Origin of the sequence: Sphingomonas sp. PP-F2F-G114-C0414, assembly GCF_003688595.1 — a bacterium.
Taxonomy (GTDB): domain Bacteria; phylum Pseudomonadota; class Alphaproteobacteria; order Sphingomonadales; family Sphingomonadaceae; genus Sphingomonas.
On the sequence record NZ_RCWT01000016.1, the window covers coordinates 1 to 56629 of the forward strand.

A 56629-nucleotide genomic window follows, 5' to 3' on the forward strand; every position below is an offset into this window, starting at 1 on the left:
GGCATCGGCGCAGAAGTCGGTCCGCAGAGCATCGGCCTCAAGGGCATCACCGGCAACGCCGGCTTCCGCATCCGCGCCGAGGTCAACACCTTCGGTTCGGCACAGAGCTTCCGTCCGATGCTCGGCATCATCACGCACTTCTGAGCCTTGCGCCCGGCAACGGGCATATAGCTGGACGCGTAACGGGGCGGGGAGCGGCTAGGGCCATTTCCCGCCCTTCGTGCGTCCGGGCTTGATCGAGAATCGCGGCGATCATTGTTACTTATGTCGCGACGACGTATATACCTTGTCAGTATCGATGCGAGATTGTCATGCCTAAGCCCGCTGTGTTCACGATGAAGCTCGAGCCCGATCTCCGCGCGGAGTTCATGGCTGCCGCACAAGCGAGCCACCGTCCGGCATCGCAGGTGGTTCGTGAACTCATGCGCGAGTTCGTCGAAAAGCACGATCATACCGCTTTTCTGCACCGCAAAGTCAAGGCGGCGCGCGTGTCGGTCGATGCGGGGCAGGGGCGTGACAATGATGCGGTCGAGGCTGATTTCGCCGCGCGCCGCGCCCGGATCACCGACCGGGCGTGAGGATCGTCTGGACGCCGGAAGCCGAGCAGGACCGCGCAGCGATTTGGGACTATCTCGAGGCGCGTAACTCAGACGCTGCCTTACGGATCGACAGCCTGTTCAACGATGCGGTCGCCGGGCTCGCCTTGTTTCCCATGCTCGGACACGAGGGAGAAATCCCCGGCACACGCGAACTGACACCCCACCGAAGCTACCGCCTCGTTTATGAGGTCGTCGACGATATCGTCTGGATCCTCGTCCTGATCCACGCATCGCGCCAATGGCCCCCGCTGCGGGCCTCGCAATAAGAGCTATTCAGGCATTGGGGTTTGATCATGAACGCCTATTGGCAAGGCGGCCGTGGTTCATGAGTTTTTTGCGTCGAGGAGGCGAAAGGAACCCATCTGAATCTTGTCCACCGCGTTCCCGACACACTCGATGGCGATCGATGTGTCTACACTGCTACGTGTCTACGTGTCTACGTGTCTACGTGTCTACGTGTCTACGTGTCTACGCCTATCAGTGTCCCAACAGCCAGCGGTCTATCGCTGGACGTGACAGGGGCGGGGCGTGACATCGGTCGCGCTCCGCTCTCTTTCGGCGTGATCGGTCGTCTTCACGCTGCTCCATACTGGCGTAGCACGCCAACAAATCTGATTTCGCGGGATCGGCTTGCCGGATTGCGATCTACGACGGTATAAGTACCGGGAAACAGGTTGGGGCAGCGGCAATATGGCCCCTTATTATTACCTGGACGGCGGGATCAGGCGGCCGTTCACCGTCAAAACGCCGGAAATCTTCGAGTTGTAGAGGTCGACCTTACCGGTGATCCGGTTCGTTCCGACGAATTGGCCGCGGGGATAGCCGAATGCGCGGTCGCCCTGCGCCATGGTGCAGTCGCGATAGATTGCGCCCGTCGACCACGGCAGAACCGAGCCATGAAGCGCCGAGAAGCGGCATTTGTCGAACGACACGTTCCGGTTGTTCCCGAGATTGACCATTGGTGCGGTTGCGTCGCCTCCGCCAAAGACTTCACCGGTGGGCGAGCGCGCAGGATCGTCGTCGAAAGTGCATCGGGCGAACGTGGTTGCACGCGCAACTGTGCTATCGCCGAACGCCCTCGTCATCGCACCGACAAAGGTGCAATCTTCAAATTTGAAAAACGGCTTGCTCGGCCAGGCGGACCAGTTGACCGTGCCGATGAACGTACAATTCTCGAAGCGAACGCGTTCGGTATCCCCTGAGTCCGCGACCATGCCGCACCCCCCATTATCGGAGAAGAGGCATTTGAAGAATGCGAGGTCGCGGACGTGTTTCTTTCCCTCGGCTTCGATATCGACGCCAGCGCCCGGTGCGGATTTGATACTGCCCCGCGCGGAACGGGTGAATGAGCAGCCAGTAAAGCGGTAGCCTCGCCCGCCAACGATGCTGCAGCCTTGGCGCCCGTTGGAATCGGCCGTGACCCCGACGAGGCTGCGTTCGACACCTGGTGTATCGGCATCCACACCGTCGATCATCATGCCGTCCTGGCAATGACGATGGGTACGAACCCGCTCTACGATCTCCGACCCTGCGTTGTTTCGAAGGATCAGTCCGGTCGAGAGGATTTGCCAGCCGGTGTCGCCGTACTGCCCTCCCACCATTATCCTGTCGCCGGGGCCTTCAAGGTCGAGATCCGAGATCCGAACGGCGGCAGTGCATCCCTCGACCAGGATCATCGAGTTGTAGGGCGAGGCTACTCCTGGGCCGAGGTACGGCATCACATGTTTGAACGGTTCGCCGTCGCGGAATACCCCAAACCGCAAGCCCGGTTCGCAAAGCAGGCGCGCGCCGTTGCCTTTCAGATGAAGGGGTAAAGAGCATCCCGTGAACGTCAGCAGCTCGCGAGGGGGGAAGGCGAATGCGCCCTGCACCTGGAGGCCTTGAGCGCCCACGACGTATGTCGTGCGACGAAATTCCACAGTCCCACCGCCGTACAGTCGTACTGCCGTCGATAGGCGTGCCATCGCAGCGCTGTCGTTCGTTACGCCATCGCCTTTCGCACCGAACTCTTCCGGCGTGAACACGCGATTTTGCGCTGCGAACGCGCGGGACGCGCACGGTACCAGCAGGGCTCCGCGAAGGAGGGCGCGTCGATGGATCATCATGTATCCGTTTCCCACTTTACTCACATAAAATAAAGCTGCGACATTCGCCAAATTCGGTCGAGCGTTCATCAGATGAGGGGCGCCGGTTGCCAGGCCAGTTGCGCCGTCTCCCATGTCATTTTTCTATAGCGAAGGCACGTCGGCCACGTCGTCGCCATAGCGCAAGCGTATCGCCATTTGCCTTATTCCGTGCCTTGCCGACGGTCTCTAGTAACGCGCCGTAAATGGTCGCGCGATCGTCGTCGGTGAGATCGACCAAGCCAGCCTTCTGGACGAGGCCGCCCAGTTCGATCAGGTGGCGGGTGCGTTCTCGGCGTTGCACGACCCAGTCCCGCGTATCAGTTCGACGCCGCGCTGCTTCCAAACGTAGGACCAAGGCCCTATTGTGTCGCTCCGCCGTTGCTATGGCTGTCAGGCTTTGTGTCACCCTTTTGCGTGTCGTCTGAAACGACCTTGCGGCTTCGTCGCTGAAAGAAGGCGGCGCCGGTTGCGCGCCACGCCTCCTTTCGATCAGCATCGTCTGTCGCAACCGCAGCGAGTAGCACCCCTGCAAGGGTCTCAGGCTCGAGTCCTTGAGCACCCGTTGCGACGACCAGCTCACCAAGCTGTTGAATCTTCTTCGCTTTGAGGTCTCGTGCGCGATCGTTCAGCGCTTTGAGCTCGGCGTCATAGTCCCGGACTTTACGCATCGTGTGTGTTCCCGCATGGCTCATCACGAAAGCTGACTATGCCGTTCGTACGTTACAGCATCAAGTCATGAGCGACCAAACGAAGTGGTCGTGAGTGCGCGCTTAAACGTCGTTGCCGACGTGCGCTCAGAAGCGTAAAAGACGCGGCGTCATGGCGATCTACCATTTCTCCGCCAAGGTCATCAGCCGCGCGAAGGGATCGAGCGCCGTTGCTGCGGCTGCGTATCGCTCTGCTTCCGAACTGTTCGATAATCGTCTGGAACGGCATCACAACTTCACGAACAAGAGTGGCGTTGTTCACTCCGAAGTGATGTTGCCGGAAGGCGCGCCAGAGCGGTTGCAGGATCGCACGACGCTGTGGAACGAGGTGGAGGCGGCGGAGAAGCGCAAGGACGCGCAACTCGCCCGCGAGATCGAGTTCTCGATTCCACGTGAGATGAACCGCGAGCAGGGCATTTCGCTGGCGCGCGATTTCGTCGCGGAGCAGTTCGTGAAGCGCGGCATGGTCGCCGATCTCAATGTGCACTGGGACAAGGCCGAGGACGGCAGCCCCAAGCCGCACGCACATGTCATGCTGGCGATGCGCGAAGTGGGGCCTGACGGCTTTGGCCAGAAGGCGCGCGACTGGAACCAGAACGAACTGTTGCAGCACTGGCGGGAAGCCTGGGGTGCGCACGTCAACGAGCGGCTGGCAGAGCTCGGGATCGACGCACGGATCGACCATCGCTCCTATGCCGAACAGGGCATAAAGCTCGAGCCGCAGCACAAGATCGGTCCAGCTGCATCGCGGCGACCGGGGCAGGGGCTCGAAGCCGAACGGCTCGAGGATCACGACCGCATCGCGCGCGAGAATGGCGAGCGTATCATCGCCGACCCGAATATCGCGCTCGATGCGATCACGCGAACGCAGGCGACGTTCACCAACCGTGACCTCGCCATCTTTGCGTTCCGGCATTCGGAGGGCAGGGATCAGTATGACCGGGTGATGGCGGCTGCGAAGGCATCGCCAGACCTCGTTGCGCTGGGCAAGGACGGGCGCGGCAACGAGCGGTTCACGAGCCGCGAGATGATCGCGACCGAGGCGCGGTTGGAGCGTGCATCCGACCGGCTTGCCGGGACCAGGGATCACTTCGTCGCTGCCACTCGCGTCCAGCGCGCTCTGGACGCGGCGCAGGGCAGGGGGCTCACCCTGTCGGGCGAGCAGCGGGACGCGTTAGGGCGGATTACCGAACGCGAAGGTCTCGCCTCCGTCGTCGGCTATGCCGGCAGTGGCAAGTCGGCGATGCTGGGGGTTGCGCGCGAGGCGTGGGAGGATGCCGGCTACACGGTACGCGGGGCCGCACTGTCCGGGATCGCGGCGGAGAATTTGGAGAGCGGTTCCGGCATCACGTCGCGCACCATCGCAAGCCTCGAATATGCATGGGGCAGGGACCGTGAACAACTCGGCCCCCGTGACGTGCTGGTGGTCGACGAGGCGGGCATGATCGGTACGCGGCAGATGGAGCGGCTGCTGTCGGCAGCAGATCAGGCCGGTGCCAAGGTGGTGTTGGTCGGCGACCCCGAGCAGTTGCAGGCGATCGAGGCGGGCGCAGCGTTCCGGTCGATCAGCGAGCGGCACGGTGCTGCCGAGATCACCGAGATTCGCCGGCAGCGGGCGGCGTGGCAGCGCGATGCGACGCGGTGGCTTGCGACGGGTATGACACCCGAGGCGATCGGCGCGTACCGCGAGCACGGCATGGTGCACGCGGCGGACACGCGCGAGGCCGCGCGAGCAAATCTGGTTGAGGGCTGGGACCGGTTGCGGCGGGCAGAGCCGGGTTCGACCCGTATGATCCTCACCCATACCAACGCCGAGGTGCTGGCGCTCAATGGCGAGGCGCGCGAGCGGTTGCGCGCAACTGGCGACCTTGGCGACGATGTCGTCGTGCAAGCGGAGCGGGGCGAGCGGCAATTCGCGACCGGCGACCGGATCATGTTCCTGCGCAACGAGCGCGGGCTGGGGGTGAAGAACGGTACGCTGGGTATGATCGAGGCCGTATCAAGTGAACGGATGGATGTGCGTCTCGATGACGGCCGTCAGGTCGGGTTTGACCTCAAGGACTATGCCCATGTCGATCATGGCTATGCCGCTACCATCCACAAATCGCAGGGCGTGACGGTCGACCACGTCGACGTGCTCGCCACGCCCGGCATGGACCGGCACGCGGCCTATGTCGCCCTGTCGCGGCACCGTGACGGGGTGCAGCTGCATTACGGGCACGACGACTTCGCGAGCGACGCGAAGCTTGCCGCGGTGCTGTCACGCGACCGGTCGAAGGACATGGCGGCGGACTATGCGGCCGAGCCTGAGGTGGTTCGTGCTTTTGCCGACAGGCGTGAGATCCGGCTCCCCGAGCGGGCGCGGGCGGTGATCGAGAAGGTGGAGGCCAAGGCGCGCTCGATGTTCGCCGGGTTCAGGCCAAAGCCACGGGAGGTGCCTGACCGTGTGACCGAAAGCACGAGCCGGCCGGGCGAGGTGAAGGCGATCCAGCGCTATGCGCGTGCCGCGGCCGATATCGCGCGCATGCGTGAGAAATACCTGCCGGTGTTGCCGCATCAGGAAACCGCGCTGGCGCGCGCAAGCGAGACGCTAGACAGGTCTCGCTATCTTGGCAGCAGCGATCTGGCGTCGGCGTTCGCGTGCAATCCGCAGCTGGCCCGGGATGTCGCCGCTGGCGAAATGCGGGCCGTTTCCCGTGCCCTGGCGGAGGAAGCCCGCGTCCGGGCCGACCCGGCGCTGCGTGCCGACCGGTTCATGGAGCATTGGCGGGTACTGGAGGCCGAACGCGGTGATGCCCGCACAGGCCCCGTCGCGCGGCGCATGGCCGTCATGGTCGACGACCTGCGGCATGACCCCATGCTGAAGGAAGAGCTGGCCCGCCGCGCACCCGAGCTGGGGATCCATATCGAGAGTGCGCCGTCGCTCGAGCAGATGCTCGAGCGCCAGAGGCAGTTCGAACGTGACCGGCAGCAGGATCGTGACCTTAGCCGATAGGAGACAAGCGGATGGCGGATGGCGAAGACGACGCGGCCACGGCCTTCGAAGACCTTCGTGCCGAGGTGTCGTTGATGCGTCGCGCGGTCGAGCGGCTGGCGGCCGAGCGCGCCGAACCGTCGGACACGCCGGACTACGCCGAGACGCTGGGGATCATATCCCGGAACCTCTACGCGACGGCGCAGCGTATCGATGCGGTGGTAAACAGTCCGGCGCTGGCGCTTACTCCGCATGAGATCGGCCGGCAGATCATAGAGGTTGGTACTGCGGGGCGGAGCGAGGATCGCCGTGCTATCGCCGCTGCACGGCAGGTGATCGAGGAGGTCGCAACGAAGCTCGGTCGTCAGCTGGACTCGCATGTCATGGCGGACGAGCAGCGCGGGCGGGTGCGTCGCATTGGGCTGATCGGACTTGTGCTGGGGATGGTCATGTGGGCAACGCTGGCGGGCCCAGTCGCGCGGACCATGCCGCCCGGCTGGCAGTTGCCGGAGCGGATGGCGGCGCGGACGTTGCGCATGCCAATGTGGGAAGGGGGGCAGCGCCTGATGCGGGCTGCGTCACCCAGGGCGTTCGCCGGTATCGTGGCTGGCGATCAGCTGGTCGCTGCTAATCGCAAAACGCTGGAGGCCTGTCGCAAGCGGGCTGGAAGGTCAGGGAACACCGTGCACTGTGCGATCGAGGTGAAGCCGGAGGACTGAGACATGATGATGTGCCCGAACAGGATCGCGCTGCGCTCGTGGTCATGCTGGATCAGGCGCTATGCGATGAGGGGCGGACCAAGCCGCAGGCTGGGCAAGGCGACTGGTTTCGCGGCAAATTCAAACGATCGGAGTATGAGTAGAATGGCTGGACTACGTGTGTTCAGACCAGAAGCACGTTCGCAGCACGAGTGCTGCTGTTTCTAGATCATGGCGGTGGAAGCGAACCCTGTTCTTAGCTAACAATATCAGGCTGAAACCGGTTTTGCATCGTAGTGAGGATGCAGGCATGATGAGATTTGTGTCCGCGTTCACGCTGCGTGGCCTGCATTTCCAGACCCCGCCGCGGGGGCAGGACAAGCTGGTACGGTGTATTCGAGGACGAATTTTCGACGTCGCGGTCGATATTCGCAAGGGGTCGCCGACCTTCGGCAAGTGGGTTGGAACGGAATTGTCGGCGCAGACCGGCGACCAGCTTTTCATCCCGGTCGGTTTCGCGCACGGCTTCCTGACGCTCGAGCCCGATTGTGAAGTCATCTACAATGCTCGGACACCTATGCGCCCGAAGCCGATCAGGGCATACGCTGGGACGATCCCGCAATCGGTTCGGGCGGCATCGCCTGGCCGATCCCGATCGGTACGACGCCCGAGCTGAGCGCAAAGGATCAGGTCCAGCCGCTATTGGCAAACTTCGATAGCCCATTTTCCTATGATGGCTGTCCTCGTCTCGCTCGTTTGAAGGATAGATTGATGCGCATTTTCGTCACCGGCGGGGCCGGCTTCATCGGCTCGGCGCTCGTCCGCCACTTGCTGGAAAACACGCAGTACGAAGTGCTCAACTTCGACAAGCTGACCTATGCCGGCACGCTGACGACGGTCGAGCGGGTCGCACAGTCGAACCGCTACCGCTTCGTCCAGGGCGACATCTGCGATGCCGATGCCGTCCGCGCGGCGATCGCCGAGTTCAAGCCCGACGTGATCACGCATCTGGCGGCCGAGAGCCATGTCGATCGCTCGATCGACGGCCCCGGCGCGTTCGTCCAGACCAACGTCGTTGGCACCTACACGATGCTGGCCGAGGCGCGCGCCTATTGGCTGTCGCTCGACGAGGCGGCTCGCGAGCGCTTCCGGTTCCATCACATCTCGACCGATGAGGTTTACGGCTCGCTCGGCGAGACCGGGCTGTTCACCGAGGAGACGCCGTACGATCCGCGCTCGCCTTACTCGGCGTCGAAGGCGGGGTCGGACCACCTCGTCAGCGCGTGGGGCCACACCTTCGGGCTGCCGGTGCTGATCACCAACTGCTCGAACAATTACGGGCCCTATCACTTCCCCGAAAAGCTCATTCCGCTGATGATCGTCAAGGCGCTCGCCGGTGCCGCCCTGCCGGTCTACGGCAAGGGCGACCAGGTCCGCGACTGGCTGTTCGTCGAAGACCACGTCCGTGCGCTGCATGCGGTGTTCGAAAGAGGCGAGCCAGGCCGGACCTACAATGTCGGCGGGAATAACGAGAAGCAGAACCTCGAGGTCGTGAAGACCGTCTGCGCGATCCTCGACCGCCTCCGCCCGCGCGCCGATGGCCAGTCCTACGCGACGCAGATCACTTACGTCGCCGACCGTCCGGGGCACGACAAGCGCTATGCGATCGACGCGACGCGGATCAAGGATGAGCTCGGCTGGGAGCCGACCGAGACGTTCGAGACCGGGATCGAGAAGACTGTCGCCTGGTATCTCGACAATCAGGACTGGTGGCAGGCGATCGTCGCCGAGCACAGCGCCGACCAGCGCCGCGGCCTTTCGGTATGACTGACGCCCCTCGGGCTGGCGGCGTGAAACAGATCCTCGTCACCGGCGGGAACGGCCAGCTCGGTACCGAACTGAAGCGCTATTCTTGGCCGGAGGGCTGGGCGGTTACCGCGATCGACATCGACGAACTCGATCTGCGCGATACCGATGCGATCGCCGCGATGGTCGCGTCCGAACCTTGGGCGGCGGTGATCTCCGCCGGCGCCTATACCGCCGTCGACAAGGCCGAGAGCGACATCGTTACCGCTTGGGCGGTCAACGCGCTGGCGCCCGCGGCGTTTGCGGAAGGCTGCGCGAAGGCCGGTATCCCGATCGTCCAGGTCTCGACCGACTACGTCTTCGACGGCGCGCGCGACGGCGCATGGGAGGTGACCGATCCGGTCGCGCCGCTCGGCGTCTACGGCGCGTCGAAGCTCGGGGGCGAACTCGCGGTCCGAACGTCCGGCGCGCGCCATGCGATCGTCCGGACCGCCTGGGTGGTCAGCGCACACGGCAGCAATTTCGTGAAGACGATGCTGCGCGTCGGCGCGACCAACCCGACATTGCGCGTGGTCGACGACCAGCACGGCAGCCCGACGTCCGCGGCCGATCTCGCGGCCGCGCTCGCGACGATCACGATGCGCCTCGTCGACGACCCTGTCGCCCCTACCGGCACCTATCATTTCAGCAACGCGGGCGCGGTCACCTGCGCCGACTTCGCCCGCGAGATTTTCGTACAGAGCGCGGTGCGCGGTGGTGCCCGCGCCGAAGTGCAAGGCATCACCACCGCCGAATATCCGACGCCTGCGACGCGCCCGGCGAATTCGCTGCTCAGCCACGACGCGATCACGCGCGACTACGGCATCCATCCCCCGGCCTGGCAGACCGCGCTCGGCAACATCCTCGACGAACTGCTCGGGGCCCCCAAGAAGGACATTCCCCGATGAAGGGCATCATTCTCGCAGGCGGTTCGGGCACGCGACTGCATCCGGCGACGCTCGCCGTGAACAAGCAGCTGCTGCCGGTCTACGACAAGCCGATGATCTACTACCCGCTGTCGGTGCTGATGCTCGCCGGCATCCGCGACATCCTGATCATCTCGAACCCCGAATTTATCGGCAATTACAAGAGTTTGTTCGCTGACGGTGCGGCACTCGGCCTGGCGATCGCCTACGCCGAACAGCCCAAGCCGGAGGGCTTGGCCCAAGCGTTCACGATCGGCGCGGACTTCATCGGTGACGATGATGTTGCGCTCGTGCTTGGCGACAACATCTTCTTCGGCGCGCACCTGACCGACCTGCTGGCGAGCGCGGTCGCGCGCAAGGGTTGCGCGACGGTATTCTCCTACCGCGTCGAGGATCCCGAGCGTTACGGCGTCGTCGAGTTCGGTGACGGCGGCAAAGCCGTCAGCCTCGAGGAAAAGCCGGCAAAGCCCAAGTCGCATCATGCCGTCACCGGCCTGTATTTCTACGACAATCGGGTCGTGCAATTTGCCCGCGACCTGAAACCATCGCCACGCGGCGAACTCGAGATCACCGACCTCAACCGCATCTACATGGACGCTGGCGACCTGTTCGTCGAACAGATGGGCCGCGGCTATGCCTGGCTTGATACCGGCACGCACGACAGCCTGCTCGAGGCCAGCGAGTTCGTCCGGACCATCCAGCACCGTCAGGGCATCCAGATCGCATGCCTTGAGGAAATCGCTTACGAACGAGGCTTTATCACTGCCGACCAGGCGTGTGCAGCAGGCGAGAGGTTCAAGAAGACGGCATATGGCCGAGCAATCCTGAACGCCGTTTCCGACCGAGATCGTGGATTGGTCGGGTAAGCAAGACTCCTGTCGGCAGAGGCTGTCGATGTGAAGATCGCATTCCAGCGGCAAGCAGGATTGTAATGCTTGCTGGAAAGAGGTGGAGGGCATACCGCGCCATGCAAGTCGATTTGGTCGTGGCTCGGCAAAACGTACAAGCTGTTAATACGGTATGGGGTGGTTCTTGCTTATAACCGGCGATAATGGACGGTCCACGCGGGTGAGCCATACCGACGTTCGATTGCTCAAGCCGCTCTTGGTGGTGGCGTTGACGGCGTATTTCGTTCCGTTGGCCGCGCCGCTGGTAGCATCGGGCACGCTCTCCCTAGACCTTTCGAGCACGGGCAACACTCAGCTGACGTCGCTGATCGCGGCGGTTACGGCGTTGCTCGTCTTCCGGCGGGTCACGATCTATCCGGGCGCGCGCGCGTTCGGCTTCATCTTGCCCGCCTTCTCAACGACATTCGGGATGGCTGCGGCGATCTTGTTGACTTCGCGTCTGAGCTATAGCGGCTCGATGCTGCTGACCGGGTATCTCGCGTCGGTGGGCGTGACGTTCCTGCTCGGCTATTTTAATCAGAGCGCAGCACCCAGGCGCATGTACTACGTCCCCGTGGGCAAGACGGGCATCGTCGACGACACGCCCGAGATCGATTGGATCAAGCTCATCGAACCGGTCGTGCCCGACGATCCGCATGCTTCGATCGTCGTCGACCTGCGGTCGAACCATTCGCCCGAATGGGAGCGGATGCTGGCGCAGGCGGCGATCTCGGGCATTCCCGTCTACCATACCAAGCAGTTGCGCGAATCGGTGACCGGGCGTGTCCAGATTGAGCATCTGTCCGAGAACAGCTTCGGCTCGTTGCTGCCGGCGCTTGGCTATCGCGGGATCAAGCGGACGATCGATATCGTCGCAAGCATCGTGCTGTTGCCGATCCTGCTGCTGCCTCTCATCGTCGTCGCGCTGCTGGTGCGGGCGAGCTCGCCCGGACCCGTGCTGTTCCGTCAGCAGCGGATGGGGTATCGCGGCATCCCCTTCAACATGATCAAGTTCCGCACGATGGTCGAGCAGGCGACGACGACCGGCGACGTCGCCGCGCGGCACTCGGCGATCACCCGCGATGCCGACGACCGCATCACCGGTATCGGTCGCTTCCTGCGCCGCTCGCGGATCGACGAACTGCCGCAGATCATCAACATCCTGCGCGGCGAGATGAGCTGGATCGGACCGCGGCCGGAAGCGGTGCCGCTGTCGACCTGGTACGAGAGCGAGCTCCCCTTCTACGCCTATCGCCATATCGTGCGGCCGGGGATCACGGGGTGGGCGCAGGTCAACCAGGGCCATGTCGCCGGGCTCGACGACGTCCACGTCAAGCTCCACTATGATTTCTACTACATCAAGTTCTTCTCGTCGTGGCTCGACCTCCTGATCGCGCTCCGCACCATCGGCATCATGTTTACCGGTTTCGGCGCCAAATAGTCAGCGGACGAGGCATGCCACGTTCGCTGCGATCGCCGCGCTCACGACGAGCACGCCGACCGCCCACCAGCGGATCCTGCGATGGGCCTCGAGCCGGGGCGGCGGGTTAGGCCCGGAGCCGTGTTTGGCACGGCGCCCATCATAGCGGGCCAAGCGGGTCCGCACACGGCGCTGGTGCGCGATATGGAGCCGCTCGCTTTCCGCCAGGGCGACGTCGTGCCGGGCCTTTGTGCTCGGCTCCGACAGACAGCGATAGGCTTGCTGGACCTCGTGGAGACGTCCCGGCAGGTGCGCTGATTGCCCGTGATCGGGATGATGATGCTTCGCCAGCCGGACGAACGCGGCGCGGATGTCGAGGGACGACGCATCGCGGGCGACGCCGAGGACCTGGTAGAAATCACGCTGGCTCACCGTTGGCGCGCCGCGGCCAGCGCGCGCATCGCGGCGATGCGTTTGCCGGCGGAGTCATGCGCGGCGAACAGCTCGATACCGAGATCGCCTCCACCGAGACGCCCTAGGATGGCGGCCCCCCGGACCGGGTCGAACCCCGCGTCGAGCATCAGCGTCCCGCCAAGCGCATCGGCCTCACGCTCGGTTTCGCGCACGATTCGGCCGCTGCGTCCCAGATTGCGGCCGATGCCGTGTCCGACCTCGCCGCCCCGCATGACAAGGGCGTGATGCAGGATGTTGTGCGCCATCTCGTGCGCAAGGATGAACGCGAGTTCGTCGTCGTTCCGGACCGTCGATAGCAGACCGGTGGTGGTGAAGACATGGCGGCCGTCGGCATAGGCGTTGCGCTGGTCCGAGCGCGCGAGGTGGACGTAGGACGGGCAGGCGAGACGCGGCGTCACCGTGACGGTCGAGACCACCCCCTTGCGCAGCAGCGAGATCGCAAACGGCGTGGTCTTCGTGTGCGCCAGCAGGTCGCGAACGGCGTCGGCGCGGGCATGCGCGCGGGCGGCATCGAACGGCGTGGCAAGCGCCGTCTCGGGGGGGATCGCGTGGCCATCGATCCCCAGCAGCACGTCGCCGGGACGGATCCCTGCCAGCGCCGCGGGACCGCCCGGAACGACCGCGATCAAGCCAGGGCCGCGATCGAGCGACAGTCCGGTGATCATGCCTGCGCGATCGGCCAGCTCGAATTGCGATAGGTGCTGGAGCACGAGGCCGAGAGCGGGCTCGAGCGCCGGGCAACGGGCTCGGCCGGCGGTGGCGAGACGAAACGTGATGCGCTCCACCCGGCCATCCGCCTCCCGGCCCGGCAAAGTCGATACTGCGGTCGCTACCGGGGCCGGGGCAGGGTGGGGGGGCAGCGCCGAGATCGACTTCGACAAGGGCTGTACGACCTGCGCAGCGACAAGGCCGGTTACCGGTCCGGCCGCGATCACGGCGACGATACCGAGCATTCCAAGCATGGGATTGACCGAAGCCATGGGCGATCAATCGATCGATCTAAGAGGGCAGACAAAAGCGTCCGGACAAGAAAAAGGCCCGGAATGGATAACCATCCGAGCCGTTCTTCTACCGAAAACCAGATGGCTTACGGGCTGTTGGGCGTGTCGTCGTTCTTGTCGACGGCAACATAGATGCCGAGACCGACTGCAACGACTGCGAGTGCAGCGACGATGAAGCCACCACCGCTAGCAAGTGCGTTGTCGCCATCGACCGATTCCTTGGCCGGCTGCGTGAGCGGGGTAGCGACGGGAGCCGCTGCCGCGATGGTCGGCGCTGCGACGAGCGAAAGCGCCGTCATCGCCGTGTAGAGTGCCTTCAATTTCATTGCCTTCATCCCCTTTGTAGGATTCGGAAAACCCAATATCGCAGTTTCCATAGCCCCGAATCGCCGCCCTTGTCCACATCAAATAATGGCAAGTTTTGCTATTCGTCATAGACTTATAGACGATATCGAAACTCGTCGAGCAACGGCAAGTTCCTTTGTCCGGGGTGTTTCCGGGGTGTTCTAGACAGATTCCGTCATCGCAGTCATGACGCCTGCGACTCTCGGGTCGAAGTATTCGGCCCGAGAGTCGTATGGCTCAGAGACCGTGATACTCGCGATACCAGGCCACGAACTGCGGCACGCCTTGGGCGATCGTCGTCCGCGGTTCGAAGCCGAGGTCGTTCTGGATCGCGCTGATGTCGGCGAAGGTATCGCGCACGTCGCCGGGCTGCATCGGCAGCAGCCGGCGCTCGGCGGGACGACCGCAGGCCTGTTCGATCAGCGAGATCATCTCGCCGAGATCCTCCGACTGGCTGTTGCCGATATTGTAGATCCGGTGCGGGCTGACGCTGCCGCCTGCTTTCACGCTGCCATCGTCGGCGGGCGGATTGTCGACGCAGGCGACGATGCCGGCGACGATGTCGTCGATATAGGTGAAGTCGCGGCGCATGTTGCCCTCGCCGAACACGTCGATCGGACGACCCTCGAAGATCGCCTTGGTGAACAGCCACATCGCCATGTCGGGACGGCCCCACGGGCCATAGACGGTGAAGAAGCGCAGGCCGGTCAGCGGGATCCGGTAGAGATGCGCGTAGGTCTCGCTCATCAGCTCGTCCGCCTTCTTGGTGGCGGCATAGAGCGACAGCGGCTGGTCGACGCGGTCCTCGACGCGGAACGGCAGCGTGTCGTTGCCGCCATAGACCGACGAGGACGAGGCATAGACCATATGCTCGACCTTCCGGTGGCGGGCGATCTCGATCATGTTGAGATGCCCGGCGAGATTGGCTTGCAGATAGGCGCGCGGGTTCTCGATCGAATAGCGCACGCCGGCTTGCGCACCGAGATGGACGATCCGGTCGAACGATTCGCCGTCGAGCACAGCCTCAAGCGCGACATGATCGGAGAAGTCGACCTGCTTGAACGCGAAGCCGTCGCCCAGCTTGTCGAGCTCGGCGAGGCGAGCATGCTTCAGCGTGACGTCGTAATATTCGTTGAGGCTGTCGATGCCGAGCACCGTATCGCCGCGTGCGAGCAGATGGCGGCTGACGTTGAAGCCGATGAACCCGGCTGCGCCGGTAACGAGAACGCGCATGCGGTCACTCCTGAAAATTCAAAATGCCTCTACGGCGCGGTCCCGTAAACGGCAACGCCCGGTGGTTTGAGAAGGGCGGTCGCTTGCGAAAGACTGTCTGGGTTCAGCGTGCATGCCATTCGCGCGCCCAGGCCTGGAACATCAGCACGCCCCAAAGCGATGCGGTTCGGTCGTGCGTGCCGGCGAGGTGCTCGGCCCAGCGTGCGCGGATCGCGGCGATGTCGAGCGTCGGCTGCTCGGCCAGCGCCTGAACCGACAAGAGCGATTCCGCCCAGTCGCGCAGCGGACCGCGCAGCCACGCGCCGATCGGGATCGCGAACCCCGCCTTGGGCCGCTCGATCAGCGTCTTGGGGACATAGCGATACAGGATCTGGCGCAGGGCCCATTTGCCCTGGCCGTCACGGACCTTGAACGCGAGCGGCGTGCGCCACGCCTGCTCGACGACGCGGTGGTCGAGCAGCGGGACGCGGGTCTCCAGGCTGGCCGCCATCGCCGCGCGGTCGACCTTGGTCAGGATGTCGTTGGGCAGATAGGATTGCATGTCCCAGTGCATCATCTGCTCGGCTGCCTCGTTTCGCAGCGCAGGCGGCGTATCGATCGATGCGGCCAAGCGTATGTCGGATGTCAGCGGCAGCCCGCCCGACCATTCCTCGCTGGAGGCGCGATAGATGTCGGCGATCCCGACCTCAGTTTGCAGCATCCGGCCGACCTTGTGGACCTTGTCGCCCAGCATCGAGATGCGCGGCACCCCCGGGAGCCGGGTCAGCGCGTCCCAGGTGCCGGGTGACAACCGGGTAAGCGCCTTGCCGATACCCGCGCGCAACGGCGCCGGCACGCGCGCGGCCGCATCCCAATAACGGCGCGACACGAGGTAGCGATTATACCCGCAGAACAGCTCGTCGCCGCCATCGCCCGACAGCGCGACGGTGACCGACTGCCGCGTCAGCCGGCTGAGCAGAACGGTCGGGATCTGAGAGGAATCGGCAAACGGCTCGTCGTAGATCCGCGCGAGGTCGGGGATCACCGCGCGGACGTCTTCGGCATCCACATACATCTCGTGGTGATCGGTGCCGAGATGCGCGGCGACCGCGCGGGCATGCGGTGCCTCGTCGAACCCGGTTTCAGCAAAGCCGATCGTGAAGGTCTTCACGTCGGCGCTGGTGACGTTGCGCATCAACGCGACGATCGCCGAGGAATCGACGCCACCCGACAGGAACGCGCCGACCGGTACGTCGGCGACTGTCTGGATCTTCACCGCCTCGGTCAGCCGCGCTTCGAGACCTGACAGCGCCTCGCTCTCGGTCATCGCCGGATCGGCCCCCGCCGCGACGACTGCGTCAAGCGACCAGTACCGGCGACATGTAACACCGGGCAGCGATGCACCGTCTGCGGTTGGCGGCAGTGCGGGCGGTGCGCCAAGCGCATCGCGACCCAGCGTCACGATCACGCCGGGTTCCACCTTGTAGACATGTCGAAGGATCGACCAGGGGGCAGGGACGTAGTTGAAGCGCAGGTACAGCGACAGCACGTCCGGATCGACCAGGTTGGCAAAGCCGGGCGCGGCGCGCAACGCCTTCAACTCGGAGCCAAACACCAGTCCGATCCCGCTCCACCCATAGAAAAGCGGTTTCTCGCCCATCCGGTCGCGCGCGAGACTCAGCGTGTGCGCGTGGCGGTCCCACAGCGCGATTGCGAACATCCCGACGGCGCGTTCGAGCGTCGCATCCAGGCCCCAGCGCGCGATGCCGTGGACCAGCGTCTCGGTATCGGAATGCCCGCGCCACCCGATCGCTCCGGTCGCCTCGAGCTCGCGGCGCAGGTCGAGATGATTATAGATCTCGCCATTGAAGACGATCATGTAGCGTCCGCAGGGCGACGCCATCGGCTGATGCCCGGCGGGTGATAGATCGACGATCGACAGGCGGCGATGCGATAGGGCGATCCCTACCGCAGGATCGGCCCAAGCACCGCCATCGTCGGGACCGCGGTGCGTCAGCGCGTCCGCCATCGGGGTGGCATCGACCGTAGCGCTCGATGCGCTCCAATACCCTGCTATCCCACACATGCGATACTCTCCCAGCGATGACACCAAGTCCAAGAACCGCAGCAGGAGGTCCAAAGCGTATCGCCGCGGTAAAGTCCAGCGGCCGGCCTGCTCTCGTGAGACCGAGTTGCCGGACCGTAAGGTCCTGAAGAGCCTCGTTCCGCTGGCGCGTCGTTTGTGGCGGGGTCGTGTACGACAGGTGACACGGCACGCAGCTGATCGATCCGAAGACCGTCGAAGGCTCTACGAACGAATGGATAGCGTTTGACCTATAAATCAAAGTCCGGTGGGCAACAGGCATGCGCACTGGAAACCGCTACGTCGGACGATGGCAAAAAAAGCTTTACCGTGTAACAAACCGGCACCATGAGGAGCGCAGCAAGCGGCTAGCCGACAAAGAGAAATTGTAACAGTATATGCGTGTTCTTGCCCTCACCAAATATGAAAGGCAAGCCGCAAGTACGCGACAACGCCTTTTGCAATATCTGCCGATTTTGGCCGATCAGGGAATCGAGGTTGACGTAAAGCCTTTGTTCAACGCGCAATATCTAAGTGATTTGGCGCAAAGCAAACCCAAAAACAGAGTGTTGGTCGCAAAGTCCTATATCAACAGGCTTGGCGTTCTGTTGAAGAACCACGACTATGATCTGAATTGGATACATTTCGAGGCGCTGCCTTTCATGCCGGCATTTGTGGAGCTGCTGGCGATGAAGGGCGGCCCGCCATTCATGGTCGATATGGATGACGCGATCTTCCATCAATATGATGCTCATGCCAATGGTGCTGTCCGCAAGGCACTAGGTGGGAAGATCGCCACCTTGCTCGACCATGCGGCGCTGGTCGTCGCTGGCAATGCGTATCTGGCGGAGTATGTGCGATCGCACGCCGATGTCAGGATCATTCCCACCGTGGTCGACATCGAGGCCTATATTCCCACGAAGCAGGACAGTTCGCCAACGTCCAGGGGTGGGACGGTAGGATGGATCGGGTCGCCATCGACATGGCGCTATGTCGAACCGATATTGCCCGAGTTGCTGCCTCTTATCGAGCGCGCAGGCTGGCGGTTTCGCGCGGTCGGTGCAGGGCCGATGGCAGATCGCCATGCGGGCGTGGACAATATTCCGTGGCAGGAAGCGACTGAGATCGCCGAAGTCCAGCAGATCGATATCGGCATCATGCCGTTGCCGGATGAGCCATGGGCGCGTGGCAAGTGCGGGTACAAGCTGATTCAATACATGGCGTGCGGACTTCCCACGCTTGCGTCGCCGGTAGGGGTGAATGCCCAGATCGTCGAAGACGGCAGGACGGGTTTTCTGTGCACGTCGCCCGAGGCTTGGCGTGATCGCATCGGTTTGCTGATGAACGATGCCGGGCTGCGGGCTGCCATGGGCGCGAATGGCAGGGCGCGGGTCGAGGCGCAGTATTCACTCCAGTCGCAACGATCGGCAATGGCCAATGCCTTCCGTGATGCTGCGCAAGGTCGGCGCCGTGGGAAATAGCCTTGGAAAATAGCGCCGTGGAAAACAGCAACGAATCGATGAAGCGGACGCTGCGGTCCACCGGGCTGATCGGCGGAGCTACGGTGATATCGCTGCTAGTTGGTCTTGGCCGGATGAAGGTAATTGCGCTCTTAACGGGCCCTGCCGGAGTCGGTCTGTTTGGCCTACTTAACGTACTATGGTCCACGGGCTCCGCTTTAGCGGGCCTGAATCTTGGCGTCAGCGGTGTGCGGCAAATTAGCGAGCATGATACCGACACCGAAGCGAGGTCTTTAGCAGAGTCTGCGGTCTGGTATTTTGCGCTTGTCGCGGCGGTCGTCGGCGGGGTCGGTCTGTGGGGGTTTGAGAGGTTCTATACAGATGGTGCCGGCGCTTCGCCAACCGTGCCGTGGATTGCTCTGGCGGTTGCAGTCGCGGTGATCAACGCCGCGCAACTTGTCTTTCTTCAGGTTTACAGCCGTATCGGCGATATTGCCCGTATCCGCATTTATGGTTCTGTGCTCGGTGCGATTGCTGGCGTAATCGCGGTTGCCGCGACTGGAACACCGGGCCTGTATATGGCGGTGCTTGCAATGCCGTTGGCAAGTTTGCTGGTTACGGTTCCCTATTTTCGTCGAGTGCCCCGCATGCCTTGGCGCCGGTTTGATAAAGCGGTTCTGGGCGAGTGGCGTGCGCTCTTGATGCTCGGTATCGGCGTATCCGTAGCGGCTTGGATAGGCAATTTTGGCCAGCTTTGGGTAAGGTGGATTATTACCGAACGCGGTAATCTTCAGGCAGCGGGCTTCTTTCAGGCAGCCTACACCCTAACCAATGTGAATCTCAGCATAGTTTTGGCCGCTATGAGCGTAGAATATTTCCCTAAACTTAGTTCTTCAGCAGATAATTCTTCCGGCCTTACGGATATATTGAATGAGCAATATAGGCTAGCATTGATATTATCGGCGCCGATATTAATATCAGCAGTAGCTGCAGCGCCATGGATTATGCCATTACTATACAGTAAAGATTTTTCTAATGCCGTGCCATTGTTTCAGTGGCAAGTAGCTGCGGACAGTCTGAAAATACTAAGTTGGGCGCTTGGATATATTCTTATAGTTACACGTAGTGTGTTAGGATTTATTGCAGCGGAATTAGCTTTTGACGTATTTTTGGTTGGAGTGCCATGGATATTCTTTGCGACTATGGGCCTCAACAGTATTGCCGTTGGATATGCTGCCGGCCTGATATCGTCGGTTGCAGTGTCGGTGATATTAAGTATGCGGCGGGGTGTAAGATTATCATGGGAAAACTGGGCAGTAACTCTGGTCGTGTGCGCTAGCGCAGTTGGCATATGCCTCGTTTCGATTGAATCGCACATTGCAGGGCTTATGGTCGGTATGCTGGTCGCAACAGTTTTCGGAGTCCGTGGACTGAAAGCGATAGGCGCCGCTGATGCAGCCATAGGCGAACGCCTGAGGCGGATCATCGGAAAATTCAAAGGGGCGGTACGCTTATGACGCTAGTATCGGTCATTGTTCCAATGTGGAACGACGCATCCTATATTATTGAGTGTCTTAACTCCATCGATACTACCGATGACATGATTGGTGAGGTCATTGTCATTGACAATGCCTCAACGGATAATTCGGTTTCATTGGTAACCTTGGCGAATATACCTAAAGTTAAAATAGTTCGTAACTCTGCTAATGTGGGGGCGGCAAGGGCTCGGCACCAAGCCATAGCATTATCGTCCTATCCATTGATCACCTTTCTCGACTCAGATGATATTCTTGGTCCCAACGCAGTAAGAGATGCGGCTTCGGACCTAGTTAATCGTCAGCTCGACATTTCAATATATACTATGCTAAGACTTGATTCAAGTGGAAAGACTCATTTTTATATACCGCCGTTAACAGAAGTTATTAGTGGAAATGAGGCTTTTGGTCGAACGATCGGTGGGTGGGCAATTCATCCTATGGGTGTATTTAAAAGAGAAGTTTACGATACGGCCACAAATGACTTTGATTTTCATGGTCACTCGGATGACGAGGTAATTACGCGATATATTTTTCTATCTGCTGCACAGGTAGGTGGAAATCAGGGAGTTTACCTATATCGTGACAGGACTCGCGAATATACTGCTCAGCAAATATTAGGGCAGGCTCTTACAAATATGCGAACTTTACGGCTTGCTATCCAACATGGTGTTGCCGTTAACAAGTTACGCATCGCGAGGAACAACATTATTTTAAATCTACTGGCTATCGTCAAAAGGGGAATTCCGTTTGCCAAAGATAAGCCGGTAATATTGGATATTGCTAAAAGTGTAGTTGCACTTGATATACCTTGGCATATTCTGGATATGCCATATAGGGTCGCGATATACCTGCTTCGCCCTTTTTTGTCACTCCGTCATGGTCGCCATAGGTGAAGAGAGTTCTTTTCGTCACATGGGATGGCCCGCAGGTCAGCTATGTCGAAGGTCTCTTCGTTCCGATCTTCAAGGCTCTTGGGGGCAGGGGGTTTCATTTCGACATCGTGCAGTTCCGCTGGGGTTCCGATGACACCGCCGAGCCGCTGAAGCGCGTCTGCGCCGATGCCGGTATCGGCCTCCGCCTTCACAATGTTCTGCGGCGCGGGGGCAGCATGGGGGCGATGGCAACTGCAGTCGTCGGCGCGCGAGCCGTGCGGTCGGCCGCTGCGGCGTTCGGTAGCGATGTCATCATGCCGCGTAGCCTGATGCCGGCGCTGGCCATTCTGGCAGGGCGTCGCTGGACGCAGCCTATCATATTCGACGCGGACGGACTGCCGGCCGACGAGCGGGTGGAGTTCGCGGGTGTCGATGCGAATGGTGCGCCCTATCGTTTGCTCCGCGAGATCGAGGCGTCGATGGTTCGGAAGGCCGATATCACGATCGCCAGAACCGATGCGGCCCGGGATATCCTTCTCGCACGTGCCGGGCCGGTGGTATCGCCGGCCCGGGTGCGCATCGTCACCAATGGGCGCGACGCAACGCTGTTCGCGCCCATCCCGCAAGCCGAACGGGTGCGTATCCGGACCGAATTGGGGGTGGCGACGGATACGCCGCTGATTGTGTATGCCGGATCCGTGGGGCCGCAATATCGGCTGGAGGAAAGCGTCGGATTGCTGGCTGCGGTGCGGCGCAAGCGGCCTGATGCCAAGCTGTTGATCCTGACCGGCTCGCCCGACCTGGTGCCTGACGCCTTGGCCGCTGTGCCGTACAGCCCGCACCATGTGATCGTCCGCCGTGTCCCACCCGATGCGGTATCGGCCTATCTTGCCAGCGCCGACCTCGCTACCGCATACCGGAACACCGGATTCTCCATGCGCGCGGTCGCACCGGTCAAGGTCGCCGAATATCTATTGTGTGGAACGCCAGTGGTCGGCACGGCAGCGATCGGTGATGTGCGGAGCGCGGTCGCGGCAGGGGTCTTCATGGACGAAAGTGCAGGCCACGATGCTGCGGCCGAGTGGCTAGAAGAACGGTTGATGACGGCCGACGCCGAAGACATTCGGCGATACGCGCGCGAGATCGGTCTTGCACACTTCTCTTTGGATCGTGCCGTCGGCGATTATGCGACCGCACTGGAGGCGATATGACAGCATTTGGAACGCCCTCTCGGTCATTATATGATTTTGAGGCTCGGACGGTTTGCCCTGCGTGTGAATGCCCGGACAGCACGATATTGTTCGAAAGCGGGTTTGATCAGGCCGGGATCGGTACGTTTGTCCGGACCTATTACGGCGTCGATACCGCAAGGCTTTCACGAGCGACCTACCGACTTGATCAATGCGCAAAATGCGATCTGGTATATCAGCATAATGTCGGTTCGGACGAGCTGTTGCGCGATCTCTATACCGATTGGGTCGAGAACCCGCAGGATCCGGAAGCGGAAATCGATACGTACCGGCGCGATATCCGGGCGCCGCTGCTGTCCCGCGATGCACATGAGGTGATGGCCGCCGCGTCGTATCTGGGCGTTCCGCTACAGGAGTTGCGGACGTTGGATTTCGGCATGGGGTGGGCATTGTGGGCGCGCATAGCAGCGATCCTCGGTTGCCAATCCTACGGATCCGACCTGTCGCAGTCGCGCATGGATTTCGCGCGTTCACACGGAGTGAAGGCCGTCGATCTGGAAGAGATCGATACGCTTCAGTTCGATTTCATCAACACCGAGCAGGTGTTCGAGCATCTGATCGCGCCGCTCGATATGCTCCGGCATCTGGCTCAGGCGCTGCGCACTGGTGGCATCTTGAAGATATCGGTGCCGACCGCCCCGGACCGGATGTCGCTCATAAAGCTTCTGCGCGATGGAGAGTATGCCGGCGATTATCCGACGATCGTGCCGGTTCAACCGCTGGAACATGTCAACCTCTTCTCCCGGCCGGCAATCGAGGCGATGGCAGCCGCTGCAGGGCTGGAGCCGGTCCTGCCAAGCATGCGTCATCGGTTTGCCTTCTTGCAGCACCGCGGCGCTGTCGATCTCGGCAAACCGAAAACGTTTGCAAAGGAGATGATCCGCCCCTGGTATCAGCATCACGACCGCCGCAACCTCTTCGTCTGGCTGCGCAAGTTAGAGTGAACGATACCGCGTGACGGTTACGTACTCCGTAGGCGTCATCCTCAGGACCGTGCACCAATTCTCTCCATATCGGATACCCAAGATGATTCACCCTTTGGCAAACGTGATGTCCGATGTCATCGGGGAGGGGACCCGCATCTGGCAGTTCTCCGTTGTCCTGGCCGGTGCCGTGATCGGTCGAGATTGCAATCTGAACGCCCATACTTTGGTCGAGGGCGGCGCGATATTGGGCGACCGCGTGACACTGAAGTGCGGCGTCTATGTCTGGGATGGCATAACGCTGGAGAATGACGTTTTCTGCGGGCCCAATGCCACCTTTACCAACGACAAGCGGCCCCGTTCCAAGCAGCATCCCACGGCTTACGCGCAAACCGTGGTCGAGCAGGGGGCTAGCATCGGTGCCGGTGCGATCATATTGCCGGGCGTGCGTATCGGCAAAGGCGCGATGATCGGCGCGGGGGCCGTCGTGACCCGCGACGTGCCGGCGGGGGCGACGATGGTGGGCAATCCCGCGCGGGCCGTCCAATGACCAGTACAAGCACCATGCCGGATGATAGCGTCGTAGCGACCGCTAAACCGCCCTTGCTCACCTTTTGCATCATGGCGTTCAACCAGGAGCAGTTCGTCGAAACCGCGATGCGTGCGGTGTTTGCCCAGACCTACAAAAATTTGGAGATCATCGTCAGTGACGACGGTTCGTCCGACGGAACGATGCGCCGTATGGAGGCGGTCGCGGCGACGTACGAGGGGCCACATCGCCTTGTGGTGCGCCGTAGCCCGACCAATCGCGGGGTCCTTCATCACCTCCTGGACATAGCCGAGCTGGCATCGGGCAGTTTGCTTATCGTCAGCGCGGCGGATGACGTGTCGCTGCCCCGGCGCACCGAGGTTATGGCCACTGCATGGTCCCGCCAGCCCTATGCGGCTGCGTTCGCCGACTATGCGGTGATCGACGACATCGGCACGATCATCGACGATCATTACCGGTTCGACGATTCAGGATTTTCCCCGCAGGACTATATTCCCGAGACCAAGGGGATAAACATCCACGGCGCCTCGTCGGTCTACGACATAGAGCAATTGAAGGCGCTGGGCCGACCCCGGGACGACGAGATGGTCTTGTTCGAAGATACCTGGCTCGGGTTGGCGTTCGCGTCGATGGGCGCTCGCATTGCCCATGTTCCCGACGTGCTGGTCCAATATCGCCGCCATTCGGGCGCGCTGACCAATTTCGAGAGCGCAGCCGGGACCGATCGCGAAGCGATCGAACGGGCAGACCGTGAATGGCAGCGGCGTTCTGCCGCCTTCGGGACAACGCTCGACAGTTTCAGGAGATGGCATGGGCGGCAGGCTGAAGGCGAATTCCCCTTATCCAACCGGATCGATCGCGATATTGCCTATTTCGATCGCGTAGGCCGATGGAGCGATCTGAGCACATCGTCGCGACTGATGACGTTCCGCTTCGCAAGTCGCCGATGGATGAAGAGCGCCGTTGGAATCCGCGTTCTGCCCATGATCGCACGAACCCGCCTGCAACAGCTTAGACAAACATCGAAAGCTAGGTGAGCCGCACTGTCACCTATCGGCTTTAGAACGAATGTCGGCGCGCGCGCGTCTGAGACGGGAGCGCAGAGGTCGCGGTAAGGCGGCAAGTACGAGGTATCGTGCGTTCTGAGCGGCGAATTCCACAAGGGGTGCGGCATTTCGCCGTCGGCGGAAGAGCGTCAGATACGCCTTCCAAGACAAGGCAAACTCACCGACTCCCGCCGAAGCGCGACCCATGCCGGCATAAAAACCGTTCTCCATCGCCAGATATTCTGCTGCGGTGAAACGGTCGCGATATTTGGCAAGCGTTATGAACGGATCGTTGAAGAACAACTCGACCCTCGTCGCCAGATTGTCTGCTCGGGCGGATTTCACGATTTGTGGGGTCGGATCAAATCCGATCGCGTAGCCATGGGCAGCGACCGCTGCATAAAAATCCAGATCCTCGCCAACGAGCGTTTCGTCAAATCCGCCGACTTGGTCGACCACCGATCGCCTTACCATGATACTTGGTGCGATCGCGGTAACGCCGCGAGCAACGAGTTCCTTGAAACACAAACCTTCGGCGGGCCGATAGCTGCCAAGCAGATTCACCGGTGGTCCGCCGTCCTCGCTCTGAATCAAACCGTTGGCGTGGACCATGCCCGTCGTCGGACCTGCCGCGCTGAACATCGCGATTTGCCGCGCGATCTTTTCGGGCAGGAACCAGTCGTCCGACGCCAGTATCGCAATATATTCACCGTGCGAAGCGGCTATGCCGGCATTCAGTGCGGACGATACGCCGCCATTCTTTTTCGCTATGATCTTGAAGTCTTTTTCCGACTTGCTGCGAACCTGCTCTATCACCGCGAGCGTATCATCGGTTGATCCATCATCGACCACGATCAACTCGATGTGGCGATAGGTCTGGGTCAAGACGCTGCGAATTGCGCGCTCGACATATTTATCGTGATTATAGGCGGGGATGATTACACTGACCAAGGGGTGCTCAGAATTGATCATGGATGATCCTGTTGAAATGGCATTGAGTAACATGCCGCATAGGTATCGTATCTGGCGCCCGGCGGTGCCCTGATCCGTGTGAACAGGACACGCGATTGATTGAAAAGATCGCCATATCAGGCAGCGATCGGCTTATATCACACACTTCCTGATAGCCTCGGCAACTCGCCTGGCATCGTCGAGGGCAAGATGCGGTCCTATGGGCAGGCTCAGCGTTTCTCGGGCAAGCCGCTCGGCGATCGGGAAGCTACCTTTGCCAAGCCCCAGATCGGCATAGGCCTGCTGCAGATGGGGCGGGATCGGATAGTGGAGCTGAGTCGCGATTCCCTGCTCCGCCAGGGCGGTACGGATCGCGTCGCGGTGTGGCGAGTGGATGACGAACAGATGCCAGACGGGGTTGGCCCATTCGGGCACATGCGGCAACTGGATCGGGCAATCCGCCAACTCGGTCAGATAGAGGGCCGCGACCTGGGCACGGCGGGCGTTCCACGCGTCGAGATAGGGCAGTTTCGCCGCCAGCACCGCGGCGTGAAGCGGATCGAGCCGGGAATTGACCCCGCGCTCGTCGTTCACGTAACGCAGACGCGAACCGTAATTCCCCAGGACGCGGATACGTTCGGCGAGGTCGGCATCGTCGGTCGTGATCGCTCCGCCATCGCCCAAAGCGCCGAGATTTTTCGACGGATAGAAGCTCCAGCAGACGATATCGCCATATCCGCTGCCGACGCGCTGTCCTCGATATCGCGCACCATGCGCCTGGGCCGCATCCTCGATCAGTCTCAGGCCATGGCGGTCGGCGATATCCTTGATCGGCGCCATATCGGCCGGCTGGCCGTATAGGTGCGTCGGGATTATCGCCCGGGTTCGGGGCGTAATCCGCGCCTCGATCAGCAAGGGATCAAGATTGCTGCTGATCGGATCCGGTTCGACGAAAATCGGTGTAGCGCCAGCCATCGTTATGGCCAGCGCCGTCGCTACGAACGAATTGCTGGCGATGATGACCTCGTCGCCGGCACCGATGCCCAGCGCGCGGATCGCCAGGTGAAGGGCATCCAGCCCGTTGCCCACGCCGACGCAGTGCTTGGCACCGCAGAAATCAGCAAAACGCTCTTCGAACCGCGTGCAGATGGGGCCGCCCACGAACCAGCCGCTGGCCATGACCTCGGCGATCGCGGTATCGATCTCGTCCTTCAACTCGTCGTAGATAGGTTTTAATTCGAGGAAGGAAATCGTCATGCTAGCCTGCTAACCGTTTCGAGGAAGCGGTCATAGTCGCGTATGTAGTCGGCTTCGTCATAGGCATGGTCTGCGAGGACGAGCAGCACGGCATCTGCAGAAAAGTTACGCATTTCCCGCCACATCATGGCCTGGATCAGAAGCCCACGATCGGGACGATCGAGCAAATACGCGGTTCTTTCCTGCCCATCGTCCAAGATCATCTCGCAGCTCCCCGCCACGCAGACCGCAAGCTGGCGCAAGGCGACGTGCGCGTGAAACCCCCGCTCCACTCCCGGCTGCGTCCCGAAGATGTAGTAAATGCGTTTCACGTCGAACGGTACGGTGCTCCCCCCCTCGATCGCGATCAGGCTGCCGCGGTGATCGCCCAGTACCGGCAATTGCCGAATCAGCGGGTCGGACGTACCTTGCAATGGTACTTCGACAGACGGCATTTGGCTGTCATCAGGTTGAAAAGCATTCATTCGCCGCCAGTATCAGTCGCACCACGGCAGTGCAATGAGCAGGCTCAGACGATCTCGACGCGTCATCGATGTCGTATGCGGGACCCAAACTCTCGATATATTCTTCCCGATGATTTACGGGTGTTTATGACAGCGGGTCCGACGTCCAGCGTCGACGTCGAGGTCTGATCAAGCCAGCTATTGTCCGAGGTCATCTGCCCTAAGCACTGTATCGTACGGTTTCCACAGCTCAGCGTTATCGGCAAAATTGAGCCAAACGAACTGAACTGCAAAACTGTAACCGATTACCACCAGCACTCCCGACAAATGCGGTCGGCCGGTGGTCGATAGCGCGTAGGGAATACGCGAGAACGTCACCACCTGTAACGGGATCAGGAACAGGGCGATGCGATCGACGCCTGACGAGGCCGAAAATACCAATAGGCCGATGACAGACAAGATCGATAGGATCGAGCAGTTCGTCCAAAAACTCTTTGCAAAGTCTTCCAGCCCGAGCCGATTTCGCAATAGCAGCATAAGAATGGCCGCGATCACGTTCATCGCTACGCGAATGGCTGCACCCTGCGAATTATAGTCGCTGTTGACGTAATTGTTGATCAGGTCGTCGGAAGAACTGCCCAGAAAAACGTTGAACAGCAGCGCGAATGCGACCGCACCCACGATGCCGAGCAACGGACTACGCACCACCACCGGCAGCAGGAGGATCGGCAGGAACAGGATCGCGGTCTTGTGAAACAGGGCCGCGAAGGCGATCATCAGCACCAGTCGTCCCAGCCGCTTCGGCGACGCATCGGCGACGGCCCAGCAGATGATGCCGATCGCAGCAGCCTGGCGTGTATAGCCCATCGCGACGACGATGATGAGATACGGCACCGCGACCAGGACGGCCAACCACGGATTGGGTTGCCGCCACGCAAGTCGCGCCAGGCCTGCCATGAACAGGATGCCGCACCCCAGGTTCGGAAACCAGATGCCCCAGTCCGCGCCCGCGGATATCCAGTTCAGAAACGCATATCCCGGATCGGTGGTCGTCAGTGCAGGCCCGAGCGTCTGAAACGCAATGATCTCGTACATGTTAAGATAGGTGAACCAGTCGCCCCCGACATTGTAGCGGAGCCCGATCATCAACGCAGTCAGCGTTGCGGCAAAAATATAGAATGCGCGATTATACGCCTGATATTGCCGACGGGCGAACTGAACCGCACCGGCTGCCCATATCGCAAACAAAATCCAATACGCGGTCACGTCTGCCTCGGCACAATGTAAGAGGCGTCCATGCGATCCACCGACACAGCTATAGCGCTCGCGCTTGGCAGGTCTAGCCGGTAGAGCCTGCGCCATAACCGGAAAGGGATGAACCGACTGTCATGGCTGGCGCTATCGTATTGTCGATCAATACCTCCTGGAACATCGTGAATTTCCGCAGCAACCTGATCGCTCGACTGCAGCGTGAAGGCTATGACGTCGTCGCGATCGCGCCGCGTGATGGACATAGCGAGGCGCTAATCGCGCTGGGGGTCCGATATTTCCCGATCGAGATCGACAGCAAGGGGCTCTCGCCGGTCCGCGATCTGAAGCTTGCCGCAGCGTATCTCCGTATCCTGAAACAGGTGCGGCCGGTCGCGTTCCTCGGCTGGACGATCAAGCCCAATGTCTACGGCTCGCTGGCCGCGCACGCGCTCGGTATCCCGGTCATCAACAACATCTCCGGGCTCGGCACCGCGTTCATCAAGATCGGCCTGGTCACGCGGGTGGTGCGGCTGCTCTACCGGGCCGCGCTGGCACGGTCGGCGACGGTGTTCTTCCAGAACCGCCACGACCGCGATCTGTTTGTGGCGCAGCGGCTGGTCCGCGAAGCGCGGACCGCGCTGCTGCCGGGGTCGGGGATCGATCTGGCGCAGTTCGTGCCCGAACCTGCCGGGGAGGGGGCGCCTCTGGTCCTGCTGATGGTCGCGCGGCTGTTGCGCGACAAGGGCGTGGTCGAGTTCGCCGATGCCGCGCGGATCGTCCGCGCCAGCCGGCCCGATGTCGAATTCCATCTGCTCGGCTTTCTCGACGTCCAGAACCGCACCGCGATCGACCGTGCGACCGTCCAACGCTGGGAACAGGAGGGCACGCTGCGCTATCTCGGCGAGGCGGCCAATGTCAGGCCGCATCTGGTCCGCGCCGCTGCCGTCGTGTTGCCGTCGTACCGCGAGGGCATGCCGCGCTCGCTGCTCGAGGCGGCTGCAATGGGGCGGCCCTTGATCGCCACCGACGTACCCGGCTGTACCGAGATCGCGCGCGCCGGCGAGAACGCCTTCCTGTGCACCGTGCGCGACGCACGGTCGCTCGCCGATGCGATGCTCGCGTTCCTCGCCCTGGACGCGGACGCGCGTGCGGCGATGGGGCGCCGCAGCCGCGAGATCGCCGAGCGCGAGTTCGACGTGTCGGTCGTCGAGGCGCGCTATCTGGAAGCGATCGCGTCCGCGACGGGCGGCGCGATCGCTGAGGCGACCAGCACAACGGCGGTCGCGCCCGTCTGAGCTACAGGCTCATGTGCCGCGCGGAGGACGGCGCACGACTGCGTCGCGTATAGGGGCGCACCCCCGACATCAGGCCGATGCAGGCGGCGAAGACCGCGGACAGCGCCGCGGTGCGCAGCGGATAGTCGACGACGCTGTGCAGCAGGATCGCGGCGGTCGCGATGACAGCGGCCTGCGCGAACGGATCGGGCTCCTCGGCGCGCCAGATCGCGCGCAGGCGCACCACCCACCACGCCAGGAACAGCGCCGCGAACGCGATCCCGACAATGCCCGTTTCGAGCAGCAGCTCGAGCCAGTCGCTGTGCGCATGGTTCATGTAGGTCGGCGTGACCGAGGCGAGCGGCTCCTGCGTGCGATAGATCGGCTGGAAGCTGGCGGTGCCCGAGCCGATCGGGAAATACGCGCGTGCCGCCTGGAAGGTGAGAGCGAACGAGGTCTGGCGCGACAGCTCGGCATTGGCCTTTTGCGCGCCGAACAGGTTGTTGCCGAACGGACCGACGACGATCGTGACGATGGCGGCCAGCGAGACCAGCCCGGTGGCGACGATCAGGCCGCGCTGGACGACGGCGCTGCGTCGCCGCCCGAACGTCAGCCACGAGACGAGCGCCACAGGTACGCTGAGGCCGATCCCCGCGAGCGAGGAATTGATCAGCAGGCCGACGAAGATGACCGCATAGGTCGCGCCCACAAGCAGGTGGACCGCCGAGGCGCTGCGCTGCGATTTGCTGCGCCGCAGCAGTGTCGCCTGGAGCGCGGCGAGGAACGGGATGCAGACCAGCAGCAGCGTCGCATTGTGGTTAGCGTTGGCGAAGAACCCGACCGCGACACCGTAATTGGTGATCGCATAGAGGTAGGCGCCGGTCCCGCCGATGACCTGCAAGGCGCCCAGCGCGACCGAGGCGAGCGTGACCGCGACGATCGTCGCGGCGATCCAGCGACCGCGAAACGCGCCGAGCACGACCACGCTCAACAGCACGGCGATCGCCGGCAGCAGCCACAACAGGCTCGACAGCGCGATATCGGGCGCCAGCGTCAGCGGTAGCCAGGGCAGCGGGATGCCGAGCAGCCGATAGCCGTCCACGACGGGCGCGCGACCCGGCAGCAGAGTCCACAGCGCGGGCGGGAGGGGCACGAGTTGCAGCACCGCGATCGCGACGAAGATCGCGAGCAGGCCGAGCGGCGCGCGGATCTGTGCTGGCGGGTGCTCCTGCAGCATCGTCCACAGCGCCCAGCCGATCAGCGGCAGGCTCGTGATCTGGAGAATGAAGTTGGCGGTGAAGCCCGCCGCGCTCGCACCTCCGAGCAGCAGGCAGGCCAGCAGGAAGACGGGAACGATCGCGTGGCGGATCATGGCGTGGAGTCCGGTACGGGGCGAAGATCCAGATCGCGCAGGGTCACGCTCAGCGGCGCGGGAAACTCGCCGGCTTCGCCGCGCAGCGTCAGGATCTGGCTCGGGCAGTTTGCCGGCACCACGACATCGGCCGCGATACGGTGCGGTTTGGTGGTCGCGGTGACGGGAAGCGTCATCAGCGGATCGCGCGTGTCGGCTGCTGCCGCCTTGCACGCGAGCGTCCAGGCTAGCGTGGTCGTGGCATCGGTCTTGCCCGGATCGACGGTTATCGCGAAGCGGTAGCGCCCCGGCCGCAGCACCAGCAACTGGCTCGCCAAGGCACCGCTGTCCCGCCCATAATACTCCACCACCATACTCCCACTCCGCAAATCCGCTGCGCCAAGGCTGCTGGCGGTCAGCGTCCAGTCGAACGGGGGGGCTGCCCTGGTTTCGCGAAACCCGGCATTGGTGATCGGCATCGCCGCCTGCGCAGCTGATATGCCGTAGATACGTTGCCATACCGACCGTGCGGCTGCGTACTGGCTGCGCTCGACGAGTCGGTTCACCAGAACGGGACCCCAGCTCTCGGCATTGCCTGCATCGGCGCGCGCGGCCGGACTCGCGAGCGCGAAGATCGCATCCGGCGCGATGGCCGACTTGGCCAGAGCGATCAGCACCGCGCGTTCGAGTACCGGATCGGTGTTCAGCGTGCGGCGGACCGCCTCGCGGGTTTCGGGCGCCATCGTCATCTGTGCCATCGCGGTCGCAATCGGTGCCTGCGCCGCGCCGAGAATGCGTGCGAGGACGGAGAATTGCGTTGCGGCGTCGGCGTAGTGCGCGGTCCGCAGATAGCGATCGAGCAGCAGCAGATGAATCAACCGCTGGCGCGGATCGAGCCGTTGTCCGGCTTCCAGCGTCGCGACCGCGCGGTCCGGTGTATTGTCGAGCAACTGTTGATGCCCGAGGATCAGATAGGCACGCGCATCAAGCGGCGCGGCCGCAGCCGCCCGCCGGACGGCGTCGAGAGTTTGCGCATCGAGGATACCGTGTTGCGCGACGAGCCTTGTGGCCGTTCTACCTAGTACGACGCCGGGATCATCGGCAGCCAAGCGTGCGATTTCGCCTGACGAAGCCGGCAGCGTATTGACCATCGCGGATTTGAACGACAGCCAACCGAGTGATAGGCCCGCGACCGCCAGGACAGCAGCAGAGGCCATGCCGCGAACGCTCAGGGCGTTGCGCGGCGTACGTCTGCCGTTCTTACGGCTCATCGTGCATCGTCAGCATGATCCGGCGCTTCTTGTCATTGTCGTCGGCAACGTAGCGATACTGATCCTTGGTCTGTCCATAGCCATAGCCATAGCCGTACGATGCCTGCGCTTGAAAGCGCGTGAGGATGGCGCCGACCATATGCGCGCCTGCAGTACGCAGGCGGTTTTGCGCTTCGACGACTGCCCGTGTTCTGGTGCGGCCGGATTCGATCACCATCAGCGTCGCCTGCGCGATCGACGACAACAAAGGAGAGTCTGCGAGACCAAGGATCGGTGGACCGTCGATCACGACGACGTCGAAGGTCGCGGAGGCGTCGGCGAGCAGCGACGCGAAGCGTGCCGAGGCGATCAGTTCGGGTGGGCTCGGTGGAATGGTGCCCGATGGCATGATCCACAATCCCTCCACATCGGTGTGCAGGACGTGCTCGCTCAGCGAACCCGTGTTGGTGAGGATATGCGACAGGCCGATATTGTCGCGCCCGGTAACGAAGGCGGGACGGCGCATGTCGGCATCGATCAGCAGGACGGACTTGCCCAACCGCGTAAAGCTGTGCGCGAGCGCCCACGCCGACGTCGATTTACCTTCTGCCGGACGCGTGCTGGTGACCAGCAGCGTCTTGGGCGCGCCGCCTTCGGTCACGAACTGCATGGCCGATGCGGTCGACAGATAGGCCTCGGCAACCGGCGACAGCGTATCCTTCAATTCCTCGACGGGCTTTGCACTCTTGGCAGTGGGGATGCCCCCCAGGAAAGGTAGCTGCAGCTTGTTGCGGACGTCGTCGGGTGTCTTGATGGTGTCGTTGATGAACTCGAGGGCGATCGCGGCCAGCATGCCGGCAACAAAGCCCAGCACAGCACCGATCAAAAGATTGAGATACAGGTTAGGGGAAAACGCCCCGCCCGGAACCAGGCCGCGATCGACCACCGATGCGACTGCGGTGCCAATACCGCCAGCGACCCCGATCTCCTTGTAGCGCTGCAAAAGAGCATCGTAGAGCGTACGGTTGGTATCAACGTCACGCTTGAGAATGTTATACTGGATCAGCCGGCCACGTTGATTGAGCACCGTGCCGCTAAGCCCGGACACTTGCGCACGAAGTCGGTCTTCCTCGGCGCGTGCCGCCTGGAAATCCTGACGGAGCGTGCCGACGCGATCAGAATTAGCGGTGCGCGTCTCGGTGACCACTGACGCCCGTAAGGCATCGATGCGCGCCTTGAGCGCGACCATTTCGGGATAGTCGGGACGGAACGTCTGGAGTTTCTGCTGATATTCGGCATCGAGCGCAGCGATCTGCGCGCGTAACGGTGCAGCGTTAGCGCTTCCCTCAGTCGTTGCACCGCCTAGGGTCGCCTCGCGATATTTCTGTTCGGCTGCGATCCGGCGTGCCTGGGTGGCGGCAAGAGCGGTGTTCAGCGAGACGAGCGAACTGCCGGTGAGCGAATTGGTGTCGCTACCTTCTTCGCTGCTACCCGTGCTGATCAGCCGTTGCTGTTGCGCATAGGTGGTAAGCCCGCGTTCCGACTTTTCCAGGTCACGCCGTGTGGTCGCGATCTGGCGCTGAAGGAATTCCCGCGCGTAGGATGACGACTGGTAGCGTCGTTCTAGATTGGTCGCGATATATGCGTCGGTGATACCATTGACGACCTTCGCTGCAAGTTGCGGATTGCGTGCAACGAACGATACGATAACGATCATGCTCTGCGGCTGAAGCTTTACCTTCGTTCCGCCTTGTACGAACCCTGCCGCGATCTCGGTGTTGGCGGTGCGATCGGTACTCTCACCGACAATTGCCGGGTCGGCAGCAAGATTAAGATTTTGTGCGACGCGTTCGGCGAGCGCTCGACTGCCAAGCAGGGAAAGTTGCGTGCCGACGAAATTGGTATCGTTGCGCCCGCTGCTTTGCCGCCCACCCTTATTCCCTTCGTCTGCCATGATCTCTACCTCTGGTGGGTTGAGCTCAAGCGTGGCGACGGAGCGATACTTTAGAGGTGTCAGCAGCGTGATGAGCACCGCTGCAGCAATGCCAGTGCCGATCGCTGCAAGGATCAGCCAGCGCCATTCGACGGCGATGCGCCACAACAGCGACAACGAAAGTTCGCGACTGTTATTCGAGGTTCCATACCCGCCATACCCGCTTTCCGGGGTCAAAGGGGCGAGATCGCGGCGCTGATCCGGTTGCACGGTCAGGTTTGTAGGACCCACGGCCCCTGGGCTTGCCATGTACAAAAGTCCTAAAGGCGGGGCGTCAAAGCGCCAGGAAGATGGACGCGAGCGGCAGGCTCTGCATCAGGTCGCGCTGTGTTTTCTTGACGGCCGATCCGTCTACGACGACCGTGTCACCGGGATAGACTTCCGGATCCTTCATCTCGCCACGGCGGATGCTCGTCAGGTCGAATGCGGCCGCCATGCGCTTCCCACCGATGGTTCGGAAAATGGCGACGCGACGCGGATTGGCAAGATCGTCGGTACCGCGCGCCAGTGCAATGACCTGAACCAGAGAAAGCGTGCTGGTAGCCGGATAGATGCCGGGCTGGCGGACCGATCCATCGACCGTGACGACGCGGCTGGCCGACGACTTCAACGAAACCGTAACGCTCGGGTTTCGCAGGTATTTCTCGTCCAGCCGGTGTCCGATAACGGTGCCGAGCTCGGTCGTGCTGAGGCCGACCGCATCGACGCGGCCGAGCAACGGCATAGTGATGCGTCCGCTCTGATCGATGTCATAGTCGCGGCTGAGATCGGCGACCTGGAATACCATGACGCTGACCGTATCGAGCGGGGCGAGCTTATAGGTATCGTCGACAGCGACAACCTTGGGTGCATCGGGCGTGCCGAAGTTGCTGGAATCATACGAGATCTTTCCACCGCGCGTCGACGCGCACGCCGCCAGAAGCAAGGCGAGACCGATGATAGCCATCCGGCCCACCAATCCGATTTTCATAATGTCACTGCCCTGCAACCGACCCTGCATCCCCGTGATGCACAGGCACACACCTACAATTAACCCCGGTCTGCCGCAAGTCGGGCACTGATAGGTTCTACAAAGCGAGATCGCCCGACAATAGCGATCGGGACCGTGTTGACACAGTAGATAAGGTAGCGAATGCGGTTTCATGACCGTGATTGCCGCTCTTGTGCTGCTGCTGCCGAGTAGCGACGCGCCCGGTGAGACTCCCCGTGAGATCATCGTCGTCGCGAAATCCCGTAAATGCGATCTATCGAGCGCCGGATGGACGTTGCGGAATGCCGATTTTAGAAAATATGCGGTGGAGTGGGCGGCGGGACGCCCGATCAGGATCGTCGTTCCGCGGGCAGCGCGAACGATGTGCCTCGCCAAGATCATGTTCAAGCTCCATGATCACGGTGTGACGCGGGCCGAATTCGTCGACATGCCCGGTACTCCGGTGACCGAAACCACGCCGGCGAAGGCCGACTGATGAGCGTTGTTGCGCATAGCGGCGTAGCGCACAGCGGTGCGTTGGTCGCGATCGTGCTCGACTGGGAGAGGGGCAAGGTCTGGCTGAGCGCGACGTCCGGGCTGACGCATCATGATTTCCACTGCTGCTCGGCGTGCTGCTGACGCTGGGGTTCGGCTGGCTGCTGGGCCGGCCACTGGGGTCTTGGCTGCCGTTGATCCTCGTCCTCGGCCTCGAACTGGCCAACGAGGCGTTCGACTTCATTCGCTATCGTATCGACAGATATCCCTGGGGGCCTGGCCCGATGCTCGTCGATATCGCGCTGACCATGCTGCCTCCGCTCGTGATCGTGCTGGCCGCGCGGTGGGACTCACCGGAGTTTCAGCGCTTCAGGCCACTGCGCTAACCGCCTGTTGCGGGCCCGTCGCCAGGAAGCGGAGATCCTCCTCTTCGATCACCGCGGCGGTCAGGATGCCGGTCCGATAGGCACCGGTATCGATTCCGATCCGGTTGCTACGCTGGTCGACACCGTCGCTGATCGTGTGGCCGTGGATCACCATGCAGCCATGATCATGCGCATCGGACAGGAAGGGCTGGCGGATCCAGCGCAGATCGCGCGGTTGCTGTTCATCGATCGGCACGCCGGGCCGGATCCCGGCATGCACCAGAAGATAGTCGCCGAACCGGAAGGTGTCGCCGAAGGTCTTCAGAAAGGCGACATGCGCGGCCGGAATCGCCTGGCGCAGCACCTCGGCGATCCGCTGTTCGTCCATCGCCTGCAACGCGGCGGTCGCGACACCGTAGCTCTCCGCGCAGGCATCGCCGCCAAAGCCGAGCCAGTCATGCGCGACTCCCGGCTCGCCGTTCAGGACACGCAGCAGGAATTCTTCGTGATTGCCGAGGATGAACAGCATCCTGGCGGGAAAATGCCGGAGGCTCTGCAACCGGTCGACGACGCCGGCGGACGCCGGGCCGCGATCGATCAGGTCGCCGAGGAAAACCACCGCTGCGGTCTCCACCGGTCGGTCGGCGATGTCATCCTCGATCCGGCCGAGCAGATCGTCGACGAGATCGAGCCGGCCATGGACATCGCCGATCGCGTAGAGACGCGCGCCGGGTGGCCCTGCGAACACGGGTTTCGACGACACGGAGGCCGACATGCGGCGGAACAGCTTAGAAAACACGCAAACCTCGAACGCAGACCCGGGCGGCCGCACGATGACCGCTCCGGCTGCATGTAGGCGCGATTGTCACATCGTCCATAGCTTCATTCCGTCGGGCACCTGTCCCGACCCGGCGAGCGCGTTCTTCAGATCGACGATCCCGCCGTCCGGCGCCAACTGGCTAGTAAACCGGGCGAAATCCTCGACCAGTTCGCGGTGGGGGACGGCGAGGACGATCAGATCATAGACATCGACGGGCGCGGCGACGAGTTTCAGGCCATATTCGTGCAGCGCTTCGGGCGCGGAGACGAGCGGATCGTGGACGTCGACCTGATGGCCGAGACCCTGGAACGCGTCGACCAGATCGGCGACCTTCGAATTGCGCAGGTCGGGCACGTCCTGCTTGAACGCCAGCCCGAGCATCAGCACCTTCGCGACGCGCGCAGCACCCGCACCCGCGTGCCAGTCGTGGACGTCCTTTGCGACCCATGCGGCCATACCGTCGTTCATGTCGCGGCCGGCCAGGATGATGCGCGGATCGCAGCCGAGTTCGGTCGCGCGGTGGGCGAGATAATAGGGATCGACGCCGATGCAGTGCCCGCCGACGAGACCCGGCTCGAACTTCAGGAAGTTCCACTTGGTGCCCGCCGCGGCGAGCACGTCCCATACCGAGAGGTCCATCTTCGCGAAGATCTGCGTGATCTCGTTGACGAAGGCGATGTTGATGTCGCGTTGCGCGTTCTCGATCACCTTGGCTGCCTCGGCCGCCTTGATCGAAGCGGCGCGGAACACGCCGCCCGTCGTCACCTTGTTATACAGGTCGGCGATCGCCTCGAGGACTTCGGGCGTCTGGCCGGAGATCACCTTGGTGATCCGGTCGACGGTATGCTCGCGGTCGCCCGGATTGATCCGCTCGGGCGAATAGCCGAGGAAGAAGTCTTCGCCGCAGACGAGTCCGCTGATGCGCTCGAGTTCGGGACCGCACAGGTCCTCGGTGACGCCGGGATAGACGGTGCTCTCATAGACGACGATCGAGCGGCGACCCGGCTTCAACATGCTGCCGACGGTCCGCGTCGCGGCCATCACGATGCCAAGATCGGGTCGGTTGTCCGCATCGACCGGAGTCGGCACGGTGACGATGTAGAAATCGGCTTCCGGACAGGCTGCGGGATCGGTCGTCAGGCTCAGACTCGATCCAGCGAGACGATCGGCGTCGATCTCGCCGGTGCGGTCATGCCGGCGTTCGAGTTCGGCGATACGGCCGGTATCGACATCGAGACCCCAGGTTTCGAACGACTTGGCCAGCGCAACAGCGAGCGGCAACCCGACATAGCCGAGCCCGATCACTATTACGCGCGTGTTATCGACCATGTTCGATACCTTTACATGTTCTGCAAGAGGTCGGTTCCATACCGGTAACCGGCGTAACGACAAGTCGCGATCATTACAGCGGCGCCGCCCGGCGTCCTGCGAAAGGACGCGTAAATCCCGTCGACAGCGCTCGCGCGGATGACGTGGCGTTCCGCACCGTCGATTCCGGAGCCGCGCCGTCGAGCACGCCATATCACGGTCGTTTACAAGTTCGTTTATTCCGATAATCATTATTCTCGGAATAAACGAACCAGCTGGTTTGGGGCGGGCGGCCGGCTGCGCGGCGACAGGTCGGCCGACCGTATTTTCGGCCGTAGATGAAACCGGGCCACCAAGCAGGCTCCAGGCGAAGGCACCGACGCATGAACGACGACCTGGACGATACCGCGCTTACGCGCATTGCGTCGACACCGTTGATCCCGTTGCTGCTGGACGACGAGATCGAGGCGGCACGCGCCTATGTCGCCGCAGCGCGCGCACCGGCGACACGGCGGGCCTATGATTCCGATTGGCGGATATTTCAGGCCTGGTGCGCGCCGCGCGCGATCACGTCGTTGCCCGCCGCGCCCGAGGCCGTCGCGATATTCCTGTCGGCCGAAGCACAGGCCGGCGTGCGGCCCTCGACGATCGGGCGCCGACTGGCGGCGATCGGTTATATGCATGCGCAGGCTGGGTATGATCCGCCGCAGCAACAGCCCGGGGCGGTCGCGATCCGCAATGCCGTCGCGGGTATCCGCCGCACGCACGGTATCAGGAAGGTCCAGAAACGCGCCGCGGACGGTGACATGCTGCGTGACATGCTGCGCGGATGTGACGGCGACAGCGTGCGCGCGGTCCGTGACCGGGCATTGCTGGCGATCGGCATGGCTGCGGCCTTGCGCCGGTCCGAACTGGTCGCGCTCGAGATCGACGATGTCGCGATCACGCCCGAGGGACTGATGATCACGGTCCGCAAATCCAAGACCGACCAGGAAGGTGAGGGCGCGATCATTGCGATCCCCGAGGGCCGGCGGATCCGGCCCAAGGCGCTATTGCTGGCGTGGATCGCCAGTGCCGGGTTCGACACGGGGCCGGTGTTCCGCAAGCTCACGCCGCAGGGGCGGATTACGACCAGGCCGATGAGCGACCGCGGCGTGGCGCTGGTGGTGAAGGCCCGCGCTGCGGCTGCGGGCTATGATCCGGCGCAGGTCTCGGGCCATTCGCTACGCGCCGGATTCCTGACCGAGGCGGCGCGACAAGGCGCGACGGTGTTCAAGATGAAGGAGGTCAGCCGACATAAGTCGCTCGAGATCCTGTCCGACTATGTCCGCAACCACGAACTCTTCCGCGACCACGCCGGAGAGCGCTTTCTCTAGATGGTATAGCCGTATCGGATAGGTTCCAAGCCTCAGGCCGAACCCGTGGCGGCGTCGGCCATTGCGCGGTCCGCGGCGTTCTTGTCCAACACCTTCTGCCATGCGAGCGCATCGCGCGCACGTTTGCGAGCAAACCGGTGCTTTCTCTTAGATTCCATCATCTTAGTATAAATATACCATCCAGTCGCCATCACGGCGACGAGCAAGGCTGCAACTATTAATAGTCTCATAGGTAAGCCTTTGATGATGATGGTTTGTCATTGAATGATATGAGGTTATCTAAATCTAGATAAGCCAGGCAGGAGAATCTAGAACTACTATTTTCATGAAAGAATCATAGTAATACTGTTAATTGCAAGAATCTGACATATAGAAATACGGTAGGATAGATATCAAAGAGTTATTTAGATGAAATATGGTGATGTTTATTGGAAAAGTTTGTTGCTAAGCGCATCAATTCAATCGTGAAAAATTATTGGTGAGCTTGTCAGTGGGCGAGTGCGAAGACATGACCGATGATCGGCTGGATTTTCGAACGATACGCGGCCTCGAAGACGTATGGCGGAGCGTGACGGGTGGCGCCGCGCGCGACGCGGCGCGGCCTGTGCCGTGGCGCGCCTTGCTCGATACGCTGGGTCTGGGTCTGGAGCAGACGATGTCGTATCTCGGCCGGGAGCGTCCTGCGTGGGACGCGTCCGTCGCCTGGACCGAGGCGACGGCAGGCGGGGCATCTGACGGCACGCGCGGCGCGGCAATCGCGCGCTATCATGCTTGGTACGACGGCGCGCCGGTACCGGATGCGGAACTGAGGCGACAGGCGGCGATCATGGCGGCCGAACCGGTGTTCTCCGAGATCGAGATGGCCACGTGGGCGCGCGACGGCGTCGTCGTTATGCACCAGGCGATCACGCGCGACGAGGCGGCCGCGATCGCGGCGCATCTGTGGAGGCTGAAGGCGGCCACGCCGACCGATCCGGCCAGTTGGTACGGCCGCGGTGAGAACGGCATCATGGTGCAGGCGTTCCAGCACCCGACGATGGAGGTCCCGCGTCGATCGGCGCGGGTGTATCGCGGGTTCGCGCAGCTTTACGGCCATGCCGATCTACTGGTGTCGACCGATCGACTGAGCTTCAACCCACCGGTGACCGATCGCTACGCGTTTCCAGGGCCCAACCTGCACTGGGACACCAGTCTGGCGGGAGATATCCCGTTCGAGACGCAGGCGATCCTCTATCTGACCGATACCGAGGCGACGCAGGGTGCGCTACGCGTCGTTCCAGGCTTCCATCACCGGCTGGCGCAAGGGTGGTTGGAGACGCTCGGGACCCGCGACCCGCGGACGATCGATCTGACGTGCGAAGCCGTGCCGATCGCGGCAGCGGCGGGCGACCTAGTGATCTGGCGCCAGGACTTGCCGCATGGTGCCAGCGCCAACACCGCGGATCGTCCGCGCATGGCGCAGTATGTGACGATGTCGCCGATGCGCTGGCCGGATACGCGTCGCTGGCTGTGACGTGCGGGGTTCAGGCGCGCTCGCGCGTGCGGCGCAGGTCCTGCCGCAGCCTCCGCCGCTTGAGCAGCTTCGGGATTCGTTGCAGCGGGTGAAGCACGAACCAGAAGCGCGAGCGCTCTGCCTCTGCGTCGGACGCCGAGAACAGCAGGCGGACGCACCATCCGCCGAGATCGCCGGGGCTCGACACGACGAGCAGCTTGCCCGTCATCTCGGCCCAGCCGCGCCAGTGCGTGCGGGCGAGTTCGGTGGTGCCGCCACCCGCCTCGATCACGCGTCGGGACAGTGCGACGAGCAACCTCAGGCGCAGCGATACGGGTGCGGCGAAGGCTGGCGGGACGGGCGTGCCGAAATACCGCCGGGCCAGCAGGATGGCGGAGGCGGCCGCGCGACCCTGGCGGCGCGCGACCGCGGCGTGCCAGAGCCGGTCCCCGCCGTCGGGCTCGCGCGCCAGCAACGCGGCGACGTCGGCCAGCCAGCGCAGCCGCGCCCACATATGCGCGGCGCCGTGGTTGCAGATATAGGCGAAGAGCGCGTCGGTCGCGAGCGTGGGGACGGCTGCGCCGGGGGCGAGCTCGACCCACTGGACGGCTTCGCGATCCTGGGCCGGGCGTTCGTGCAGAGCGTCGGTCATGCGCCAGTGAAGCTCGACGATCTGGCCGTTGTCGACGTGACGCACTTCCATGTCCTTGGCGAGCGGCGACAGTCGCGCGACCCTGTTTGCGAGCGTGGCGCCTGCGAGATTGGTATCCGCTGGATTGCCGCCCGTATCGCTGCGTGCGCGATACCCGGCGTTCTCGAGCAGCGCGGCTGCGCGGCGGGCATCGGCCGGGCGAACGAGCAGATCGATATCGCTGAACTGACGACGGGCGAGCGCGCCGTAGGCCAGCATCGCCAGCGCGCTGCCCTTGAGGAAGATCGGTTCGATTCCGTCCGCCAGCAGCAGCGTCCGCAAGCGGATCGCCTCGCGTGCCGCGCGCAGCGGCGCGAGCGGATCGTGGCGCGCGGCAAGCGCCGGCGAGATCGGCCGGCCGTGTCGCTTGAGCGCCTCGACGACCAGCGGCACGACCTGATGCCGGTGGGCGATCGCGGCGAGCGTGGCACCGTCGAGATCGCCGTCCGTGTCGGGTGGGGCGAGCGGTCCGGCGCAGGCACAGACGAACGCGAATTCGGGCGAGGCCATCGCCCGGTTCGCTGGGTCGGGAAACGCCGGGGCGGGAAACACCGGTCGGGTCAAGCGCCGGGTGCGTTGAAGGTGATGGCATAGCTGCCGGCCGGAAGCGCTGCGCCCGGGCCATCCCCAGGACCGATCGGCACGCTGACGGTGAAGCCTGTCTTCGTCGCGGTCAGATAGCCGTTCCGGACCAGCGCGACCGCGGCTGCGTTGGCGGCCGAGATCACCGGGTAGCTGGCGGACGGATAGGCATGCGCATAGGTCACCGTGAACAGGTCGCCCGCGCCAAGCCCCGCGCCCGGTCTGCTGCCCGGTCCGCTACCGGGTCCGCTCCCAGGTCCTGGGCCCGTCGTCAGCAGGACGACCCCCGTATTGCCGTTCGCGTCGATCGTGACGGTCGCGCCGGCGCCCGCGCCCGGCAGCACCGAGACGCTCGGATCGCTGGTCTCGGCGAGCATGACGCCGCGCCGGACGCCGTCGGCCGCGGTGAAATACGGCCGGGCGTTCGCATCGACCTCGAACGCGCCCGCCTCGGGCGTGGCGAGCAGCGCGGCGCCCGACCGGAGGAACTTCAGCGCGCCGAAACCAGGCGACGCGGCACCCGCGCCGATCACCACCCATCCGCCGAAATTGCTCCCCGCGGATGGCAGCGCCGGGTTGACGCCGCCCGGGAAAATCACCTGCTGATAGCTGTTGGCGACGATCGCGTTCATCGTGCCGTAGCGGACCGGATATTGCTTGCTGACCTGCGACGACGCGACCCCGGTGCCGGTGAACAGCGCCCAGCGCCCGGCGACCTCGCCCGCCGAAAAGACCGCATTGTCGACGGTGACCCGGCTCCCGCCGACATGCCCGGTCTGTCCGCCGGTGCCTGCCTGCCACAGGTCGACGACGATGCGATCGCCGTTCTGGACCGCGGCATAGCCGTTCATCGCCGGGCTGCGCGTCTTGACCCAGTAATTGGTCACCCCCTTGCCGTCCGCGCCGTATTTGAACGCGAGATAGCCGGTGTCGTTGGCGGCGCTGCCGTTGACCTGGATCGGCGAGTTGCCGATCGTCCCCGAAGCGCCGGAGACCGCCGGCGTGTCGGGTTGCTCGCCACCGACGATCGTCGTCTTCATCGTCGTCGGTGCGGTCGCGACCGAGAGCGCCTTCGCCGCCATCGCGCGCGCGACCGGATCGACCTGCGCGGCTGCGGGGCTGGCGGCAGTGCTGGCGAGCGTGAGCGCCGATATTGCGAAAAGCACGATCCTGATCATGCGCGGTTCCTAGGTAGGAGGAATTCGACCCGCACAGCGACGCGTGCGGATCGATGGTCGGCCATTGGCGGGCGTTTAACAAGCGGGTGTTTGCGCGCGCTTGCCGGTATGGTCGTAGACGCGTAGACGTGTCTACATGAAGACCGGGCACCCTTCTCCGCTAGGCAATGCGCCGGAACTGGCCGATATTCTCGCTTTCCTGGAGCGTATCGGGCTGACGATGCTGCAATATTGGCGGATGGCGGCACCCCAGGGTGATGGGGCTCCGTGCTTTCCGGCGATGCGGACATGGTTGCGACTTTCGTGCGTAACCGCCTGAAAGCGTTCCCGAGGCTCGTTGCCCTCGTTCGTTTTGTTCGGGCGCTGGCGACGCCGCTCGGCCGCGGGCGGCTCGACGCCGGACGGCGGGGCGCACAGCTGTTTCAGCCTGCCACGGTGACGCGACTGGATCGGCATCCGGGGTTGTTCGCAGTCGTGGCGGCGCGATTAGGGGATAATCCGGCACCGCGCCTGTTGTCGTTCGGGTGTTCGACGGGCGAGGAGGCGGTCACGCTGGCGCGGTATCTGCCGCATGCGCGGATCGACGCGATCGACGCGAACCCTGCCTGTATCGCGCAGGCTCGACGGACCGCCGATCGCCTGGGGCTGGGGCAGATCCGGTTCGCCTGTGCCGATACGCCGAACGTGCTGACGGCAGAGGGATATGATGCGGTGTTCTGCCTGTCGGTCCTGCGCCACGGCGACCTCGATGCGTGGCGTCCCGACCGTTGTACCCGATTGCTCCCGTTCTCGCGGTTCGCCGCGGCGGTCGACGCGCTCGACCGATGTATCCGTCCGGGGGGGCTTCTCATCCTGTGGGGATGCAATTTCCGGTTCACCGACACCCCTGTAGCGGTACGCTACCGGGCGATCGTGACACCGGGCATAAAGCAGCAACCGGGCCCGTTTTACGGCGCCGACGATCGGCTGTTACCCCACGACAACTACGCCGCGTTCGTGTTCTTGAAACGGTAGCGGCTTGACGCGATCCCTGCGCGCGGGTTCGTTGGCCTATCGCGCGCTTTTATGGGGAAGGGGAGATGCCCGCATCAATCATGCCGTCGCCGTTCGAACCGGCTTCGCTGTCGGGTCTTGGGGGGCGGCCGATCGCGATTGGTGCGCAACGTACCGAGATACTCGTCGCACCCGCGGGCGCTGCGCAGGATTTCAAACGGCAGCGTGCGATCGAATGTCGTGACCTCATAGCCCCTGACCTGCTCGCCAGCCTGCTCGATCGCTGTCGTCGCGGGGGGTTCGTCGCCGACCATGTCGACCAGCTTGGATCGCGCGAGGTCGAGGCACCGCAGCGGGTCGGCGCCGCGCTGAACATCGTGCTCAGTCGTCCGTCGTTCCTGCACTGGATCGAGGCGGTTACCGGTTGCCACGACCTGCACCGCGTCGAAGGACGGCTCGTACAGAACCGCGCCAACGGCTTGGACGCGCTCGACTGGCATAACGACACGCACGACGATGCGGCAGGCGCTCGCAAACTCGGGATTACCATCAACCTGTCCGATGCCGCCTATGAGGGGGGCAGTTTCGAGCTGCGTATGACCGGGACGCAGGAGACGCTGGTCCGCTATCGTCACGATCGTGCCGGGACCGCGCTGATCTTTGATATTGCCAGCGACCTTGAACACCGCGTCCTGCCGCTGGCGAGCGGGGGACCGCGGCGCGTGTTCACTGGCTGGTTCGTGCAGGCCGTGCCGCGATCATCGTCCTGATCTGCGCGAGCGCCCGGTGGGCGCGGTCCTCCTGATCGTGGGGGTCGAATGTCGCGATCGCGGGCAAGGTGGCGATGGGTATCGCTGCGGCGATCTTCAGCAGGTCGTGGCGGCGGACCGCTTGGTTCGGGAGCGCGGCGAGCCACCTCGGCCGGAAGAGATGCGCTGCGAGCGCGGCGAGCTTCGCGCGTGCGTCGAGCGCCAAAGGCCGGTCAGTCAGCGTCAGCAGGCCGGCAAGCGGTAGCGCGACATCGGCTGCGCGCGCGCGCGGACGCACCAGCCATTTGCCGCGCGGGTCGTCGGGCACGGGTACGCGAAGATCGGCGTCGATCCGCGCGGCTGTATCGCGGTGCTGGCGCATCGTCGGGCGACCGCGCATCGCCTCGATCCGGCCGTCGGCGACACCGATCACCGCCAGATCGTCGGCGACGAGGCGCGCGCCGAGCCTGAGCAGCGCTGCGGTGAGACTCGATTTACCCGCCCCCGATCGGCCCGCGATCAGTACCGCGCAACCGTCGACTTCGACCATACAGGCATGGAACGGGATCGTGCCGCGCCATGCCAGCGTCACCGCGCTGATCGTGCTGTAGAAGGTGAACGGCAGCGAGCCGCGCCAGCCGGGGCCGGGCAGATAGTCGATCCGGGCGCCATCGATCATGTCGAAAACGACCGCGTCTCCCCAGCCTAGCCGGATGCCGTCGGGATAGAGTTGTCCCCGGTTGAGCGCGTGTCCCGGCCCGCGGTCGGCAAGCGCGGCGACGCGCGTCACGCGTACGCAGGGTCGCGGCGTATCGAGTGTCGGGGGCCATTGGTCGAAGCCGTCGAGCGCGATGTCCGAATGCCATGTCAGGCCGAACGCCGATGCGCGGTACTCATCGCTCACAGCGGCCTGAGATCGAACGCGACGCAGATCCGCTTCTCGATCAGGCCGTGCGGGAAGGTGCGGTGATAGCTGTGCGATGGAAAGGCGAGCATCAGGCCGTCGTGCGGCCGCACCGTCCGCGTGCCGAACGCGGACGCGGTGTCGTCCCCGACCAGGTCTTCGGGGATTCCGAACGCTAGGCATCCGCCTGGGTCTTCGCCGTGCGTGATCGAGTCCGGAACCCGGACGTAATAGACCCCGCTCAGCCAGCCGAATTGGTGAACGTGCCAAGTTTCAAAACCGTCGCTCTCGGTGATGACGCACCAGCTGCGCAGCATCGCCGCGGTCGGTCGTGCGCGGGCCCAGGGGTGGTCGAGATCGGCCAGGCCTTCCAGATGCGCCGCGATCGCGTCGGCGATATGCGCGAGCAGCAGGCGGACCAGAGGCGCTTCGCGCGTTGCCGGGGAATCGATCCGCCAAGTCCGTGCCGATGCGGTACCATAGCGTTCGTAGCGGAGCCCCGGATGCGCAAGCAGTTCCTCGGCCAGCGCCGCGTTGAACGCGTGGATGTCGTCCCAGCCGAGCGGCGGTGCGAGCGTCGCCATCGCGATGAGTTCGCCCTGCCCGGTCGGCCCCTGCCCGGTCGCTGCGCGTGCCGCCTGAATCGCGCCAGCCTGCGCCAAGGCAAGGGATTGAGCGGCGAACAATCGGGCATGCGCGGCGCCGCGCGCGGTCAGGCGCTCGACCATCGCCAGCACCGCAGCGGGATCGTTCGCGGCGAGATCGAGTGCAGCGAGCCGCTTGCAGGCGTCCTTCTCGTGCGGGTCGTAGCGCAGCGCGCGATCAAGCGTCGTCCGCGCCGCCTCGACTGCGCCGAGCCGAATTTCCGCCTTGCCGCGTACCGCGAGCGCGGCCGCGCGCTGCGCGTCGCTGGTCGCCGACGCTAGCGCGCGGTTCGCAACGCGCCGCGCATGGTCGTCATCCTCCGGCGTCTCGCGGGCAAGGCATGCTTGGGCCAAGAGCATTTCTTCGAGAAAATTCAGGTCGTCGTGTGGCGACAGCAAGGTAACAAGGTCGTCAAACGAATCGCAAACCAGCAACAGCGTCGCCAATCGACTGCGGACCACGAGCCCCTGATGACGGGCATAGGCTGCGCGGACGATCGCCAACTCTTGGGGAAGCGTCAATTGCTTGGCGACTTCAAGGTCGATCTTAGTGCGCTGCAACATGAACGCTCTCACGGTTCGGCGAATTCACCAAGCATGACCCCTTGCGACGATTCAGCATAAAAAACTGGTGCCGTCTCTACAGTATGGGTCATTTATCGGTGCAGTTATATATGGAAAAATATGTTTTTAAAAGGCTATGCCTGCTAACGAAAAAACCAATTTGAGTATATTCGTTGGTTCGGCGACGTACGCAGATGAAAATCGATAGATAATGGAATCTCTTGTCTATGATAGAAAAACAGGCTTAGATCGCACCTATAGGGCATTGCGTAGACTTGAACGCAGTATACGAGGATAGTATAATGACAGATCAGATCATTCCTTCAGGCCAGCGCAAGACCTGGATCGCACCTGAAATTCGCGAACTCGATGTCCGTGAAACCGCGCTGTCACCTGGTTTGGGTAACGATGTCGGGGGCAACCCCTCCCCGGATTGCCAGAGGTCCTGATCGCTCTTAGCGTACGCTGGAGCGCTTGATCGCGTGGCTACGTCGTTGCGTCGGAGTTCTGCGTCGTCGGTACGAGCCGACGGTACGGGGTATCGTTCGGGTCGTCGTTGAAGCGCGTCGCTACGGCCGTCGCGACAGGATATTGTTACAGTGCGATAATATCCGTCGGCGATCCATCGAGGATCATCGTCATGCGCAGTTCGAGCGCGCGATCGAGTATCACGACCCCGCCATGCAGCTTGCTGCGCAGATGGCGGGGGCCGAAACTGGACATGCCGACGATGATTGCATTGCGCGTGATTGCCAGTCCTCGCGTCATGAGCGTGTCGGTGACATGCGCACGCGTGCCATCCGCGGCCATGATGTCGCCGGCCATCGAGTCGCAGTGCCATAGCATCCCGCGTTCGTCCGCGACGATGTCGTGACAGCTATACCCGGGCAGCGGCTGACGCTCGATCACCCGCCAGTCGCGATCGAGCCAAGCGAGCTCACTGGTCTTTGCGGGGATCGCCTTGCCGTTGTGAAGCATGATTGCGGTGCGGTCGCCGACCGCTGCTATCGCGTTGATATGCAGATACGCACCGCTGGTGTCGTATGGCGGCGCGGCCGCGAACGGGCGCTGGACGTCGACCGCGTTGCCGTCGAGTGTGAACCGAAGGATCGCCTGGTTCGCGGTGTCGAGCACGCACAACAGCCCGTCGATGACTGCGATCTGGTGGCAGTTGGTGTGCAACCCGATGACGATCACCTCGGGCGTGGCCAGCCGGTCTCCGGCAAGATCGAAACGGACGATTCGCCCCATCGGTATGGTGCGGTCGCGGTGTCCGCAATTCTCAAATACGTAGAGCACGTCGTGGTGCCGGCAAAGGCCAAAGAACCAGCCATAGACTATGGTTTTTACGCTGGCGGTTTCCACGCCGGTCCCCGGCCCGCCATCGGCGGAGATCGCGAAGAGCCCGCGATGCGACGCGACCAGCCAGGTCTGTTCGGTCAGATCGGGATCGGCGATGCGTACTTCGCCGCGCGCGTAGGCGTTGCGCGCCATCGCTTCGCGCAGCGCACTCTTGGCGGCAAGACGATCGATGTCGGGCATCCGCCATTGTTTATCCGACGCCGCACGCGCGTCAATCATGGGTCGGTACAATGCTGAGCAGCGGAATCTACGGTCTGTTCCGTCTCGATGGCGGACCGGTCGATCCGCGCGATGTCGCCGCGCTTGGACTGGATAGCGGCAACGTGTCGGGTGCGGCGTTCGCGCATGAAGTCGACCCGCAAGATCGCACCGCGTTGCACCGGATCGAGGCGGACGATGCGTTGACCATCCTTGTCGGCCATATCGAGGAACCGCAAGCGTTAGCGGTGCGGCTGAACGTTCCGCCGACGCTGCCTGCTGCGTTGCTCGCGCGCGCCGCGCTGGACCGGTTCGGAAGCGAAACCCCGGCCGAGATGATCGGTGAGTGGTCGCTTCTCCACTGGGATCGTCGGGACCGCCGGCTGGTGTTGACGATGTCGGCCGCGCGGCGCGATCGGCTGTTCTTCGCAGTCGACGGTCCGCGCGTCGCGGTCGCCCCGAACCTGTTCGCGTTGTCACGGATTGCGTGGATCGGCAACCGGCTCGACGAAATGGGGTTGCTGGCGTCGATCGGGCGTGCTGACCTACGTGCGGCGCTGCGCGAGGAGATGGGTGATCGGACGATGCTGGCCAAGGTCCGGCAGCTCGAACCCGCGACGAGGCTAACGATCATGGCGGACGGCATCTACCGTGATGTCGCGGCGATCCTAGTCCCGCAGCCTCGGTGGACAGGGTCGTTCGACGATGCGGTCGTCGCGTCCGAAGAAACGATGCAGACGATTTTGCGGGCGCGGATCGCCCGGACGGCGGTGCCGGGCGTGCTGCTCAGCGGCGGGCTCGATTCATCGACAATCGCGTGGCTGGCGGCGCGCGAGCGGGCGGCGGAGCAGCGGATGGTCCTGCTGACCTCGGTCGCACCGCCCGGCAGCGGGCTCGCCGACGAAGCCGCGTTCGCCGATGCGGTCGCCGATCGCATCGGGCTGACGGCCGAGCATGTCTCGCCGCCCGAGGACGCAGATATCTACCGCCCGTCCGATCTGATCCTGGGCGGCGCCAGTCGACCGCCGATGCCGGTGCGGCACTGCCTGACCGAGACGTTCCAGGCGCGCGGCAAGGCGCTGGGCGCGACCGCGCTGTTCGACGGGTCGTTCGGCGAGGCGACGCTGACGGTCAAGTTTCCGCTGACAACGATGCGGCAGCAGATGCGCGGGACGGCGGGACGGTTGCGGCGCTATCTGGCGGGGGCGGCCGGAGAGCCGGTGCGGCACAGCCCCTTTCATGTCCGGTTGTCGCCGGCGCGTCTCGCCGCGCTGCCCGAGGCGATGCGCTCGCCGCCTTCGGCCCCGCTCGAGGACGAAATCCGGCGTCCGCGCGACCTGTGGGGGTATCTGCCCGGCGCAGACAAGGCGCTGCTGCACCCGAACGAATTCTATCCCGGTGCACTGCGCATGGAATTCCCCTTCCGCGACGTCCGATTGCTGCGACTGTTCGCGGGCTTTCCGGCAGGCTTTTTCGTCCATGACGGTCTCGATCGTGCGCCCGTGCGGCACATGCTCGCGGGTCATCTGCCCGACACGATCCGGTTGCGGCGCTCGGGCAAGCCGGCATCGCCCGATCACATGGCGCGGCTCCAGCGCCAGGCGTCCGCGGCACGCGGGCGGATCGCCGCGTTCCGCAAGGCCGAAGTGCAGGAGTGGATCGACCTCGACTGGCTCGACCAGGCGCTTGCAAAGGTCGCCGAGCGGGGGCCGACAAACTTCGCCGAATCCTACGAGGTGCAACTGACCGCGATCACCGCGGAATTCCTGACCTGGTGGCGCGCGCGCTCCTAAGCGGGCCAGATATCGAACGACACGCAGATCCGGCGCTCCGAGGCGCCGTGCGGGAACGTGCGGTGATAGCTGTGCGACGGGAACAGCATCAGCAAGCCCGGCTGCGGGCGGACCAGATCCTCGCCGAACTGCGCTGCCCGATCGGCGCCGATCAAGCCATCGGGCAGGCCGAACGCGATGCACCCGCCGGCATCGCTGCCGGTGACGACCGTATCGGGGACCTGCGCGTAATAGACCCCGCTCATCCAGCCGAACGGATGCGCGTGCCATTGCTCGAAGCCTTCGCCTTCGGTGATGACGCACCAGCTTCGCAGTTCGCCGCGGTCGGGACGTGCCGCAAGCCAGGGATGCGCGATGTCCGACAACGCGGCGACATGGCGTTCCGCGGTCTCCGCGATCCGTGCCAGCAGCGCACGCGCGACCGGCGCGGCACCGGTCGCCAGCGCATCGATCCGCCACGTGCTGCGCGATGCGGTACCGTGGCGGTCGTAGCGCAGCCCGGAGTGCGTCTTCAGCTCCTCGACGAGTGCGGTATTGAAGGCCGCGATATCCGCCCAGCCGGGCGGAGGCGTCAGGATTTGCCGATGGCGGAACCGCGCCGGATCGGTGATCGCGCGCGCCTCCGCGATCCGGTCGAGCCGCGCGAAGGCGAGCATCCGTGCCATGAACAGCCGGGCATGGCCGCTGCCCTGCGCTGCCAGCTGGTCGGTCATCGCGATCACCGCCTCGGCGTCGCCAGTCCGCAGCAATTCGGTGGCGAGGCGTCGGCAGGCCGGCATGTTGCCGGGATCGTGCCGCAGTGCCTCGGTCAACCGCGTGTGCGCGTCGTCGTGACGATCGAGCCGCAGCAACGCCTTGCCCTGATCGGCCAGCGCCGCGCTGCGCTGCGCATCGGTCGTGGCGAGCGTCTCCGCGCGCAGTGCGGCGTGGTGCGCGCGGACCGTATCGCCGGGCTGGTCTCGCCCGAACCAGGCCGCCGCAAGCGCCATGCACGCACCGTAATCGAGCGTATCGTGTGCAGGCGTGCCGACATCCGACGCGGTCAGCAAGGCGATCGTCTCGTCGAACGCGTCGAGCTGGTTGAGCAGCCGCGCCAGCCGCAGGCGCAACGCCGCGGATCCGGGATTGCCGGCGACCGCATGGGCCACGATGGCGCATTCCTGGCGCGCGCTCAGCGCCTTGGCGGGTTCGGGACGTATCAGCATTGGGCCCCTCCCCTGTTTGCGGACGGCAACGACCAGTTCGGTGCGATCAGACCGGTGCGGCGAGCTTCATGGCGTGCATCTTCGTGAGAAGCGTCGTCACCGCGGTCGTACAGTCCGCAGCGGGAACGTCGAACTGGTCGAGCAACGACGCCTCGACCGCGCTCTGCGTGTGCGGCGTCTCTAGCATGTCCCAGACCGCGTTGGCGGTCGCGTTCAGCGTCAGATAGGTGCCCGTCTCCAGGTTGATCATGACGAAGCTGTCCTCGACTTCGGTGCCCACCCATTCGTCAGTCCGCTGCCACAGTGTCTCGGTCATCGCTGTCCCTTTTCTCGCAAGCCGTTGTTATGCATGCCGGCATTGGGCATGACCATCCGTCGAATATCGTCGTCGAGCAGCGCGTCCGCATCGTGCCTGGGCCATTTCCAGATGGGAATGGTCCGCGCACACTGCGCCACATCGTGGAGCGCGCGCGGCTCGAGACCGCAGCGGCGCGGGACGCTGGCGCGGTGCCGGTTCGCCAGCAGCGCTTCGATCGCCGCGACACCGTGCAGGCGCGTGCGACCGGTCTGTGGACCGTCTTCGAGGACGACGATCGCCGCCAGCCGGGCCGAGCGACGCGCACGGTGCTCCGCGACGGGGTGAAATGCGCGCTCGGTCGTGTCTTGGGTCGCCGGGTTCGGCCCGAATTGCAGCCCCAGATGATAGCCACCGGCAAGTCCAGCGCATCGCACCTGGCCACGCTCATGGCGTACCGCGATGCTGTCGTCGGCGACCAGCGCGGCACCGCGCGCGAGGAACGCCGCGGCGAGCCGCGACTTGCCGCTGCCTGAAGCGCCTGCGATCGCCAGCGCGGCATCGTCGTCCCGGTCGTGCGGGACGATCGCCGCGGCATGCAGCATGACGTCGCCGCGCAGCCACAAGGTCGCGGGCAGCGCGGTCGCGACCAGCAGCGCTTCTACCGCCGCGTCGGGCGCCCCCACGAACGGGGTTACGGCGATCAGCGTCGGCGTGCAGCGATATTCGGCGACCGCCGGCGCGGCGAAGCACAGGTCCCCCCCGGTTTGCGACCAGATCGGCCGGGGGCTGGCGGAGACCGCGATCGCCGGCTGCCAGCCGATCGCGATGGGGTCTCCCCTGTCACGCGATGCCAACACCGCCGGTGAGGCGGCAAGCGTGCCTTGGATGCGCCGGTCGGTATCGAGTATTCGGTCGAACCCGATGCAGCGCTGGCGATCGATGCCGGCGTGAAGACCGCCGTCGGTCATGATGATCGTTTCCCTTTCGATACCGGCTCGGGGTGAGACGAAGCCGGGCGGGCCGGGTCGGTCTTTCGTAAGCTGCAGTCGGTATGAAGACAATCGGATCGACATTGGTGGCATATCCACCGGCGGGCGGTGTGATCGGGGCGGGCGCGATGCTAGGCCTGCGGAATGTCCAGCAGCGTACCGCTTTTCCGCCCAATCCATCTCGCCGAATTCGTCCCGCTGGTCGGATCCGCACTGATAGCCGATTGCGATCCGCAACCGGTCGCGCTGCACCTCGTGGAGGCGACGCCGCTGGCCAATCACGCCAAGCTCGATCGGTTGCCGTTCATCCTGATCTTCCGGTCCGCGCCGGAGGCCATGCTGACCTCGGGCACCTACGTCCTGCGCGGCGAAGGGTTCGGCCCCGACCGGATCGATATCGGGCAGATCCCGCGTCCGCTTTCCGGCGAACCGGGCCATTATTACCAGGCGGTGTTCAACTGAGCGACGGGGATTTTCGCGGCTGGGGAAGAGGCTCCGCCCGGTAGCGGTCGAGGTTCGAGGACCGTCCGTCTGGACCCGGAAAATCTCGGGATGACCGTGGTTTTCGGCACAGATAGTCGCGGCAGGGAGCCGGCCGTTCTGCGGTCCGGCCCTCAGATTACCGACCCTTAGATCACCAATAGGCGGGTAGCTGCCGGACAGCGTTCCGGCACGCTGGGGAACGCCCCGGTTGTTTTCGAAACGCCCGTTCTTCAACACCAAGCCCCGCGTATCCCGGCGCTAGTTGCGCGACGGGTAAATACCCTGGAGCGCGATCGAAAAGTTCAGCACGAGATACGGCTGCATGATCGACACCGGCTGGTTCTGGCCCGTGCTCCCGATGGTCCCCGCGACGTTCAGCCCGCCCAGCGCCACGGTCGCGCCCGCCGTACCCGCCGGGACGTAGATGAGCGGCTGGGCACCTACCCCGCTGCCGTCGACGGTCCTCGCCAGCTGCGAACCCGCAGCGGGTATCTGCGAGGTCGCCTTGATCGTGATCACGCTCAGCGCCGATCCGTTGTCGGCGAAGCTATGCGTATGCGCGGGCAACTGCGCCGACGTAAGCGTGGCCGACTCGACACCAGCAACCTGGCCTTGGACATAGTCTGCGAGACCCGGCCCTTGTCCGACATGGATGGGGGCGCGACCGCGCAGATCGGGGAGCGCAAACGTCGTCGTGCCGTTGCCGCCATAGGTCGTGCCCAGCAAGGAAAACAGCGCGGTGTTCTGGGCGATGGACATGATCTGCCCGTTGCACAAAGCATAGCCCGATGGCGCAAACGTGAATCCGAGAATGCAGATTTCGCCAACAAATGGTTCTAGGCCCATGCGACAGTCTCCCTGATTAGCGGTTACAATCGATACATTGATGCGAGGAGTCAACATCATGCAAATGACAGCGAAAATGTTGTAGAGAAATATGGTCGATTTTCGATCAAGTTTGTCGCGAAAACATTATACTGTTGCAGGGTGGGTCACGGTCTCGAGGCCTTGCGCAAGGTCTCGAGCCGGGCATGAACCGGATCGACCAGGACGCGCGCCGCTTCGATCTCGGGGGTCGCATCGCGTCGTTTCGCGGTGGTGTCGGGTGTGAAGCGCCGGTCGGGTGCCTTGGCGTCGCGCGTCGCTACCTGCATCATCGCAGCGCGCTGGCCGGCGTCGGGCACGAACCCGAAATGCGGGGCGATCCGATCGACGACCGCATCCGGCATTTCCGCATAGTCGACCAGCAGTCCGCTTCCCGACGGCGAATGATCGAGAGGCCAATGATCCAGGACGGCCTCGCCGATCCGCTTCAGCACGCACGCCGCATAGCGATCCGCGGCCATGTCCGCGCCGCCCGCGATGTCGACGATGCTCGTCGGCAACAGCCCCGGTACGGTGTGGATGCCCCGCTGCCGCTGCTGCGAGACGAGTATCTCGACCGGATCGCGGTACAGGAACACCCAGGGCGTCTCGGGGAACGCCGCGCGGAACAGCGGCAGCGCCACCGCATGCCAGCTGTCGAGCTTGAAGACGACGCGATGCGTCTGGCCCGACCGGTCGCGACCGAGCGCGGCGACGACCGCCCGCAGCGCCGCGACCTGATCGTATCGCGGCGCCTCTGATTGCAGCGCCCAGCGCACGACCGCATCGAGCGGTGCGGGTTCGGAAAGCATGACGTGGTGCGGATCGGCACCCAGCATCTGCGCGACCAGCGTCGAGCCGCATCGCGACATATGGTGGATGAAGCCGGCAGGCGCGGGGCCTGCCGCGGTATCGCTGGTGTCGACGAGCGTGGCCAGATCGGTCCGTATGCGAAACATCCGGTTGAACGGGCGGGCCGCGAACCGGCGGATCATATCCCCGTAGAAGGGCGCGTCGAGCGGCTGGGCACCGAACCAGACCCAGTCGAACGCGGGGGCGGCGCCGGTCTCCACCGCGTGGACCGGCAGCCAGCCGCGCGGGGGCCAGCGATCGAGCGTGATCGGAGCGGGCTTTGGACGCCCCATCGGCAGGATCGCGTTGCGGATCGCGTCCGCCTCGAGCGGGATGCCATGCGTCGCCGCGAGCGCGATTGCGTCGGTGATATAGCGATCGGGCCGTTCGATCGCGCCGAGCCGGGCCTGCAACGCATCGTCGGCCAGCACCAGAGTGCGGAACGCGGCGAGCGGCGGGGCGCCGATGGCCGTGTCGGCCGCCATGGCATCGCGGTTTGACATCGTGGCCACGAGCTCTCCTTCGCATGATACCGCAGCGTTTCGGGGCGCTGCCCCCCGGTATCCGTGCGGCATAGGTGCGTGACCGGCGCCGGCTTGGCATCGGCGTCGCCGCCTCTTACGCTGCGGCGATCGGAGACGGGGTATCGTGGCGGGGCTTGGTGGACAACTGCACGAATACGGCGCCGACGCTCGGTGGCCGGATCGGCTGTGCCTGCCGCTGGCGTTCGATCCGGTTGGTCTCGCCG

At 63.5% G+C, this 56629-nt stretch carries 56 protein-coding genes (1 of these 56 cut by a window edge); 28 read left to right on the plus strand and 28 right to left on the minus strand.

Annotated elements, in window-relative coordinates:
• The first annotated feature begins 311 nt into the window (after positions 1–311).
• Entirely contained in the window at positions 312–578 is a 267-nt protein-coding gene (locus C8J47_RS17770; RefSeq protein WP_121886805.1) for an antitoxin of toxin-antitoxin stability system, read from the plus strand.
• A complete protein-coding gene (locus C8J47_RS17775) occupies positions 575–865 on the plus strand; it encodes a type II toxin-antitoxin system RelE/ParE family toxin (RefSeq protein WP_121886806.1) in 291 nt (96 codons plus the stop codon). Before C8J47_RS17770 ends, C8J47_RS17775 begins: the two co-directional genes overlap by 4 nt.
• Before the next feature lie 438 nt (positions 866–1303).
• Here C8J47_RS17775 and C8J47_RS17780 read toward each other — a convergent pair whose 3' ends face one another.
• The 3 genes from C8J47_RS17780 to C8J47_RS17790 form a co-directional block, all read right to left on the minus strand.
• On the minus strand, positions 1304–2704 hold the full coding sequence (locus tag C8J47_RS17780; protein WP_121886807.1) for a right-handed parallel beta-helix repeat-containing protein: 1401 nt from the start codon (positions 2702–2704) through the stop codon (positions 1304–1306).
• Positions 2705–2819: 115 nt separating this feature from the next.
• Positions 2820–3026: a conjugal transfer protein TraD gene (locus C8J47_RS17785; protein ID WP_121886808.1), complete on the minus strand. Its 207-nt coding sequence runs from the start codon at positions 3024–3026 to the stop codon at positions 2820–2822.
• A gap of 58 nt (positions 3027–3084) precedes the next feature.
• A complete protein-coding gene (locus C8J47_RS17790; RefSeq protein WP_121886809.1) occupies positions 3085–3393 on the minus strand; it encodes a conjugal transfer protein TraD in 309 nt (102 codons plus the stop codon).
• A 151-nt stretch (positions 3394–3544) separates the two neighbouring features.
• On the opposite strand from C8J47_RS17790, the gene traA reads away from it, so the two are divergent.
• The 7 genes from traA to C8J47_RS17825 all read left to right on the plus strand — a co-directional run bounded on the left by traA (position 3545) and on the right by C8J47_RS17825 (position 12203).
• Entirely contained in the window at positions 3545–6427 is a 2883-nt protein-coding gene (traA, locus tag C8J47_RS17795; protein WP_121886810.1) for a Ti-type conjugative transfer relaxase TraA, read from the plus strand.
• An 11-nt stretch (positions 6428–6438) separates the two neighbouring features.
• Positions 6439–7125: a DUF6118 family protein gene (locus C8J47_RS17800; RefSeq protein ID WP_121886811.1), complete on the plus strand. Its 687-nt coding sequence runs from the start codon at positions 6439–6441 to the stop codon at positions 7123–7125.
• Between the two features lie 289 nt (positions 7126–7414).
• Entirely contained in the window at positions 7415–7780 is a 366-nt protein-coding gene (locus C8J47_RS17805; RefSeq protein WP_310886144.1) for a dTDP-4-dehydrorhamnose 3,5-epimerase, read from the plus strand.
• A 95-nt stretch (positions 7781–7875) separates the two neighbouring features.
• The gene (rfbB, locus tag C8J47_RS17810) at positions 7876–8931 is read left to right on the plus strand and encodes a dTDP-glucose 4,6-dehydratase (protein WP_121886892.1); all 1056 of its coding nucleotides are present in this window, start codon (positions 7876–7878) and stop codon (positions 8929–8931) included.
• Positions 8928–9857 carry a dTDP-4-dehydrorhamnose reductase gene (gene rfbD / locus C8J47_RS17815; protein ID WP_183129163.1) on the plus strand — a complete coding sequence of 310 codons (930 nt, stop codon included), beginning with the start codon at positions 8928–8930 and terminating at the stop codon, positions 9855–9857. Before rfbB ends, rfbD begins: the two co-directional genes overlap by 4 nt.
• Positions 9854–10741 (plus strand): glucose-1-phosphate thymidylyltransferase RfbA, encoded by an 888-nt coding sequence (rfbA, locus tag C8J47_RS17820; RefSeq protein WP_121886813.1) that lies wholly within the window; start codon positions 9854–9856, stop codon positions 10739–10741. The genes rfbD and rfbA overlap by 4 nt, the downstream gene beginning before the upstream one ends.
• 202 nt (positions 10742–10943) lie before the next feature.
• Positions 10944–12203: a sugar transferase gene (locus tag C8J47_RS17825; RefSeq protein ID WP_259467634.1), complete on the plus strand. Its 1260-nt coding sequence runs from the start codon at positions 10944–10946 to the stop codon at positions 12201–12203.
• On the opposite strand, the gene C8J47_RS17830 is transcribed toward C8J47_RS17825, so the two are convergent.
• From C8J47_RS17830 to asnB, 5 genes are all read right to left on the minus strand, one after another.
• On the minus strand, positions 12204–12614 hold the full coding sequence (locus tag C8J47_RS17830; RefSeq protein ID WP_121886815.1) for a DnaJ domain-containing protein: 411 nt from the start codon (positions 12612–12614) through the stop codon (positions 12204–12206). It abuts the gene before it with no gap.
• Positions 12611–13636, minus strand: a complete 1026-nt coding sequence (locus C8J47_RS17835) for a M48 family metalloprotease (protein ID WP_121886816.1) — start codon at positions 13634–13636, stop codon at positions 12611–12613. Before C8J47_RS17835 ends, C8J47_RS17830 begins: the two co-directional genes overlap by 4 nt.
• Positions 13637–13743: 107 nt before the next feature.
• Positions 13744–13983 (minus strand): hypothetical protein, encoded by a 240-nt coding sequence (locus tag C8J47_RS17840; RefSeq protein ID WP_133032097.1) that lies wholly within the window; start codon positions 13981–13983, stop codon positions 13744–13746.
• Between the two features lie 256 nt (positions 13984–14239).
• A complete protein-coding gene (locus C8J47_RS17845) occupies positions 14240–15235 on the minus strand; it encodes an NAD-dependent epimerase/dehydratase family protein (RefSeq protein ID WP_121886817.1) in 996 nt (331 codons plus the stop codon).
• Positions 15236–15338: 103 nt separating this feature from the next.
• Entirely contained in the window at positions 15339–17300 is a 1962-nt protein-coding gene (asnB, locus tag C8J47_RS17850) for an asparagine synthase (glutamine-hydrolyzing) (RefSeq protein WP_121886818.1), read from the minus strand.
• A gap of 395 nt (positions 17301–17695) precedes the next feature.
• Between asnB and C8J47_RS17855 the strand changes: the two genes are divergently transcribed.
• The 7 genes from C8J47_RS17855 to C8J47_RS17885 all read left to right on the plus strand — a co-directional run bounded on the left by C8J47_RS17855 (position 17696) and on the right by C8J47_RS17885 (position 24927).
• Positions 17696–18778 (plus strand): glycosyltransferase family 4 protein, encoded by a 1083-nt coding sequence (locus C8J47_RS17855; RefSeq protein WP_121886819.1) that lies wholly within the window; start codon positions 17696–17698, stop codon positions 18776–18778.
• A 2-nt stretch (positions 18779–18780) separates the two neighbouring features.
• Positions 18781–20274 (plus strand): oligosaccharide flippase family protein, encoded by a 1494-nt coding sequence (locus C8J47_RS17860; protein ID WP_121886820.1) that lies wholly within the window; start codon positions 18781–18783, stop codon positions 20272–20274.
• Positions 20271–21188 (plus strand): glycosyltransferase family 2 protein, encoded by a 918-nt coding sequence (locus tag C8J47_RS17865; protein WP_121886821.1) that lies wholly within the window; start codon positions 20271–20273, stop codon positions 21186–21188. Before C8J47_RS17860 ends, C8J47_RS17865 begins: the two co-directional genes overlap by 4 nt.
• Before the next feature lie 107 nt (positions 21189–21295).
• The gene (locus C8J47_RS17870; RefSeq protein ID WP_183129164.1) at positions 21296–22378 is read left to right on the plus strand and encodes a glycosyltransferase; all 1083 of its coding nucleotides are present in this window, start codon (positions 21296–21298) and stop codon (positions 22376–22378) included.
• Positions 22379–22464: 86 nt separating this feature from the next.
• Complete coding sequence (locus tag C8J47_RS17875; RefSeq protein WP_183129165.1) at positions 22465–23361, plus strand: bifunctional 2-polyprenyl-6-hydroxyphenol methylase/3-demethylubiquinol 3-O-methyltransferase UbiG; 897 nt, start codon at positions 22465–22467, stop codon at positions 23359–23361.
• 82 nt (positions 23362–23443) lie between these two features.
• Entirely contained in the window at positions 23444–23890 is a 447-nt protein-coding gene (locus C8J47_RS19745; RefSeq protein WP_056056234.1) for an acyltransferase, read from the plus strand.
• Positions 23887–24927: a glycosyltransferase family A protein gene (locus tag C8J47_RS17885; protein WP_121886824.1), complete on the plus strand. Its 1041-nt coding sequence runs from the start codon at positions 23887–23889 to the stop codon at positions 24925–24927. The genes C8J47_RS19745 and C8J47_RS17885 overlap by 4 nt, the downstream gene beginning before the upstream one ends.
• A gap of 9 nt (positions 24928–24936) precedes the next feature.
• Here the strand turns inward: C8J47_RS17885 and C8J47_RS17890 are convergent, their stop codons facing one another.
• From C8J47_RS17890 to C8J47_RS17905, 4 genes are all read right to left on the minus strand, one after another.
• Positions 24937–25941, minus strand: coding sequence for a glycosyltransferase family A protein (locus C8J47_RS17890; protein ID WP_121886825.1), 1005 nt, complete (start codon positions 25939–25941; stop codon positions 24937–24939).
• Positions 25942–26040: 99 nt separating this feature from the next.
• Positions 26041–27144: a DegT/DnrJ/EryC1/StrS aminotransferase family protein gene (locus tag C8J47_RS17895; protein ID WP_121886826.1), complete on the minus strand. Its 1104-nt coding sequence runs from the start codon at positions 27142–27144 to the stop codon at positions 26041–26043.
• The gene (locus tag C8J47_RS17900) at positions 27141–27608 is read right to left on the minus strand and encodes an FdtA/QdtA family cupin domain-containing protein (protein WP_259467635.1); all 468 of its coding nucleotides are present in this window, start codon (positions 27606–27608) and stop codon (positions 27141–27143) included. The genes C8J47_RS17895 and C8J47_RS17900 overlap by 4 nt, the downstream gene beginning before the upstream one ends.
• A gap of 177 nt (positions 27609–27785) precedes the next feature.
• On the minus strand, positions 27786–28853 hold the full coding sequence (locus tag C8J47_RS17905) for an EpsG family protein (RefSeq protein ID WP_183129167.1): 1068 nt from the start codon (positions 28851–28853) through the stop codon (positions 27786–27788).
• Positions 28854–28975: 122 nt separating this feature from the next.
• On the opposite strand from C8J47_RS17905, the gene C8J47_RS17910 reads away from it, so the two are divergent.
• Positions 28976–30133, plus strand: coding sequence for a glycosyltransferase family 4 protein (locus C8J47_RS17910; protein ID WP_121886829.1), 1158 nt, complete (start codon positions 28976–28978; stop codon positions 30131–30133).
• 1 nt (position 30134) lies between these two features.
• On the opposite strand, the gene C8J47_RS17915 is transcribed toward C8J47_RS17910, so the two are convergent.
• The 4 genes from C8J47_RS17915 to C8J47_RS17930 all read right to left on the minus strand — a co-directional run bounded on the left by C8J47_RS17915 (position 30135) and on the right by C8J47_RS17930 (position 35694).
• A complete protein-coding gene (locus tag C8J47_RS17915; protein ID WP_121886830.1) occupies positions 30135–31484 on the minus strand; it encodes an O-antigen ligase family protein in 1350 nt (449 codons plus the stop codon).
• Entirely contained in the window at positions 31481–32734 is a 1254-nt protein-coding gene (locus C8J47_RS17920; protein ID WP_259467636.1) for a hypothetical protein, read from the minus strand. The genes C8J47_RS17915 and C8J47_RS17920 overlap by 4 nt, the downstream gene beginning before the upstream one ends.
• On the minus strand, positions 32724–34916 hold the full coding sequence (locus C8J47_RS17925; protein ID WP_259467637.1) for a polysaccharide biosynthesis tyrosine autokinase: 2193 nt from the start codon (positions 34914–34916) through the stop codon (positions 32724–32726). The genes C8J47_RS17920 and C8J47_RS17925 overlap by 11 nt, the downstream gene beginning before the upstream one ends.
• Positions 34917–34980: 64 nt before the next feature.
• A complete protein-coding gene (locus C8J47_RS17930; RefSeq protein ID WP_183129168.1) occupies positions 34981–35694 on the minus strand; it encodes a polysaccharide biosynthesis/export family protein in 714 nt (237 codons plus the stop codon).
• 154 nt (positions 35695–35848) lie between these two features.
• On the opposite strand from C8J47_RS17930, the gene C8J47_RS19275 reads away from it, so the two are divergent.
• The 3 genes from C8J47_RS19275 to C8J47_RS17935 are packed head-to-tail and all read left to right on the plus strand — an operon-like array spanning position 35849 to position 36557.
• A complete protein-coding gene (locus tag C8J47_RS19275) occupies positions 35849–36172 on the plus strand; it encodes a hypothetical protein (protein WP_183129169.1) in 324 nt (107 codons plus the stop codon).
• A complete protein-coding gene (locus C8J47_RS19280) occupies positions 36172–36315 on the plus strand; it encodes a hypothetical protein (RefSeq protein WP_183129170.1) in 144 nt (47 codons plus the stop codon). Before C8J47_RS19275 ends, C8J47_RS19280 begins: the two co-directional genes overlap by 1 nt.
• Positions 36306–36557: a hypothetical protein gene (locus C8J47_RS17935; protein WP_121886834.1), complete on the plus strand. Its 252-nt coding sequence runs from the start codon at positions 36306–36308 to the stop codon at positions 36555–36557. Before C8J47_RS19280 ends, C8J47_RS17935 begins: the two co-directional genes overlap by 10 nt.
• Here the strand turns inward: C8J47_RS17935 and C8J47_RS17940 are convergent.
• Together C8J47_RS17940 and C8J47_RS17945 are read right to left on the minus strand one after the other, a co-directional pair.
• On the minus strand, positions 36541–37335 hold the full coding sequence (locus C8J47_RS17940) for a metallophosphoesterase (RefSeq protein ID WP_121886835.1): 795 nt from the start codon (positions 37333–37335) through the stop codon (positions 36541–36543). The genes C8J47_RS17935 and C8J47_RS17940 overlap by 17 nt on opposite strands.
• A gap of 66 nt (positions 37336–37401) precedes the next feature.
• Positions 37402–38685 (minus strand): nucleotide sugar dehydrogenase, encoded by a 1284-nt coding sequence (locus C8J47_RS17945; RefSeq protein ID WP_121886836.1) that lies wholly within the window; start codon positions 38683–38685, stop codon positions 37402–37404.
• Positions 38686–39047: 362 nt separating this feature from the next.
• Between C8J47_RS17945 and C8J47_RS17950 the strand changes: the two genes are divergently transcribed.
• Both C8J47_RS17950 and C8J47_RS17960 read left to right on the plus strand, forming a co-directional pair.
• Positions 39048–40040, plus strand: coding sequence for a site-specific integrase (locus tag C8J47_RS17950; RefSeq protein ID WP_121886837.1), 993 nt, complete (start codon positions 39048–39050; stop codon positions 40038–40040).
• Positions 40041–40548: 508 nt separating this feature from the next.
• Complete coding sequence (locus C8J47_RS17960) at positions 40549–41553, plus strand: phytanoyl-CoA dioxygenase family protein (RefSeq protein ID WP_121886839.1); 1005 nt, start codon at positions 40549–40551, stop codon at positions 41551–41553.
• 10 nt (positions 41554–41563) lie between these two features.
• On the opposite strand, the gene C8J47_RS17965 is transcribed toward C8J47_RS17960, so the two are convergent.
• Both C8J47_RS17965 and C8J47_RS17970 read right to left on the minus strand, forming a co-directional pair.
• On the minus strand, positions 41564–42733 hold the full coding sequence (locus C8J47_RS17965; protein ID WP_121886840.1) for a nucleotidyltransferase family protein: 1170 nt from the start codon (positions 42731–42733) through the stop codon (positions 41564–41566).
• Between the two features lie 50 nt (positions 42734–42783).
• Positions 42784–43983 (minus strand): hypothetical protein, encoded by a 1200-nt coding sequence (locus C8J47_RS17970; protein WP_121886841.1) that lies wholly within the window; start codon positions 43981–43983, stop codon positions 42784–42786.
• 288 nt (positions 43984–44271) lie between these two features.
• Here C8J47_RS17970 and C8J47_RS17975 point away from each other — a divergent pair, with 288 nt between their 5' ends.
• Together C8J47_RS17975 and C8J47_RS17980 are read left to right on the plus strand one after the other, a co-directional pair.
• The gene (locus C8J47_RS17975; RefSeq protein ID WP_121886842.1) at positions 44272–44997 is read left to right on the plus strand and encodes a cyclopropane-fatty-acyl-phospholipid synthase family protein; all 726 of its coding nucleotides are present in this window, start codon (positions 44272–44274) and stop codon (positions 44995–44997) included.
• 65 nt (positions 44998–45062) lie between these two features.
• Entirely contained in the window at positions 45063–45746 is a 684-nt protein-coding gene (locus tag C8J47_RS17980; protein WP_121886843.1) for a 2OG-Fe(II) oxygenase, read from the plus strand.
• Here the strand turns inward: C8J47_RS17980 and C8J47_RS17985 are convergent.
• Both C8J47_RS17985 and C8J47_RS17990 read right to left on the minus strand, forming a co-directional pair.
• Positions 45703–46629, minus strand: a complete 927-nt coding sequence (locus tag C8J47_RS17985; RefSeq protein ID WP_121886844.1) for an HPr kinase/phosphorylase — start codon at positions 46627–46629, stop codon at positions 45703–45705. The two genes, C8J47_RS17980 and C8J47_RS17985, sit on opposite strands and share 44 nt — an antisense overlap.
• Positions 46626–47837: a putative 2OG-Fe(II) oxygenase gene (locus C8J47_RS17990; RefSeq protein ID WP_121886845.1), complete on the minus strand. Its 1212-nt coding sequence runs from the start codon at positions 47835–47837 to the stop codon at positions 46626–46628. Before C8J47_RS17990 ends, C8J47_RS17985 begins: the two co-directional genes overlap by 4 nt.
• A gap of 302 nt (positions 47838–48139) precedes the next feature.
• Between C8J47_RS17990 and C8J47_RS19285 the strand changes: the two genes are divergently transcribed.
• Positions 48140–48286 carry a hypothetical protein gene (locus C8J47_RS19285; protein ID WP_156364436.1) on the plus strand — a complete coding sequence of 49 codons (147 nt, stop codon included), beginning with the start codon at positions 48140–48142 and terminating at the stop codon, positions 48284–48286.
• Positions 48287–48431: 145 nt separating this feature from the next.
• On the opposite strand, the gene C8J47_RS17995 is transcribed toward C8J47_RS19285, so the two are convergent.
• On the minus strand, positions 48432–49379 hold the full coding sequence (locus C8J47_RS17995; RefSeq protein WP_147454360.1) for a hypothetical protein: 948 nt from the start codon (positions 49377–49379) through the stop codon (positions 48432–48434).
• Between the two features lie 50 nt (positions 49380–49429).
• On the opposite strand from C8J47_RS17995, the gene C8J47_RS18000 reads away from it, so the two are divergent.
• Positions 49430–51190 (plus strand): asparagine synthetase B family protein, encoded by a 1761-nt coding sequence (locus tag C8J47_RS18000; RefSeq protein ID WP_121886847.1) that lies wholly within the window; start codon positions 49430–49432, stop codon positions 51188–51190.
• On the opposite strand, the gene C8J47_RS18005 is transcribed toward C8J47_RS18000, so the two are convergent.
• From C8J47_RS18005 to C8J47_RS18015, 3 genes are read right to left on the minus strand one after another with little or no spacing between them, the layout of a single operon-like run.
• On the minus strand, positions 51187–52395 hold the full coding sequence (locus C8J47_RS18005; RefSeq protein ID WP_121886848.1) for a putative 2OG-Fe(II) oxygenase: 1209 nt from the start codon (positions 52393–52395) through the stop codon (positions 51187–51189). The two genes, C8J47_RS18000 and C8J47_RS18005, sit on opposite strands and share 4 nt — an antisense overlap.
• Before the next feature lie 46 nt (positions 52396–52441).
• A complete protein-coding gene (locus C8J47_RS18010; protein ID WP_121886849.1) occupies positions 52442–52711 on the minus strand; it encodes a PqqD family protein in 270 nt (89 codons plus the stop codon).
• Positions 52708–53661: a hypothetical protein gene (locus tag C8J47_RS18015; RefSeq protein ID WP_147454361.1), complete on the minus strand. Its 954-nt coding sequence runs from the start codon at positions 53659–53661 to the stop codon at positions 52708–52710. The genes C8J47_RS18010 and C8J47_RS18015 overlap by 4 nt, the downstream gene beginning before the upstream one ends.
• A 165-nt stretch (positions 53662–53826) precedes the next feature.
• On the opposite strand from C8J47_RS18015, the gene C8J47_RS18020 reads away from it, so the two are divergent.
• Positions 53827–54144 carry a DUF6916 family protein gene (locus tag C8J47_RS18020; RefSeq protein ID WP_121886851.1) on the plus strand — a complete coding sequence of 106 codons (318 nt, stop codon included), beginning with the start codon at positions 53827–53829 and terminating at the stop codon, positions 54142–54144.
• A gap of 279 nt (positions 54145–54423) precedes the next feature.
• Here C8J47_RS18020 and C8J47_RS18025 read toward each other — a convergent pair whose 3' ends face one another.
• Complete coding sequence (locus C8J47_RS18025; protein ID WP_121886852.1) at positions 54424–55011, minus strand: phage tail protein; 588 nt, start codon at positions 55009–55011, stop codon at positions 54424–54426.
• Positions 55012–55157: 146 nt separating this feature from the next.
• Positions 55158–56393, minus strand: coding sequence for a sulfotransferase (locus C8J47_RS18030; RefSeq protein WP_147454362.1), 1236 nt, complete (start codon positions 56391–56393; stop codon positions 55158–55160).
• Positions 56394–56529: 136 nt separating this feature from the next.
• Here C8J47_RS18030 and C8J47_RS18035 point away from each other — a divergent pair, with 136 nt between their 5' ends.
• Positions 56530–56629 carry the start of an aspartyl/asparaginyl beta-hydroxylase domain-containing protein gene (locus tag C8J47_RS18035; RefSeq protein ID WP_220683402.1) on the plus strand. It continues 536 nt past the right edge of the window, so 100 of the gene's 636 nt are visible here — the first part of the coding sequence; the start codon lies at positions 56530–56532; its stop codon lies beyond the right edge, outside the window.

Coding starts and splice junctions, on each gene's coding strand:
- C8J47_RS17770 (WP_121886805.1), top strand. CDS start 312: ATGCCTAAGCCCGCTGTGTTCACGATGAAGCTCGAGCCCGATCTCCGC.
- C8J47_RS17780 (WP_121886807.1), bottom strand. CDS start 2,704: ATGATGATCCATCGACGCGCCCTCCTTCGCGGAGCCCTGCTGGTACCG.
- C8J47_RS17790 (WP_121886809.1), bottom strand. CDS start 3,393: ATGCGTAAAGTCCGGGACTATGACGCCGAGCTCAAAGCGCTGAACGAT.
- traA (WP_121886810.1), top strand. CDS start 3,545: ATGGCGATCTACCATTTCTCCGCCAAGGTCATCAGCCGCGCGAAGGGA.
- C8J47_RS17800 (WP_121886811.1), top strand. CDS start 6,439: ATGGCGGATGGCGAAGACGACGCGGCCACGGCCTTCGAAGACCTTCGT.
- C8J47_RS17805 (WP_310886144.1), top strand. CDS start 7,415: ATGATGAGATTTGTGTCCGCGTTCACGCTGCGTGGCCTGCATTTCCAG.
- rfbB (WP_121886892.1), top strand. CDS start 7,876: ATGCGCATTTTCGTCACCGGCGGGGCCGGCTTCATCGGCTCGGCGCTC.
- rfbD (WP_183129163.1), top strand. CDS start 8,928: ATGACTGACGCCCCTCGGGCTGGCGGCGTGAAACAGATCCTCGTCACC.
- rfbA (WP_121886813.1), top strand. CDS start 9,854: ATGAAGGGCATCATTCTCGCAGGCGGTTCGGGCACGCGACTGCATCCG.
- C8J47_RS17835 (WP_121886816.1), bottom strand. CDS start 13,636: ATGGCTTCGGTCAATCCCATGCTTGGAATGCTCGGTATCGTCGCCGTG.
- C8J47_RS17840 (WP_133032097.1), bottom strand. CDS start 13,983: ATGAAATTGAAGGCACTCTACACGGCGATGACGGCGCTTTCGCTCGTC.
- C8J47_RS17845 (WP_121886817.1), bottom strand. CDS start 15,235: ATGCGCGTTCTCGTTACCGGCGCAGCCGGGTTCATCGGCTTCAACGTC.
- asnB (WP_121886818.1), bottom strand. CDS start 17,300: ATGTGTGGGATAGCAGGGTATTGGAGCGCATCGAGCGCTACGGTCGAT.
- C8J47_RS17855 (WP_121886819.1), top strand. CDS start 17,696: ATGCGTGTTCTTGCCCTCACCAAATATGAAAGGCAAGCCGCAAGTACG.
- C8J47_RS17865 (WP_121886821.1), top strand. CDS start 20,271: ATGACGCTAGTATCGGTCATTGTTCCAATGTGGAACGACGCATCCTAT.
- C8J47_RS19745 (WP_056056234.1), top strand. CDS start 23,444: ATGATTCACCCTTTGGCAAACGTGATGTCCGATGTCATCGGGGAGGGG.
- C8J47_RS17885 (WP_121886824.1), top strand. CDS start 23,887: ATGACCAGTACAAGCACCATGCCGGATGATAGCGTCGTAGCGACCGCT.
- C8J47_RS17890 (WP_121886825.1), bottom strand. CDS start 25,941: ATGTTACTCAATGCCATTTCAACAGGATCATCCATGATCAATTCTGAG.
- C8J47_RS17895 (WP_121886826.1), bottom strand. CDS start 27,144: ATGACGATTTCCTTCCTCGAATTAAAACCTATCTACGACGAGTTGAAG.
- C8J47_RS17900 (WP_259467635.1), bottom strand. CDS start 27,608: ATGAATGCTTTTCAACCTGATGACAGCCAAATGCCGTCTGTCGAAGTA.
- C8J47_RS17910 (WP_121886829.1), top strand. CDS start 28,976: ATGGCTGGCGCTATCGTATTGTCGATCAATACCTCCTGGAACATCGTG.
- C8J47_RS17915 (WP_121886830.1), bottom strand. CDS start 31,484: ATGATCCGCCACGCGATCGTTCCCGTCTTCCTGCTGGCCTGCCTGCTG.
- C8J47_RS17920 (WP_259467636.1), bottom strand. CDS start 32,734: ATGAGCCGTAAGAACGGCAGACGTACGCCGCGCAACGCCCTGAGCGTT.
- C8J47_RS19275 (WP_183129169.1), top strand. CDS start 35,849: ATGACCGTGATTGCCGCTCTTGTGCTGCTGCTGCCGAGTAGCGACGCG.
- C8J47_RS19280 (WP_183129170.1), top strand. CDS start 36,172: ATGAGCGTTGTTGCGCATAGCGGCGTAGCGCACAGCGGTGCGTTGGTC.
- C8J47_RS17945 (WP_121886836.1), bottom strand. CDS start 38,685: ATGGTCGATAACACGCGCGTAATAGTGATCGGGCTCGGCTATGTCGGG.
- C8J47_RS17950 (WP_121886837.1), top strand. CDS start 39,048: ATGAACGACGACCTGGACGATACCGCGCTTACGCGCATTGCGTCGACA.
- C8J47_RS17960 (WP_121886839.1), top strand. CDS start 40,549: ATGACCGATGATCGGCTGGATTTTCGAACGATACGCGGCCTCGAAGAC.
- C8J47_RS17965 (WP_121886840.1), bottom strand. CDS start 42,733: ATGGCCTCGCCCGAATTCGCGTTCGTCTGTGCCTGCGCCGGACCGCTC.
- C8J47_RS17970 (WP_121886841.1), bottom strand. CDS start 43,983: ATGATCAGGATCGTGCTTTTCGCAATATCGGCGCTCACGCTCGCCAGC.
- C8J47_RS17975 (WP_121886842.1), top strand. CDS start 44,272: ATGGTTGCGACTTTCGTGCGTAACCGCCTGAAAGCGTTCCCGAGGCTC.
- C8J47_RS17980 (WP_121886843.1), top strand. CDS start 45,063: ATGCCCGCATCAATCATGCCGTCGCCGTTCGAACCGGCTTCGCTGTCG.
- C8J47_RS17990 (WP_121886845.1), bottom strand. CDS start 47,837: ATGTTGCAGCGCACTAAGATCGACCTTGAAGTCGCCAAGCAATTGACG.
- C8J47_RS19285 (WP_156364436.1), top strand. CDS start 48,140: ATGACAGATCAGATCATTCCTTCAGGCCAGCGCAAGACCTGGATCGCA.
- C8J47_RS17995 (WP_147454360.1), bottom strand. CDS start 49,379: ATGCCCGACATCGATCGTCTTGCCGCCAAGAGTGCGCTGCGCGAAGCG.
- C8J47_RS18000 (WP_121886847.1), top strand. CDS start 49,430: ATGCTGAGCAGCGGAATCTACGGTCTGTTCCGTCTCGATGGCGGACCG.
- C8J47_RS18005 (WP_121886848.1), bottom strand. CDS start 52,395: ATGCTGATACGTCCCGAACCCGCCAAGGCGCTGAGCGCGCGCCAGGAA.
- C8J47_RS18010 (WP_121886849.1), bottom strand. CDS start 52,711: ATGACCGAGACACTGTGGCAGCGGACTGACGAATGGGTGGGCACCGAA.
- C8J47_RS18015 (WP_147454361.1), bottom strand. CDS start 53,661: ATGACCGACGGCGGTCTTCACGCCGGCATCGATCGCCAGCGCTGCATC.
- C8J47_RS18020 (WP_121886851.1), top strand. CDS start 53,827: ATGTCCAGCAGCGTACCGCTTTTCCGCCCAATCCATCTCGCCGAATTC.
- C8J47_RS18025 (WP_121886852.1), bottom strand. CDS start 55,011: ATGGGCCTAGAACCATTTGTTGGCGAAATCTGCATTCTCGGATTCACG.